The 54,408-nt window shown below is 70.7% G+C and carries 52 protein-coding genes and 7 pseudogenes; 33 read left to right on the top strand and 26 right to left on the bottom strand.

Annotation, left to right across the window (positions count from 1 at the left end; all coding sequences use genetic code 11):
• Nucleotides 1-359 precede the first annotated feature (359 nt).
• Complete coding sequence (locus tag ACZ5CZ_RS30015; protein WP_385847576.1) at nucleotides 360-713, bottom strand: hypothetical protein; 354 nt, start codon at nucleotides 711-713, stop codon at nucleotides 360-362.
• Between the two features lie 91 nt (nucleotides 714-804).
• On the opposite strand from ACZ5CZ_RS30015, the gene ACZ5CZ_RS30010 reads away from it, so the two are divergent.
• Nucleotides 805-978 carry a hypothetical protein gene (locus ACZ5CZ_RS30010; RefSeq protein ID WP_385847574.1) on the top strand — a complete coding sequence of 58 codons (174 nt, stop codon included), beginning with the start codon at nucleotides 805-807 and terminating at the stop codon, nucleotides 976-978.
• Nucleotides 979-1,091: 113 nt separating this feature from the next.
• Here the strand turns inward: ACZ5CZ_RS30010 and ACZ5CZ_RS30005 are convergent, their stop codons facing one another.
• From ACZ5CZ_RS30005 to ACZ5CZ_RS29970, 8 genes and pseudogenes are all read right to left on the bottom strand, one after another.
• Nucleotides 1,092-2,354, bottom strand: coding sequence for a serine hydrolase domain-containing protein (locus ACZ5CZ_RS30005; protein ID WP_468947419.1), 1,263 nt, complete (start codon nucleotides 2,352-2,354; stop codon nucleotides 1,092-1,094).
• Between the two features lie 107 nt (nucleotides 2,355-2,461).
• Nucleotides 2,462-2,874: pseudogene (locus tag ACZ5CZ_RS30000) on the bottom strand (transposase); the annotation flags it as partial.
• A gap of 73 nt (nucleotides 2,875-2,947) precedes the next feature.
• Nucleotides 2,948-3,049: pseudogene (locus ACZ5CZ_RS29995) on the bottom strand (NAD(P)H-dependent oxidoreductase); the annotation flags it as partial.
• A gap of 152 nt (nucleotides 3,050-3,201) precedes the next feature.
• Complete coding sequence (locus ACZ5CZ_RS29990; protein WP_385847571.1) at nucleotides 3,202-3,927, bottom strand: alpha/beta fold hydrolase; 726 nt, start codon at nucleotides 3,925-3,927, stop codon at nucleotides 3,202-3,204.
• Between the two features lie 61 nt (nucleotides 3,928-3,988).
• The gene (locus ACZ5CZ_RS29985; RefSeq protein ID WP_468947417.1) at nucleotides 3,989-5,131 is read right to left on the bottom strand and encodes an FAD-dependent oxidoreductase; all 1,143 of its coding nucleotides are present in this window, start codon (nucleotides 5,129-5,131) and stop codon (nucleotides 3,989-3,991) included.
• Between the two features lie 257 nt (nucleotides 5,132-5,388).
• On the bottom strand, nucleotides 5,389-6,084 hold the full coding sequence (locus tag ACZ5CZ_RS29980; RefSeq protein ID WP_468947415.1) for a TetR/AcrR family transcriptional regulator: 696 nt from the start codon (nucleotides 6,082-6,084) through the stop codon (nucleotides 5,389-5,391).
• A gap of 693 nt (nucleotides 6,085-6,777) precedes the next feature.
• The gene (locus ACZ5CZ_RS29975) at nucleotides 6,778-7,311 is read right to left on the bottom strand and encodes a hypothetical protein (RefSeq protein ID WP_468947413.1); all 534 of its coding nucleotides are present in this window, start codon (nucleotides 7,309-7,311) and stop codon (nucleotides 6,778-6,780) included.
• A 457-nt stretch (nucleotides 7,312-7,768) separates the two neighbouring features.
• Nucleotides 7,769-8,611: a class I SAM-dependent methyltransferase gene (locus ACZ5CZ_RS29970; protein WP_468947412.1), complete on the bottom strand. Its 843-nt coding sequence runs from the start codon at nucleotides 8,609-8,611 to the stop codon at nucleotides 7,769-7,771.
• Here ACZ5CZ_RS29970 and ACZ5CZ_RS29965 point away from each other — a divergent pair.
• The 4 genes and pseudogenes from ACZ5CZ_RS29965 to ACZ5CZ_RS29950 all read left to right on the top strand — a co-directional run.
• Complete coding sequence (locus ACZ5CZ_RS29965; RefSeq protein ID WP_468947411.1) at nucleotides 8,603-8,791, top strand: hypothetical protein; 189 nt, start codon at nucleotides 8,603-8,605, stop codon at nucleotides 8,789-8,791. The two genes, ACZ5CZ_RS29970 and ACZ5CZ_RS29965, sit on opposite strands and share 9 nt — an antisense overlap.
• Before the next feature lie 312 nt (nucleotides 8,792-9,103).
• Entirely contained in the window at nucleotides 9,104-9,745 is a 642-nt protein-coding gene (locus tag ACZ5CZ_RS29960; RefSeq protein WP_385847563.1) for a nucleotidyltransferase domain-containing protein, read from the top strand.
• Between the two features lie 68 nt (nucleotides 9,746-9,813).
• Nucleotides 9,814-9,993 carry a hypothetical protein gene (locus ACZ5CZ_RS29955; RefSeq protein ID WP_468947507.1) on the top strand — a complete coding sequence of 60 codons (180 nt, stop codon included), beginning with the start codon at nucleotides 9,814-9,816 and terminating at the stop codon, nucleotides 9,991-9,993.
• A 56-nt stretch (nucleotides 9,994-10,049) separates the two neighbouring features.
• A pseudogene (locus tag ACZ5CZ_RS29950) lies at nucleotides 10,050-10,268 on the top strand (2-phosphosulfolactate phosphatase); the annotation flags it as partial.
• 22 nt (nucleotides 10,269-10,290) lie between these two features.
• Here ACZ5CZ_RS29950 and istB read toward each other — a convergent pair.
• Together istB and ACZ5CZ_RS29940 are read right to left on the bottom strand one after the other, a co-directional pair.
• Entirely contained in the window at nucleotides 10,291-11,088 is a 798-nt protein-coding gene (gene istB, locus ACZ5CZ_RS29945; protein WP_468947410.1) for an IS21-like element helper ATPase IstB, read from the bottom strand.
• A 222-nt stretch (nucleotides 11,089-11,310) separates the two neighbouring features.
• Entirely contained in the window at nucleotides 11,311-11,559 is a 249-nt protein-coding gene (locus tag ACZ5CZ_RS29940; RefSeq protein ID WP_468947501.1) for an SLOG cluster 4 domain-containing protein, read from the bottom strand.
• A gap of 357 nt (nucleotides 11,560-11,916) precedes the next feature.
• Here ACZ5CZ_RS29940 and ACZ5CZ_RS29935 point away from each other — a divergent pair, with 357 nt between their 5' ends.
• Nucleotides 11,917-12,357: a winged helix-turn-helix domain-containing protein gene (locus ACZ5CZ_RS29935; RefSeq protein WP_468947408.1), complete on the top strand. Its 441-nt coding sequence runs from the start codon at nucleotides 11,917-11,919 to the stop codon at nucleotides 12,355-12,357.
• Here ACZ5CZ_RS29935 and ACZ5CZ_RS29930 read toward each other — a convergent pair.
• Nucleotides 12,335-13,084: a transposase family protein gene (locus ACZ5CZ_RS29930; RefSeq protein WP_385847403.1), complete on the bottom strand. Its 750-nt coding sequence runs from the start codon at nucleotides 13,082-13,084 to the stop codon at nucleotides 12,335-12,337. The genes ACZ5CZ_RS29935 and ACZ5CZ_RS29930 overlap by 23 nt on opposite strands.
• 155 nt (nucleotides 13,085-13,239) lie before the next feature.
• Between ACZ5CZ_RS29930 and ACZ5CZ_RS29925 the strand changes: the two genes are divergently transcribed.
• The gene (locus ACZ5CZ_RS29925) at nucleotides 13,240-13,413 is read left to right on the top strand and encodes a hypothetical protein (RefSeq protein WP_468947406.1); all 174 of its coding nucleotides are present in this window, start codon (nucleotides 13,240-13,242) and stop codon (nucleotides 13,411-13,413) included.
• Entirely contained in the window at nucleotides 13,410-15,038 is a 1,629-nt protein-coding gene (locus ACZ5CZ_RS29920) for an MFS transporter (RefSeq protein WP_468947404.1), read from the top strand. The genes ACZ5CZ_RS29925 and ACZ5CZ_RS29920 overlap by 4 nt, the downstream gene beginning before the upstream one ends.
• A gap of 225 nt (nucleotides 15,039-15,263) precedes the next feature.
• On the opposite strand, the gene ACZ5CZ_RS29915 is transcribed toward ACZ5CZ_RS29920, so the two are convergent.
• Complete coding sequence (locus ACZ5CZ_RS29915) at nucleotides 15,264-15,587, bottom strand: TMEM175 family protein (protein ID WP_468947402.1); 324 nt, start codon at nucleotides 15,585-15,587, stop codon at nucleotides 15,264-15,266.
• Between the two features lie 176 nt (nucleotides 15,588-15,763).
• On the opposite strand from ACZ5CZ_RS29915, the gene ACZ5CZ_RS29910 reads away from it, so the two are divergent.
• From ACZ5CZ_RS29910 to ACZ5CZ_RS29900, 3 genes and pseudogenes are all read left to right on the top strand, one after another.
• Complete coding sequence (locus ACZ5CZ_RS29910) at nucleotides 15,764-16,030, top strand: hypothetical protein (protein WP_385847553.1); 267 nt, start codon at nucleotides 15,764-15,766, stop codon at nucleotides 16,028-16,030.
• A gap of 16 nt (nucleotides 16,031-16,046) precedes the next feature.
• Nucleotides 16,047-16,364, top strand: coding sequence for a hypothetical protein (locus tag ACZ5CZ_RS29905; RefSeq protein ID WP_468947400.1), 318 nt, complete (start codon nucleotides 16,047-16,049; stop codon nucleotides 16,362-16,364).
• Nucleotides 16,365-16,929: 565 nt separating this feature from the next.
• Nucleotides 16,930-17,666: pseudogene (locus ACZ5CZ_RS29900) on the top strand (ATP-grasp domain-containing protein).
• A 12-nt stretch (nucleotides 17,667-17,678) separates the two neighbouring features.
• On the opposite strand, the gene ACZ5CZ_RS29895 reads toward ACZ5CZ_RS29900, so the two are convergent.
• The 4 genes from ACZ5CZ_RS29895 to ACZ5CZ_RS29880 are packed head-to-tail and all read right to left on the bottom strand — an operon-like array spanning nucleotide 17,679 to nucleotide 22,505.
• Nucleotides 17,679-18,665: a DUF5914 domain-containing protein gene (locus ACZ5CZ_RS29895; protein WP_385847550.1), complete on the bottom strand. Its 987-nt coding sequence runs from the start codon at nucleotides 18,663-18,665 to the stop codon at nucleotides 17,679-17,681.
• Nucleotides 18,662-19,684, bottom strand: coding sequence for a phytoene/squalene synthase family protein (locus tag ACZ5CZ_RS29890; RefSeq protein ID WP_385847549.1), 1,023 nt, complete (start codon nucleotides 19,682-19,684; stop codon nucleotides 18,662-18,664). Before ACZ5CZ_RS29890 ends, ACZ5CZ_RS29895 begins: the two co-directional genes overlap by 4 nt.
• A complete protein-coding gene (locus ACZ5CZ_RS29885; protein ID WP_468947398.1) occupies nucleotides 19,681-21,216 on the bottom strand; it encodes a phytoene desaturase in 1,536 nt (511 codons plus the stop codon). The genes ACZ5CZ_RS29890 and ACZ5CZ_RS29885 overlap by 4 nt, the downstream gene beginning before the upstream one ends.
• A complete protein-coding gene (locus ACZ5CZ_RS29880) occupies nucleotides 21,213-22,505 on the bottom strand; it encodes a polyprenyl synthetase family protein (protein ID WP_468947396.1) in 1,293 nt (430 codons plus the stop codon). The genes ACZ5CZ_RS29885 and ACZ5CZ_RS29880 overlap by 4 nt, the downstream gene beginning before the upstream one ends.
• Before the next feature lie 272 nt (nucleotides 22,506-22,777).
• Here ACZ5CZ_RS29880 and ACZ5CZ_RS29875 point away from each other — a divergent pair, with 272 nt between their 5' ends.
• Genes ACZ5CZ_RS29875 through ACZ5CZ_RS29865 form a run of 3 tightly spaced genes read left to right on the top strand, consistent with a single transcriptional unit; the run spans nucleotide 22,778 to nucleotide 26,366 of the window.
• Nucleotides 22,778-23,965 (top strand): lycopene cyclase family protein, encoded by a 1,188-nt coding sequence (locus ACZ5CZ_RS29875; RefSeq protein WP_468947500.1) that lies wholly within the window; start codon nucleotides 22,778-22,780, stop codon nucleotides 23,963-23,965.
• A gap of 41 nt (nucleotides 23,966-24,006) precedes the next feature.
• Nucleotides 24,007-24,726, top strand: coding sequence for a class I SAM-dependent methyltransferase (locus ACZ5CZ_RS29870; protein ID WP_385847545.1), 720 nt, complete (start codon nucleotides 24,007-24,009; stop codon nucleotides 24,724-24,726).
• A complete protein-coding gene (locus ACZ5CZ_RS29865) occupies nucleotides 24,723-26,366 on the top strand; it encodes an FAD-dependent oxidoreductase (RefSeq protein WP_468947394.1) in 1,644 nt (547 codons plus the stop codon). Before ACZ5CZ_RS29870 ends, ACZ5CZ_RS29865 begins: the two co-directional genes overlap by 4 nt.
• Before the next feature lie 363 nt (nucleotides 26,367-26,729).
• On the opposite strand, the gene ACZ5CZ_RS29860 is transcribed toward ACZ5CZ_RS29865, so the two are convergent.
• Together ACZ5CZ_RS29860 and ACZ5CZ_RS29855 are read right to left on the bottom strand one after the other, a co-directional pair.
• Nucleotides 26,730-26,942: a helix-turn-helix domain-containing protein gene (locus tag ACZ5CZ_RS29860; RefSeq protein WP_385848287.1), complete on the bottom strand. Its 213-nt coding sequence runs from the start codon at nucleotides 26,940-26,942 to the stop codon at nucleotides 26,730-26,732.
• 86 nt (nucleotides 26,943-27,028) lie between these two features.
• Nucleotides 27,029-28,216: a spore photoproduct lyase family protein gene (locus tag ACZ5CZ_RS29855; RefSeq protein WP_385848289.1), complete on the bottom strand. Its 1,188-nt coding sequence runs from the start codon at nucleotides 28,214-28,216 to the stop codon at nucleotides 27,029-27,031.
• A gap of 281 nt (nucleotides 28,217-28,497) precedes the next feature.
• Here ACZ5CZ_RS29855 and ACZ5CZ_RS29850 point away from each other — a divergent pair, with 281 nt between their 5' ends.
• From ACZ5CZ_RS29850 to ACZ5CZ_RS29825, 6 genes and pseudogenes are all read left to right on the top strand, one after another.
• Complete coding sequence (locus ACZ5CZ_RS29850) at nucleotides 28,498-28,644, top strand: hypothetical protein (RefSeq protein WP_385848290.1); 147 nt, start codon at nucleotides 28,498-28,500, stop codon at nucleotides 28,642-28,644.
• Between the two features lie 134 nt (nucleotides 28,645-28,778).
• On the top strand, nucleotides 28,779-29,012 hold the full coding sequence (locus tag ACZ5CZ_RS29845) for a hypothetical protein (protein ID WP_385848292.1): 234 nt from the start codon (nucleotides 28,779-28,781) through the stop codon (nucleotides 29,010-29,012).
• A gap of 197 nt (nucleotides 29,013-29,209) precedes the next feature.
• Nucleotides 29,210-29,653 carry a large conductance mechanosensitive channel protein MscL gene (mscL, locus tag ACZ5CZ_RS29840; RefSeq protein ID WP_385848293.1) on the top strand — a complete coding sequence of 148 codons (444 nt, stop codon included), beginning with the start codon at nucleotides 29,210-29,212 and terminating at the stop codon, nucleotides 29,651-29,653.
• A 493-nt stretch (nucleotides 29,654-30,146) separates the two neighbouring features.
• A complete protein-coding gene (locus ACZ5CZ_RS29835; protein WP_468947392.1) occupies nucleotides 30,147-30,551 on the top strand; it encodes a hypothetical protein in 405 nt (134 codons plus the stop codon).
• Between the two features lie 25 nt (nucleotides 30,552-30,576).
• Nucleotides 30,577-31,080 (top strand): signal peptidase II, encoded by a 504-nt coding sequence (gene lspA / locus ACZ5CZ_RS29830; protein WP_468947391.1) that lies wholly within the window; start codon nucleotides 30,577-30,579, stop codon nucleotides 31,078-31,080.
• Nucleotides 31,081-31,290: 210 nt separating this feature from the next.
• A pseudogene (locus ACZ5CZ_RS29825) lies at nucleotides 31,291-31,428 on the top strand (IS5/IS1182 family transposase); the annotation flags it as partial.
• Between the two features lie 29 nt (nucleotides 31,429-31,457).
• Here ACZ5CZ_RS29825 and ACZ5CZ_RS29820 read toward each other — a convergent pair.
• Complete coding sequence (locus ACZ5CZ_RS29820) at nucleotides 31,458-31,838, bottom strand: winged helix-turn-helix transcriptional regulator (RefSeq protein WP_385848296.1); 381 nt, start codon at nucleotides 31,836-31,838, stop codon at nucleotides 31,458-31,460.
• Nucleotides 31,839-31,912: 74 nt separating this feature from the next.
• Between ACZ5CZ_RS29820 and ACZ5CZ_RS29815 the strand changes: the two genes are divergently transcribed.
• The 4 genes and pseudogenes from ACZ5CZ_RS29815 to ACZ5CZ_RS29800 form a co-directional block, all read left to right on the top strand.
• Nucleotides 31,913-32,596 carry an NADPH-dependent F420 reductase gene (locus ACZ5CZ_RS29815; protein ID WP_468947389.1) on the top strand — a complete coding sequence of 228 codons (684 nt, stop codon included), beginning with the start codon at nucleotides 31,913-31,915 and terminating at the stop codon, nucleotides 32,594-32,596.
• Nucleotides 32,597-33,122: 526 nt separating this feature from the next.
• Complete coding sequence (locus ACZ5CZ_RS29810) at nucleotides 33,123-33,809, top strand: hypothetical protein (RefSeq protein WP_385848298.1); 687 nt, start codon at nucleotides 33,123-33,125, stop codon at nucleotides 33,807-33,809.
• A 396-nt stretch (nucleotides 33,810-34,205) separates the two neighbouring features.
• A complete protein-coding gene (locus ACZ5CZ_RS29805) occupies nucleotides 34,206-34,757 on the top strand; it encodes a carbohydrate-binding module family 20 domain-containing protein (RefSeq protein ID WP_387056537.1) in 552 nt (183 codons plus the stop codon).
• Nucleotides 34,642-35,191: pseudogene (locus ACZ5CZ_RS29800) on the top strand (L-threonylcarbamoyladenylate synthase); the annotation flags it as partial. The gene ACZ5CZ_RS29805 and the pseudogene ACZ5CZ_RS29800, both read left to right, overlap by 116 nt.
• A 157-nt stretch (nucleotides 35,192-35,348) precedes the next feature.
• Here ACZ5CZ_RS29800 and ACZ5CZ_RS29795 read toward each other — a convergent pair.
• Nucleotides 35,349-35,993: a carbonic anhydrase gene (locus ACZ5CZ_RS29795; protein ID WP_385848300.1), complete on the bottom strand. Its 645-nt coding sequence runs from the start codon at nucleotides 35,991-35,993 to the stop codon at nucleotides 35,349-35,351.
• 162 nt (nucleotides 35,994-36,155) lie between these two features.
• On the opposite strand from ACZ5CZ_RS29795, the gene ACZ5CZ_RS29790 reads away from it, so the two are divergent.
• A complete protein-coding gene (locus ACZ5CZ_RS29790) occupies nucleotides 36,156-38,276 on the top strand; it encodes a SpoIIE family protein phosphatase (protein ID WP_385848301.1) in 2,121 nt (706 codons plus the stop codon).
• A gap of 224 nt (nucleotides 38,277-38,500) precedes the next feature.
• Here the strand turns inward: ACZ5CZ_RS29790 and ACZ5CZ_RS29785 are convergent, their stop codons facing one another.
• Entirely contained in the window at nucleotides 38,501-38,944 is a 444-nt protein-coding gene (locus ACZ5CZ_RS29785; RefSeq protein ID WP_387056536.1) for a hypothetical protein, read from the bottom strand.
• Between the two features lie 936 nt (nucleotides 38,945-39,880).
• Here ACZ5CZ_RS29785 and ACZ5CZ_RS29780 point away from each other — a divergent pair.
• Both ACZ5CZ_RS29780 and ACZ5CZ_RS29775 read left to right on the top strand, forming a co-directional pair.
• On the top strand, nucleotides 39,881-42,265 hold the full coding sequence (locus ACZ5CZ_RS29780) for a phosphoketolase family protein (RefSeq protein WP_468947387.1): 2,385 nt from the start codon (nucleotides 39,881-39,883) through the stop codon (nucleotides 42,263-42,265).
• A gap of 146 nt (nucleotides 42,266-42,411) precedes the next feature.
• On the top strand, nucleotides 42,412-42,813 hold the full coding sequence (locus ACZ5CZ_RS29775) for a DUF1003 domain-containing protein (protein WP_385848304.1): 402 nt from the start codon (nucleotides 42,412-42,414) through the stop codon (nucleotides 42,811-42,813).
• An 85-nt stretch (nucleotides 42,814-42,898) separates the two neighbouring features.
• Here the strand turns inward: ACZ5CZ_RS29775 and ACZ5CZ_RS29770 are convergent, their stop codons facing one another.
• Entirely contained in the window at nucleotides 42,899-44,593 is a 1,695-nt protein-coding gene (locus ACZ5CZ_RS29770) for a sensor histidine kinase (protein ID WP_385848305.1), read from the bottom strand.
• Between the two features lie 317 nt (nucleotides 44,594-44,910).
• Here ACZ5CZ_RS29770 and ACZ5CZ_RS29765 point away from each other — a divergent pair, with 317 nt between their 5' ends.
• Nucleotides 44,911-45,312, top strand: a complete 402-nt coding sequence (locus tag ACZ5CZ_RS29765; RefSeq protein ID WP_468947384.1) for a hypothetical protein — start codon at nucleotides 44,911-44,913, stop codon at nucleotides 45,310-45,312.
• A 375-nt stretch (nucleotides 45,313-45,687) separates the two neighbouring features.
• Here the strand turns inward: ACZ5CZ_RS29765 and ACZ5CZ_RS29760 are convergent, their stop codons facing one another.
• Nucleotides 45,688-45,819 carry a hypothetical protein gene (locus ACZ5CZ_RS29760; RefSeq protein WP_385848307.1) on the bottom strand — a complete coding sequence of 44 codons (132 nt, stop codon included), beginning with the start codon at nucleotides 45,817-45,819 and terminating at the stop codon, nucleotides 45,688-45,690.
• 180 nt (nucleotides 45,820-45,999) lie between these two features.
• Here ACZ5CZ_RS29760 and ACZ5CZ_RS29755 point away from each other — a divergent pair, with 180 nt between their 5' ends.
• The 5 genes and pseudogenes from ACZ5CZ_RS29755 to ACZ5CZ_RS29735 all read left to right on the top strand — a co-directional run bounded on the left by ACZ5CZ_RS29755 (nucleotide 46,000) and on the right by ACZ5CZ_RS29735 (nucleotide 50,595).
• Nucleotides 46,000-46,440 carry a pyridoxamine 5'-phosphate oxidase family protein gene (locus tag ACZ5CZ_RS29755; protein ID WP_385848308.1) on the top strand — a complete coding sequence of 147 codons (441 nt, stop codon included), beginning with the start codon at nucleotides 46,000-46,002 and terminating at the stop codon, nucleotides 46,438-46,440.
• A gap of 177 nt (nucleotides 46,441-46,617) precedes the next feature.
• A complete protein-coding gene (pflB, locus tag ACZ5CZ_RS29750; protein ID WP_468947382.1) occupies nucleotides 46,618-48,879 on the top strand; it encodes a formate C-acetyltransferase in 2,262 nt (753 codons plus the stop codon).
• The gene (gene pflA, locus ACZ5CZ_RS29745; RefSeq protein ID WP_468947380.1) at nucleotides 48,876-49,655 is read left to right on the top strand and encodes a pyruvate formate-lyase-activating protein; all 780 of its coding nucleotides are present in this window, start codon (nucleotides 48,876-48,878) and stop codon (nucleotides 49,653-49,655) included. The genes pflB and pflA overlap by 4 nt, the downstream gene beginning before the upstream one ends.
• A 13-nt stretch (nucleotides 49,656-49,668) precedes the next feature.
• Nucleotides 49,669-50,046, top strand: a pseudogene (locus tag ACZ5CZ_RS29740) (universal stress protein); the annotation flags it as partial.
• Nucleotides 50,023-50,595, top strand: a complete 573-nt coding sequence (locus tag ACZ5CZ_RS29735; RefSeq protein WP_468947498.1) for a universal stress protein — start codon at nucleotides 50,023-50,025, stop codon at nucleotides 50,593-50,595. The pseudogene ACZ5CZ_RS29740 and the gene ACZ5CZ_RS29735, both read left to right, overlap by 24 nt.
• Before the next feature lie 48 nt (nucleotides 50,596-50,643).
• Here ACZ5CZ_RS29735 and ACZ5CZ_RS29730 read toward each other — a convergent pair whose 3' ends face one another.
• The gene (locus tag ACZ5CZ_RS29730) at nucleotides 50,644-51,108 is read right to left on the bottom strand and encodes a pyridoxamine 5'-phosphate oxidase family protein (RefSeq protein WP_468947378.1); all 465 of its coding nucleotides are present in this window, start codon (nucleotides 51,106-51,108) and stop codon (nucleotides 50,644-50,646) included.
• A gap of 215 nt (nucleotides 51,109-51,323) precedes the next feature.
• Nucleotides 51,324-54,011: a bifunctional acetaldehyde-CoA/alcohol dehydrogenase gene (adhE, locus tag ACZ5CZ_RS29725; protein ID WP_468947377.1), complete on the bottom strand. Its 2,688-nt coding sequence runs from the start codon at nucleotides 54,009-54,011 to the stop codon at nucleotides 51,324-51,326.
• Nucleotides 54,012-54,408: the final 397 nt, after the last annotated feature.

Here is a 54,408-nt window from a genome sequence, read left to right as displayed (position 1 = left end):
AGTCGTCTGTCGTCCTGTTCGGGTCGGTGGAGGGCGGCGAGAGTGGTCTTGGATCCGCATCATTAGTTGGAGCTGAGGCGCTTTCGCGGCGTGTACGAGCCCGGTGCGATGAGCCTGCGCGAGATCGCGAAGCCAGACTGGGCTGAATCGGCGCACGGTCGCCAAGTACCTGTCGGGCGATACTCCGGTCGTGCCGCGAAGGGCTCCCAACGGGCAGCCGTCTCGGCGGGCAGTGGATGAACTCGCGCCGTCACTGCGACGTCATCTCGATCAACGGCCCCAGCTACCGACGCAAGAATCGGCTCGCTGCCATCGAACATGAACGGGACGACGCGGCCTGAACAAGCCTCCCGGAGTTTTCACAGGTCAGTCCAGACATGTCCCTCGGAGTAGTTGTGCCAGCCCCGGAAGTACCAGTTGGCAAGATCCCCGATTCGCTGGATGCAGTCCTTGAAGTAGGCATCGGGCGCTGGCTTGGGGAAGTTCGGGTGTGACGTCCACGAGGGAACCCAGGTGGCGACCTCATAGAACCCTTCGGCGACCCATCGATCGAGCTTCTCGTCGGACTGGGACCGCTCGCATGCGGCTCGCATCGCCTGTTCCAGGCGAGTGAAGGCAGCCCGGTCCCACTCCAGATCCCCGCGCAGCCGCAGCAGGAAGCTCCCCTCCTCTGCGTCGAACTCCCGCTTCAAAACCTTGGTGAACTCGTCCATAGCCGAGATCATGACAGTCCCCAGACAGACCTCCACACCGCCCACGGCCAACCATCACGCCGACCACCGAGCGGTGCACGTTTGTCTGTACTTGGCGGAGCACTCAGCGGAGTACGCCGACAACTACTGCGTCGTCTTCGGCGCCGACCGCGAGAAGGTTCCCGTCTTCACCGCGCTCGGGCAGTGGGTCGGCGAGGCGGACCCCCCCGACGCCGGCGCCACCCTCATCGACATCCACGAGCGCGTGAACGGCGGTGACGCCTGATGGCCACGACCAGCACGCAGGCTCGCACGGTCCTGGAGCGATTCCCCGCCGGCGGGTTCCCGCGGGTCCTGGCCGGCCGAAGCAAGATGATCGTCGGCCCTGAGGTGTGACGCTCACGGGGCGAAGGTCGAGGACAGGATTCGGGTGACCAGGGCGAGGTCGTTGCCGCCGCCGGTGGTTGGGTTGAAGGAGTACTCCAGGCGGCGGCGCAGGTCGCGGGTGGTGAACATGCCGTTGGTGTAGCCGAAGGTGGTGCCGGTCTTCCCCCACACGGTCACACCGTTGGGCAGGGTCACGCGCATCAGGCTGACGGCGTAGTAGGCGCGGCCCCGTCCCGGATCGTGGGCGGTGCCGCCGAGGTAGGGGACGTCGGGGACGTCGAACAGTTCCGCCTGCTCGGTCGGGGGCAGCAGTTGTCCCCGCAAGAGTGCGGTCAGGAAGCGGTCGAGGTCGGCGGTGGTGGAGATCATGCCGCCGGCGCCGGGATTCTGTTCGGTGATGTCGGCCAGCTGCGATCCGCCGTCCGGCCGAGGTACGGCGATGTAGCCGTGGGAGTGGGGGCCGGGGATCGTGGTGTCGGTCTGCGGGGCGGTGGTGTCGCGCAGATGCAGAGGTTGCAGGATCCGGGTGGTGATCTCCTGCTGGTAGGTGTGTCCGGTGAGGCGCTCGACGAGCATGGCGGCGACGTAGTAGCCGGTGGCTCCGTAGACCTGCATGGAACCGGGCTCGGTGAAGGGGCGTTCGTGCCGGACGGCCTTGGCGACGAGTTCGGCGAGCGGGTGGTCGTCGAAGCGGTGCGCGACGATGCCGTCCGGACTGGTGGGCAGGTCGTCCTGGGTCAGTTCTGGCAGGCCGCTGGTGAAGTTGAGCAAGGTGCGGACGGGGATCGGCGGGTAACTGTCGGGCAGGACGTCCGGCAGGTAGTGCTGGACGGGCTGGTCGAGGTCCACGCGGTGCTCGGCGGCCAGTTGCAGCATGACGGTGGCGATGAAGGTCTTGGTGACGCTGCCGAGACGGAACCGGCCGTCGACCGGCACCGGCGCGCCGGTCGTGACGTCGGCGGCGCCGTAAGTCCCCCTCCAGTGGCCGTCCGGCCCGCTCACGCGTGCCAGCACGCCCGTGACGAGGTCGGGCGCGCTCGACAGGGCCTGCTGCAACGCCTGCGGATCCAGCTTTGGCAATCGGTCGCTGGTGGTGTTGCCCGTGCAGTCGACCGCGGCGGCAGGCCGCACAGCGGGCGCCGCGACCGCCGGGACGGCCGTGCCCAGCGCCACCGCGCCGACGACCGCGCAGGCGAGCGCCGCCATCGGCACCCGCCTGCGTCGGCCCGCTGTCGCCGTGGTCCCCGCGTTGGAGAAAGGGTGCTTGAAAGTCATGTCCACGACCGTTCCGCATAGCCGCGGTGCGACGAATCAGGGATCACCCCCGAGAGCACCCTGATCGATCCCTGATGCCGTCTCAGCTCCTGGAACCGGCTGGAGTACTAGGCAGCGTCTTGTCGATCACGTCTCGAGCCAGATGAGTGTGCTGGCCGGGTGATGGCTGCGAGGTAGCGGCCGGGCTGTTTCTCGTAGCGGGTGGCGATGCCGCGCCACTGCTTGAGGCGGTGGAAGCAGCGCTCGACGACGTTGCGGCGTCGGTCTACAGCCCTGTCGAAGCCACACGGCCGTTCGCGGCGCCGTGGTCGGCCCGCACGCTGGTCAACGCGTTCCGGGATGGTCGCCTTGATTCCGCGTCTGCGCAGGTAGGCGCGGAAGAGCGGGCCGAGTAGCCCTTGTCGGCCACCACCCGCTCGGGTCGGACACGGGGTCGTCCCGGGCCGGGCTGGATGACGTGGATGGCGTCGATGACCGTCTCGGCCTGGGTGCAGTCGTTGCGGGTGCCGGCCGTGACCGTGAGCGGCCCATGGCGGGCGGAACGGTTCGTCGATCTGCGGCAAGTCGACCTCGGCGAGGTCGACCAGGTCGTAGTCGGCGTCGCCGCGCTTCTGGGCCTGCTCCGGGACCCACTGTGCGACGCGTTCGCCGGCACGTCCGGTGCGGGTGCTTCCGAGAATGATCGCGATCTTCATCATGTCTCCGGGGGTGAAGGAAGCGGTCGGCTGTTCGTCCTGGGCGCGGATCGATGCCCCCGGCCCCGTGCATTACAAACCGCTTGCCGAGGACAACGCCGGCGTTGGCTCGCGGACGGGGAACCAGACGGCAGGGGGGCCGGTGGCCAGGGCTAGGGGGTGAGGAAGGAGTCGAGATGCGTGAAGACCGTCTCGGGCTTTTCCCGGATGGGCAGGTGTCCTGCGCCGGGGATGAGTTCGAATCGGACGTGGGGGAACGCCGCGGCGTAGGCGCGGCCGAAGTCGGGGGTGACGACTGCGTCGTCGGCGCCCCAGATCACCAGGACCGGGCAGGTGACGGTGGAAAGGCGGGGGAGCATGCCGGCGTCTGCCATGGTGGGCCCGGCGTAGGCGCGCATGGCGGACATCGCCTGGGCGGACGGTCCGCCCTGCGGCGCCGCGGTCGCAGGGGCCGGTGGGCCGGTGGGCATGGTGACCTGCTGGCCGGGTATGGCGGGGCCGATGGCGTCCATGAGGACGAGCTGGGAGATCCGGCCCTCGCGGTCGTCCAGGACGGTCTGGGTCGCGACCCAGCCGCCGAAGGACGTGCCGATCACCGTCATGTCGGTCAGGCCGAGATGGCTGACCAGGTCCAGGTAGACAGCGGCGAGTGCGGGCACCGAGTCCAGGTCGTCAGGCCGTACGGTGCCCTCCCAGCCCGGATGGGTGGGCGCGACCACCCTGTGCGCCGATGCGAGGTGATCGGTCAGGGGCGAGATGCTGGAGGGGCCGGGGCCGCCGTGCAGGACGAGGACCGGGCTGCCGCTGGTGCCGGCCTCGCGCACGTCGAGGTCCAGACCGGGCCGCACCGGAATGGTGCGCTGATGGACCGCGGTCATGAGGTGCTCCTGGATGCGGGGGGTTCGGTGGCTGAGGGCGCGGTGGCCGTCGGGGCTGGCCTCACTGGGCTGGCGGGTCGGAGGTGAAGAACGCGACCATCTGCTCCAGGCCCCGCTCCCCGAACATCGTGTCCAGGTTGGCGGCGGACTCGACGGCGGACTCCTCGCTGCGCGGGAAGAGGGCCTCCTCGTACGCCGCCAGGGCGGCCTCGGTGTCGCCGGGACGTGCGGCGATGGCCAGGGCGAGTTCGGCGCCGTCGAACATGGCCAGGTTGGCGCCCTCCCCGGCGAAGGGGGACATCACGTGGGCGGCGTCACCGAGCAGCGTTACGCCCGGGACGCGGTCCCAGCGGTGCCCGACCGGCAGGGCGTGGATACGGCGCGGGATGATCGTCTCCGCGTCGGCGACCAGGCCGCGCAGGCCGTCGTCCCAGCCCTCGAAATGGGCGAGGACCGCGGCCTTGGCGGCAGCCTGGTCGCTGAAGTCGACCGTGTCCAGCCAGCCCTCGTCGACCTTGAGCGCCGTGTAGACGTGGAGACTGCCGTCACTCTCCCGGTGCGCGAGGATACCGCGCTCGCCTCCCAGTGCGATGAAGAACCCGCCGCCGATGACGGCGGCGCTGCGCGGGTGGCGGGCATCGGCGTCGAACAGGTCGGTCTCGACGAAGGAGATGCCGGTGTAGGCGGGCCAGGCGCTGGAGACCAGCGGCCGGATCCGGGACCAGGCGCCGTCCGCGCCGATCAGGAGGTCGGTGGTGATGGCCGAGCCGTCGGCGAACGTCACCTCGTGGCGCCCGTCGCCCAGCCCCCGGGCACCGGTGACCTTGCGCCCCCAGTGGATCGTGCCGTCGGGCAGGGAGTTCAGCAGCAGGTCGCGCAGCTCGCCGCGGTCCACCTCCGGCCGGCCGCCGGTGCCGTCGTCCTCCTCGGACACGTGCACAGTGCCGTCGGGGCCGAGTAGGCGCATGGCCTGGCCACCCTCGTGGATGATCTTAAGGAAGTCGTCGTACAGGCCGGCGGCGTGCAGGGCCTTCTGCCCGTTGTTCTCGTGGATGTCGAGCATCCCGCCCTGCGTACGGACCGCCGCCGACGCCTCAAGTTCGAAGATCGCCGACTCGATGCCGTTGACATGCAGGACGCGGGCGGCGGTCAGGCCGCCAAGACCTGCGCCAATGATCGCGATCGGGAAATGGCTGCCGCTCATAGGGGACCTCCGAAAGCAGTAAGGGAAAACCTCTGTCCGCCGAGCCGGCCCCGCCGCTGCCAAGCTCCTGAGGAAGGCCGGCGCACACGTGATCGGCAGGCAATGGCTCGGCCACATAGACCGTACCGAACATGTTCGTTGCGAACAAGTTCGGTGCAAACAAGTTCGGTGCAGGGTGTGCGGCGGCAGGCGGCGAGAGAACTGCGTTCAACCCCAAGCCCGCAGCGGTCGAAAGGGCGGGCGAGCCCGCCCGGGACTCAGCTTCCTGTGCCCGGAACGGGCGTGTGCGTGATGCCGTTGACGAGGACGTCGAAGCTCCAGCGGATCCTGTCCGGCACCGAGCCGCCGATCAGGGCGGGCATGTGCGCGGTGATCGCCGGATGCGTGGCGGCGTCCACGGCGTGCAGTGCACGGACCGTGGCGTTCCAGTCGTCCTCGGAGGCGGGATCGAGCTCACGCGTCGAATGCTCGGCGGCGGTGGCTGTCGCGTCCTGGAGCAGTTTGTCCACCCCCCAGGCGACCTGCTCGCGGCCGGCCCCGCTCTGCGAGAGGAGATCGAGGATGCGCTCCACCAGGCGCAGATAGTTCTCCCCGCTCGGACGGGCAATCAGCGCCGCCCGAGCCAGTTGCGGGTGCTCGAACAGCACGTGGGTGTACGACGTCATGACGGCGCGCAGCTGCTCGCGCCAGTCCCCACCGCCGTTCCGTCCGGTCAGGTCGACCTCGCCGAGCAGGGAATCCAGGACGGCCGCGTGCAGCTCGGCAGTGTTGGCGACGTAGACGTACAGTGAGGCCGGGCCGGTGTCCAGCTCCTGCGCCAGGCGGCGCATCGTGACCTTCCCCAGCCCCTCCGCCCGCATGATCCGCACGGCGGTGTCCACGATCCAGCGCCGGGACAGGGCGGGCTTCGCCGGACGCTCACGGCGGCTGATCGGTTCTCTTCTCGCAGTCATAACCTGATCGTAACGAACGCGTTCGCAACAGGGGGCGCGAGTTAAGGCGCGGGAGGGACGGCGTCGATCCGCGACATGGGCGCAGTGGGTGGGATCCGCCGCTACGGCGACACGATGGGTTGGCCACGTGAGTGATCACCAGTTGTTCCGGCGAAGCCGGTGCTCGCAACGCTCCGATGATCGCGAGGCCGGAATCAGGCCGGAATGCACGTGCGGATGATGTGCCGCCCGCGATACATACGGCGTTGAGACAGCGAGTTCTGCCTAACAGCGGCGTCCAGTGCCTCCACAGCGGCCCGGGGCCACTGGAAGGACGACGTGTCCGGGGCGGGGATCAGGCCGGTGTGCCGGGCTCACCGGAAGGCCGCTGCGGGCACCTTCGGGCGCTTGGCGGCCTGGCTCGCGTCCTACTCGGTTCGTCGCATGAGATCACCTCTCGCTCGTTCGCCGGAAACGGCGGAACAGAACATGACGGAACACACGAAAAGCGTGCCAATATCTCCTGGGGCCGGGCAAGTTGGGCGCGAACCGCTAGGACTGCGCCCGCGTACGCGAAGGAAAACCATGGGTCAGCCAGGCCCCGAGAGGAAACCCGTCATGGTGTGTGCCTTTGGGGACGCAGAGGTTGGCGGTCTCATCGGCTCGGGCGCGGGCGTGGGTCAGTCCGGGCCTTGGCGGGTAGGAGCGGGTCGTTTAACGGTGCTGTGCGGTTGTCCGGTTTTCGGGGGTGAGGCCGATGCCGGTGAGGAGCGCGCGCTGTTGCGGGTGCAGCCGGTGCCAGGCGGCGCGTTGGGTGGATGCCCAGGAGCTCGTGGGCGCGGTGATGGGTGTGGTGCGGGCGTGGTGGTAGGCGCGCTGCCAGCGCATGGGCCAGTGCGGATTCCACCAGGGGTCGAGCGTGGTCAGGGCGCGGTGAACGGCGTAGGGGGTGTTCGTGCTCTGGGCCAGGAGGCGTTGTCGGGCCAGCCAGGGCCCCAGGGGGAAGCCGTCGTGGACGGCGCAGTACGGCGTTGCCAGACTGCCGTGTGCGGCTGTGTAGGCGTGGGCGTGGGCGTGGGCCAGTGCGGTCTCGGCGTACGGGGTGACGGGCCGGGTGTGGGTGCTCTCATCGGTGAGGCCGATGTCGGTCAGGAGGCGCGGCTGCCCGGAATGCAGGTCGTCGTAGCGCGTGACCTGTCGGCGTAGCCAGGCGCGCTCGGCGGGGGCGAAGCTGCGGAACTCGTGCATGGCGTCTAGCTGGTGGCCGGCCTGGACCTGCTGATGAATGTGCCGCCAGGAGCGCTGCCAGGCCAGGGACCAGGGCGGGCACCACCAGGGATCGATCCCGCCTAGTGCCTTCGCTGCGGCAGAGGGAGGTACTCCCCGGCGGGTGCCGGCACGGGCGTGCCGGCACCCGCCGGCGAAGCCAGCATCCCAGCTTGAAGCCGTCGTGGACGGTGCCGATTTCGGCGGCGAGGGTTCCGCGGGCGGCGTGGTAGGAGCGTGCGTAGCCAAGTCCGGTGGCGAAGTCGACGCCGCCGCCACGGTTATCGCGGCCCTACTCGCGGAGAACGCGGCCCTCCGTTGGCAGATCGCCCAACGCTCAGCCGTCGTCATCCCGCTCGACCGAGCACACGCCACACGCGAGTGAAGGTGGCTCGGAACCAGCCTGGGGCCGGCGGGCTGACATGGTGAGGTGCCGTGATCAATCCTCGTGGCGCCGACGCGCGAGATGGACGGTGATGTCGGCGGCCATCTCGACTCTGTCCGGCAGTACCTGCATGATCTGGCTGAATACCTGCTCTCGCTCCGCGGTCGGCAAGACGAGATAAGCCGAGATGGTGGAGAGATGACCAACGTAGTCGCGAGCGCTCATCGTCAAGCGCCGTTCGATCACGGACTGCTGAACGCCGGTGAACCACTCAGACTGTTGCAGCTCCGTACCTGGCCACTGCATCTCATGGCCTGGAGGCGTCCCGTCAGGTGACGGAATCTCGTCACTCTCCAAGAATGGTGCTCGCGCCGCGCGGACAGCCTCCTCCACAGCCGGGTCAGCCAGTTGAAATGGCCCGCCGCATGAGGCGAATACACCACCGGGTTCCAGCAGCGCGGCCACGCGCGACCACCGGCCCTCCGGGTTCGTCCAATGCAGCGCTGCTGCCGCATAGACCAGTCCATATTGTTCGCCTGGTCGCAAGTCCTCGAACGCGGCGTGCACCGTTCTGACGCTCGTCGGCACGTGCTTGCGGAGTTCGGCGAGCATGGCCCCGTCAGGATCGGTGGCGGTGACCATGACCCCTCGTTGAGCGAACAGGCGGGTTGCCTTGCCTGTCCCAGCGCCGATCTCAAGGGCAGTCCGAACCGGGCGGCCCGCATAGGCCATCACCATGTCGAACAGCTCCACGGGATACCCCGGCCGGAACCGTTCGTATGCTTCCGCCACCACTCCGAAACTCAGCGCGCGACTAGACATGCCCAGCATCCTGACACGAGCGGCCCCTGCGTGCTTGATCTCTTCCGGGGGCTCAGACGCGAGCTGATGTCTCATGAGACACATCGAAGTCTGGAGAAGGACGGCTACCGTGCGCGCGTCTTCACCTCGTGGCCGGCGCCTGGTCCGCTGCTGGTGCAGTCCCGCCGGGGCAGCCGCATGCAGAGCCGCTTCCCTGATCTGGTGGACGCGGCCGCGGACCTGCCCGATGGCCTGGTCCGCGACGGCGCTATGTGACCGGTACGGTGTCTCAGACCCAGGGTGTCTCAGGCGGAGCGCCTCCATAGACGAGACACGGTCGCCGCCGATGGCTCCGGGAGCCGAAGAAGGAAAAGGGCCCGCGCGGCCCTATTTCCTTCTTCGGCTCGCCGAACCAGATCCGGCCTCGGTACTGGTGGGCTCTCGTATTCAACTGTCGCGAGTTCGCCGAGGAGTCCATCCGGCTGGTGATTTTGCGTGATCGCCGGTGTCATACAGCTCGAGGACCCGTTGCTCGCCCTCATCGACTACAGCCAGGGGGACCTTCGAGTCCACTGATAGATTCCTGCGGTGAGCGAGCAACTACCCAGCGGCGGCATCGAGCTGTCCCCCGGTGAGATCGAAGCCCTCCCCGCCAGGTGGTCGTCCTGCTGGACCCCGAGGGAGGTCGCGCAGCAGCTAGCCGGGATCAGCACGCCCTGGTACGTGGCCGCGGGCTGGGCGCTGGACTTGTTCCGCGGCAGGCAGACGCGCGCTCATGGAGACATCGAGATCGCGATTCCAGCCGCGGGCTTCCCCGAGGTCCGTGACCGCTTCCCCGGCTACGTCTTCGACGCGGCAGGCAGCGGCCGGATCTGGGAAGACGCCACATCGGAGGTGCTGGCCGCGGTTCATCAGACATGGCTCCGCGACCCAGCCACCGGAGACTACCTGCTCGACGTGTTCCGCGAACCACACGACGGCGATACCTGGATCTGCCGACGCGATGAGAGGGTCCGGCTTCCCTACAGCGACATCGTCCACCACACCCAGGACGGCATCCCGTATCTGGCACCCGAACTGGTCCTCCTGTTCAAGGCCAAGCACGTCCGCCGAAAGGATCAAGCAGATTTCGATGCGACGGTCCCGCACATGACCTCGGCTCAGTGCGAGACCCTGGCCGAGCTGCTCGCCCGCGTACACCCGGGGCATCCCTGGATTGCGGACCTGTAGCTGGCCCTCTACTGGGGAGCTTGTGTGTTCAACTGTTGCTGATTCCACGAGCCCACTGGTGACCGGCTGTGATCGCCAGCGACGTATCGGCTCCAGGTCCCGCCGCCTTCTCTGAGGAGGCGGCTGGTGGCTTTGTCGTGGTAGCCGAGGGCGTCCGCGACGATGGGGGGCTGGCAGTCGAGGCGTTGTTGCCGGATGGCGGCTCCGTGGGCGGCTGCGACCGGGACGCCGATCTCGCGCAGTCGTGAGGACATGTGGTCGCGACGGGCCGGCCGTCCGGCCCGGCCATCTCGCCAGAGGCGATACTGAGGTGGCCCCGTATCTCCACCGTGCGAGAACCTCCCGGGCAGCCGCCGACCTTGCCGACGGGGTGCGACGCGGATACCAACATGTTCATCCCCACGATGTCGACCTGTGCCTGGAGGTGGACAGATTCCCTTTCGCGATGGTCGCTCGTCAGGAAGATTCTCTGACCGTGCTGCGTCCCGTCGCAGTGCCTGACGAGTCAGCCGAGACCCGCTGACCTGCTGCCGCCGTCGGTCGGGTCACCCCGCTTCGGCGGGTTCCTCGGCCCGGGCGCGTGGGGTGGCGAGGCGGTAGAAGTCGGTGCCGGTCTCGATGATGGTGCCGTTGAAGGTGAGGCGGTCGACGATGGCCGCGCAGAGGCGGGGGTCGGTGAAGGTCTTGGTCCAGCCGCCGAACGACTCGTTGGAGGCGATGGCGACGCTGTTCTTCTCCGCGCGTTCGGTCAGGACCTGGAAGAGGAGTTCGGCGCCGTGACGGTCGAGTTCCATGTAGCCGAGTTCGTCGATGCAGAGCAGGTCGACGCGGCCGTAGCGGGCGATGGTCTTGTTCAGCTGCTTCTCGTCGGCGGCCTCGACCAGCTCGTTCACGAGCTTCGTGGCGAGCGTGTAGCGGACGCGGTAGCCCTTCATCGCGGCCTCGGTGCCGAGGGCGATCAGCATGTGGGATTTGCCGGTGCCGGAGTCGCCGATCAGGCAGAGCTGCTGCCCCTTCTTGATCCACTCGCAGCTCGCGAGGGTGTGGATGGTCGCGGGGTCGATGTTCGGATTGGCGTCGAAGTCGAAGGCTCGCAGGGTCTTCTCACGGGGGAAGTTCGCCGCCTTGATCCGCCGCTCCGAGCGGCGGCGGGCCCGGTCGTCGCACTCAGCCATCAGAAGCTCAGCGAGGAAGCCGCGGTAGGTCATCTGGTCCTTCACCGCCCGGTCGGCGATGTCGGAGAACTCGTTGCGGATCGACGGAAGCCGCAGCAGACGGCAGGCGGAGTCGATGGCCGCGTCGGCGGCCTGCTCGGTCAAGCCTCGCTGGCGCGGCGGAGTCATCGTGCTTCTCCCTCTCGGTGGTCACCGCCGCTTGCCCGGCGGCGTCGGAGCCACTGGTCGTAGTGGGCCACCGAGGGCAGCGGCCTGGTGTCCGGCGGAAGGTGCGCGAGCCGCCATTCGTGCAGCGATGTCACCGTCGCCGACGGCTGTCCGGGGACCCATAGATCCGGTGCGGGCTCGGTTTCGGACTGAGCGGCTTTGCGAGCCTCCAGCGCGACCGCGTCAGCGGTCATGGCCCCGGCTCGCAAAGCGGCGGCCAGGCCGGCGACGACGTGTTCGTGCGGCATGTTGCGTCCGAGTAAGAGCACTTCGATCAGTGCGCGGGTGCCGCGCGTGCGGGATCACCCCGGTCACCCTGGCTCCGGACCGGTGTGCGGCCTGGGAAACGGCGCCCATGACGCCGGCGCCGCCCGCACCGTAGACCAGATCGGCACCACGGAGCCCGAGCCCCTCGCCGAGCGCGGTCGCCATCTCCACGTAGTGCGGCGTACGGCCGCCGCGCGAACCGCAGAGCACGCCGATGCGCCGCGAGCTCGATGTGGGAAAAGCCATGTTGAATTCCCTTCCTAAGACGGTGGTCGGGTTCTCTTCGGCAGGCTAGAGGAATTCCCCGGGAATCTCGCCGCGCACCGGCACATTTCCACCCGAGGGGGAGGACTCCACGTCGCCCGATCGTTTCCATGCAGTGAAATATATATTTCAAGTCGGGTGAAAGTCCTGGCTCTGGCGCGAGCGGACAGGCGTAAATCTCCTCAAAAGGGCGCCAACGTGGCTGTGTTCCGAGGGGCGACGCTTGCACCCGATGGCATCCCGGCGCAGTGTTGAAAGATGTCTTTCACGTCCCGAGCGAACTCCGTTGCCGGCCCCGGACGGGTCCCGATCACCGATGTGCGCGTCCTGGGAGCCTTCGCGCACCCCCTGCGCCTTCGCCTGCTGCACCACCTCATGCGCAAGGGACCGGACACCGCGAGCCGCTGCGCAGAGGCGGTCGACGACTCGGCCTCCAACTGCAGCTACCACCTCCGCCTGCTCCACCGGTACGGACTCGTGGAGCGCGTCGAGGCGGAGGACGGCTCCGACGCCCGCGACCGGCCGTGGCGCGCGGTCGCCACCGGTTTCGACTTCCTGCCGGACGGCCAGGGCCCCGAGTCGCTCGCCGCCCACTCGGCGGTCGTCGGGGCCGAGCTGGGCGAACTCACCCGTCTCGTGCGGCACTTCCTCGCCGACTTCGGCTCACTGAGCGTTTTCAGCGTTGTCTCTCCAGGGTGAGGACAGCTTTGGTGATGACGGTCATGCGGTTGGGGCTGATCCGGGACCTGCGGAAGATCTGCCAGGACTTCAGCCGTGCCATGCCGCGTTCGACTGGTGCTCTCGCCGCGGCCAGGGCCCGATTGACGGCGCGCTGGGTGAGGGTGAGTTCACCTCCCGGTGGCCGTTTGAGTCCGGTGGTGACCCAGGGGCCGGCGCCTTGGTAGGCGCGGTCGGCGAGGATGGGGACGCCCTGGCGTTCGCAGATCCGGATGATGCGGTGGGTGCGGGCTGCGGTCAGGTCGTGGGTGCGCCCCGGTAGCGCGGGCGAGATCCACAGGACCTCACCGGCGGGATCGGTGACGACCTGGACGTTCACGCCGTGGCGGCGGTGCTTGGCCGAGTAGTCGGCCCGGCTGTCGCCGACGCGGTCGCACTCGGCGAGGGTCCCGTCCAGCAGGACGAACTCCGGATCGTGCTCGCGGAGAGTCTTGAGCAGGCCCGGGGCCCGTTCGGCGAGCAGGGCGGTCACGGCGGTGACGTACGCGTGGGCGGTGCCGACGGAGATCCCGAAGCCGGAGGCGAGCCGGGTGAGGGTGTCGTGGCGGCGCAGGTACACCAGAGCGATGAGCGCCCGCTGGTACGGCGGGAGTTTGCACCGTCGGTCACCCTCACGGGTGACGATGAGCATCGTGACCCACTCGACGAGGGCATGCGGGAGGTCAAGTGCGGCAGGATAGGGAACCAACAGGGCTCCTGTGCCGATGGGTTGAGACTTCGAACACCTCCCCCAACGGCACGGGAGCTTTGTGCGTTGCGGCCCTCACCTCGACCTCACCGGCGTCACCCGATCGGTGGCCACTCTGAAAAGGCTCACTGGAGGAGCCGTGGCAGCGGGCGGCGGTGTTCGACTCCTACGCACTCGCCCTCACACCGGACGAACTCCTCCACCTGACCTCGGTGATCGATCTGCTGGTACGCCCGTACATCATCGCCAACCGCCGTGACGTGCCGCCCGACGCGGCCGAGATCAGCTTCAGCGTCCAGGCGTTCCGCCGGCCCAAGGAGCAGAGTTGACCCCCGAAGTGCGCCGAAGGAAGCGGACCGCGTCCGCCGGAACCGCCGAGTCCCTGCGGAACTCCGCGAACTCCCCGATACGCAACCCGCGCTTCCGCGCCTTATGGGCGGCCGGGCTGCTCGACGACACGATCGACTGGATGCTGGTCACCGCCATCCCGATCTTCGTCTACCGCATGACCGAGTCGGCGATGACGACGTCCCTCGCCTTCCTGATCGAACTCGCCCCGGGCGTCCTCGTCGGCTCCCTCGCCGGGATCGCCGCGGACCGGTACGACCGCAAGAAGCTGCTGCTCGTCTGCACGCTGCTGCACGCGGCCCTGGCGGCCCTGCTCCTTCCGGTCACCTCCGGCGACCAGCTGTGGCTCGTCTACGCGGTGATCGCGGGGCGCGCGGTGTGCGCGCAGTTCGTCCTGACGTCGAAGAACGCGCTGCTGCCCGACCTCGTGGAGCCCGGGCAGAGCGCGGCGGCCAGCAACCTGGTCGTCCTGAACTCCAACCTCGGCCGCCTGGGCGGCAGTCTGCTCGGCGGCATCGTGGTCGCCGGGGGACTGCGCCCGTTGGCGGCGGGCTCGGTCATCGGCCTGCTCCTGACGGCCGGGGTGGTCAGCCGGATCCGTCGGCCCGAACGCGCGCCGGTCAGGCCCGGGTCGGAGGCGACCGCGACTGGGAGCGCGCCGGCGGGACCGATGTCCACGTCGACGTCCGTGGGCTCGGCGGCCGACGAGAGGGCCCAGCGCGCCGAGGCGACCGACCCTGCGGCTGCCGCGGGCCCCGGCCGGATGTTCCGGCACTGGCGCGAAGGCGTCGCGGTGATCACCGACGACCGCCGCCTACGCGTGTCCTTCCTCGCGGCCATCCTCTGCGCCATAGGCCAGGGCCTGTTCGTCGTCCTGTTCGTCGTCTTCGTCGCCACCACCCTGCACGGAACTGACGCCGAGATCGGCCTGCTGCGCAGCATCCAGGGCATCGGCGGCATCGCGGGCGGCCTGGCGCTGGGCTTCCTGGGCACCCGCGTGCACCCGAGGCCGCTGATCACCTGGGGAGCGCTGTCCTTCTCCGGACTGGCGCTGCTGATCTGGAACGCGCCGATGGTCACCACCGCCTTCGGCGTGTACGTCGCCCTGTTCGCCGTGGTGGGCCTGCCCGGTGGCGTCTACTACGCCGGGGTGCTCGGGATGGTCCAGCAGCGGGTTCCCGCCGACCACGTGGGCCGGGCACTCGGCTCCTTCTACACCGTGTCCAACGGCGCGCAAGCCATCGGCATGGCCCTCGCGGGCCTGCTCGCCGACCGCCTGGGCCCGGTATCGCTGCTGAACGCGCAGGCCGTGCTCTACCTGGCCGCCGGCCTGATGGCCCTGCTCGTACTGGGCGCCCGCAACACCCCGGAGACCCGGGCGACCACCACGCCCCCGCCCCCGCGCAGGCACCGCTGCCCGACCCGCACGGATAGCACCGCAGCCCGTACCGGCACCTGCTGCCGTCCAGCGAGACGCGCACCCGCAGGGCGATCGACGACGGCCCCGGACGCCCCACCCTGGCACCAAAAAGCACGAGGCCCGAAGACCTCGCCCGCTCACCTCGGGAGGGTCATTCAGGAGGAATCGGAGTCAGCTCTGCTCTGATCAGGAGGCACGGGTTGTCGGCCGTGACGCTCGTTTGACGCTCTGGCCGCCCGTAAGCAGGACAGCGAGCCAGGAAAGCGGCTCTGACCTGGGATTTTACGCGAACGACTCAGGCCGGCATCTTTCCGATGACGACCATCGTCGAGGCGTAGACCGCGGCGGCGGTGTGCGCGTCGGTGTCCCGCCCGGTCAGATACGTGGCGAGCAGGCGGGTGGGGAACGGGATCACCGAGACGGCGAGCAGGCGAGGAGGTTCGCGAACAGCGTGCGGCGGCCCACCCGGCGCGCCAGGCCGCCCAGGGCGTGGTGGTGGATCCAGACGAGCCCGATGACGAGGAAGCTGACCAGGCACGCGAAATAGGCCGGCCACTGCCGGGCGAGGGCGTGGGCGAGCGACTCGCCGTGCAGGGCGTCGGGCTCCGGCACCCGCAGATCCAGCGCGAGCAGTGTGATGGCGATGGCGAACACGCCGTCACTGGACGCCTCCAGACGCGCGGTGCTGCAGTCGGCCGCGCTGCGGCGCCCGGAGACGCCCGGCCCGGTGGTCATCACGGCTCCGGTGAGGAAGGGGACGCGGTGGACCTCGGTCCGACCCTTCCCCACCGGGGCACGGCGCAACCACCGCGCCGACGGCCTGTATCGCGCTCCGCCCGACGCCGATGCGGTGAAGTCGCCCTGCGGGGGTACCGGCACAGGACGTGTACATGCCTGCCCGGGAGGGGCCGATGGAAGCGGTGAAGCAGTTGCGGCAGCTCAGGACCGTGTACGCCTGGGGCGCGGCCGCCTGGACCGGGTGTCTGCTGCTCACCTTCGTGGACGAGCGCGGGACGACCCGGCAGACGGTGCTGCTGCTGGTGCTCCTCGCCGCCTTCCTGACCCTGCTGCTGTGGTCGACCTGGTGCCTGTGGGAGTCCGGGGCGCTGCGCGCGGCGAAGCGGCGGCCCGAGACCGCGAGCGGTACGGCACCGCAAGGCGGGGCAGGCGAGAGGTGACCTAGGGAGGATCACCATGACGACGTACGTCATCTCCGTGCCGGGCACGTTCACCGGCGGGGCCGCGCACGACGTGCGGGACGAACTGGTGCGCGCGCTGCGCCCGGTCGACCCGCACCGCACGCACATGGGGGAGCGCGAGGACATCGACATCCTCACCGTTCATGACGACGACACCTTCACCGTCCGCCTCACCGTGGAGGCGGACAGCGGCCCCGAGGCGGAGGGCAAGGGCCGCCGGCTCACGGAGTCCGCGCTGAACGCCGTCGGCCTGGACGACGGCGCGGCACTCTTGGGCCCGGCCGTGGTCACGGGTATCGACACCGGGGCGTGAAGCGGCGAGCGCTCACGCGACCGGCCCGCGCAGGTCACACGTTCGGGTGAACCAGCGCTGCCTGCCGGAGCGGCGTCACCGCCGACCCCGCCGACTCCCGCACCGGCACGTTCCGGGCCACGCGCCGGTCCCACGGCCTGTGGGACAGGGACCGCTGACCACAAAGGACAGCGCCGAGGGCTTCATGGTGCGCACCGGCGACCGCCTGGAGACCCAGGTCCGGCTGCCCGTCGGACTCGGTGCCTGGCCGGCGATCTGGACGTGGCGCGACGGCGGCAACGAGGTGGACGTGTTCGAGTACCACCCGGACAACCCCGACCTGCTGGAGCTCACCCACCCTGTGCGCCCCGGCGGCCGTTACGTCCACGACGACGCCGTCCGCCCCGGCGGGACCGCCGACCTCGCCGTGACGTTCGGCAGACGTGACGTGCTCTGGTGGCTGAACTGCCGCGAGCTCTCCGCCGACGGCCGCGGGGCGGGCTCCCACTGGCACACCTACCTGATCGTCAATCTCTCGGTGTGCGCAGGCCGCTACCACCCCTCGCCCGGACCCACGGCGGACGAGCTGTCGTACGAGGCCCAGAGCCTGCGCGACATCGCCTTGTGCCACCCGCTGGACGCCGCTGCCCTCATGGACGCCTTCGACGCGGTCGTCGTCCGCAACAGCGGCCCCGTGCTGCACTATCAGTAGGAGTACGACGCCGTCCGCGAGCAGGCGCTCGCCCGCGGCACCCGGGTGTACAACCCGCTGACCGGCCGCGGGGACATGGCCGGCAAGCAGTACCTGCTCGAACTCACGGCGGCCGGATTCCCGGTCATCCCCGCCGTCGACCGGCCCGAGGACCTCGCGGAGCTGCCGGACACCGACGGTTACGTGGTCAAGCCGAAGGCGGGTGCGGACTCCATAGGCCTCAGGGCCTTGCCCCGCGCTGCGCTGGACGGCCTGCCCCACGGCGACGTGGTGGTCCAGCCCCGCGTCGACTTCCGCCACGAGGTGCCCTTCTACTATGTCGACCGCGCCTTCCAGTACGCCCTGTACACCCCCGACCCCGAGCGGCGCTGGGTCCTCGAGCCCTACGAGGCGACCGCTGCGGACCTGGACTTCGCCCGCCGCTTCATCGACTGGAACACCCTCGCCCACGGCATCCCGCGGGTGGACGCCTGCCGTACCCGGGAGGGCGACCTGCTGCTGAGGGAGCTGGAGGACCTCAACCCCTCCCTGTCCTGGACCGCGTGGACGAGCCCGTCCGTGACGCCTTCGTCGCCGGCATGCCGGCCTCCCTCCGAAGTTTCCTGGACTGAGGGCGCGCGGCGTCAGCCGGGGAAGCGGCCGGTGGACCGCAGTTCCCAGCGGCGCTCGGCGTACGCGAGGTCGTCGCGCCACAGGCGTCCCGACGCCGCGCGCATCAGCGGACGCAGCAGCGGGGCCGCCCGCCGGGCGACGACGAAGCCACGGCGGTCGGAGGCGGCCAGCACGGCCTCGACGACCGCGGTACGCGGCCGGCCGTGCTCGTCGGCGCCCAGGGGCGTGGCGTGCGTCTCCACGACGGACCCTTCCCCCTCGCCCCGCGTGATGCGCATGACGACGGTGCGCGGCCCGGGAGCGGTGAACACGGCCCGCACCGGCACGACCAGCCGCCCCGCCACCTTGAACGAGACGTCCACGGTGAGGGCGTCGTCACCGTCCTCGGGCGTGCCGACCACGGTGAGGTCGACGAACGAGTACGGGTGGAACCACGCCCCGTGCCACGGGTCCAGGCGGTTGGCCAGCACGTCCTCGGGTTCGCAGACACCGGTGCCGGTGTAGACGGCCGTCAGGGCACGCTCGCGCTCGGGGCGCGGGGGCACGACCGGCGAGTCCGTCGGCGTCTCCCCGCCGGCCGCGTCGAGGCGCACCCACACCAGGACGCCGTCGTCGTGCACCGGTAGCGGCGTCCACCCCGCGTAGGGCCGGCCGTCGAGAGCCAGTCCGTGCCATTGGCACACCAGCGCGCCGCAGCGCACCGGGCTGTCGCGCAGCGGCGCCCCCAGGTGCGGGCACATGCCGGGGCCGCCGACGAGCCGGCCGTCGGCGGTGGGCCAGACGACCACCTCTTCACCCGCGACCGTGCGGGCCAGCGGGCGGTCCCTGCGTACCGCGGCGGACGCGCCGACGACGTACCAGTTCCCCGAGGCACGTGCCTCGGCGCGTTTGAGGGCCTGGGCGATCAGCGCCGGTTTGGCCTCGCGCCAGGTGGGCCGCTGCCGGTCCCATGGCACGGGGCTGCGGCGCAGCGACAGGGGGATGCGGCGGGGGCTCACGCGACCTCCTCCGGGACTGGCCGGCCCGCCGGAACGGGCATGACGTCGGGCAGGGGCGCCGTCACCGGCGGCAGCGGGCGGCGGGCGCGGGCGTGCCACCGCGCGAGGGCCACCCGGGTCAGCCCGTCGGCGGCCACCACGGCACGGTGCCGGCGTGGGACCACCGCACGGCGGTGCAGCACGGCGTACCCGTCCCGGGCGACGGCGTCGAGGATGCCGCTGTACAGGACGAACGCGGTGCGGATGCAGGGGCGTGAGACTGGGTCGAGCATGGCGATCCCCGGCGCCGCCTGGCGGTACACGCCCCGCGTGAGCGCCGCGAACTCCTTCAGAGCGGCGGTGATCCTGCGGTCGCGGCGGCCCGAGTCATGGCTCCAGCGCAGCAGTTCGCGGTCGACGCCGTGGCCGGCGAGCAGGTCGGCCGGCAGGTAGACCCGGCCGCGGTCCAGGTCCTCGCCGACGTCCCGCAGGAAGTTGCTCAGCTGGAAGGCCACCCCGAGCGCTGCCGCGTGCGGTGCGGCCACCTCGCGCGGCACCACCGTGCCGAGGACGGGCAGCATCTGCAGGCCGATGACAGCGGCGGATCCGTGCACGTAGCGGCGCAGGTCGGCGTACGTGGGGTAGTCCGTGACCGTGAGGTCGCAGCGCATCGCGGTCATGAAGTCGCGGAAGTGCGCGGGGTCGATGCCGTAGCGGCGGGCGGTGTCGGCGAGGGCGAGGACCACCGGTTCGTCGCTGCGAGCGCCGCCCAGCCCCGCGGCCAGGGCCTGGTCGAGCCGTGTCAGCGCCTCGAGGCGGGCGGCGGTGTTCGCGGCGGGATCGAGCGAGTCGACGATGTCGTCGGCCCAGCGCGCGAACCCGTAGAGGGCGTGGACGGCGGGCCTGCGCTCGACGGGCAGCAGCCGGGTGGCGAGGAAGTACGTCTTGCCGTGCCGCGCGTTCAGGGTGCGGCAGCGCCGGTACGCGGCGCGCAGCACCGGGTCGCCGATGCCCGCCGCGTCCAGTTCCCTGTCGGTCATACGGTGGTCTCCTTCGGCGGGGCCGGGTGGGTGCCGGCGGGGATGCGGTCCGGTCGTCCGGTGACGCGGGCGGCGGCGAGCTTCCCCGACACGAGTACGGTCGGCACGCCGACGCCCGGGGTGGTGCCGCAGCCGGCGAGGACGGCGTTCTCGGTGCCGCGCACCAGGTTGCGGGGCCGGAACGGGCCGGTCTGGGCGAAGGTGTGGGCCGCGGAGAAGGGCGTACCGGCGGCGTGGCCCTGCGCCTGCCAGGCGGCCGGGGTGACCAGGCACTCCTCCTCGATCGCGTCCCCGATGCCGTGCAGGCCGCGCCGCTCCAGCTCCCGCAGCAGCGTCGCCCGGTAGCGGGGGGCGAGGTCGCCCCACGCGGCGGCGCCCGGGCCGATGTCGGTGTTGGGGCAGGGCGCGAGGATGTAGTGCAGGTGGCGGCCCGGCGGAGCCAGCCCGGGATCGGTCGCGGTGGGACGGGTGACCAGCAGGGACGGATCGCTCATCAGCCGCCCGGTGCGCGTCAGTTCGTCGAAGGTGCCGCTCCAGGCGGCCCCGAACGACAGCGTGTGGTGGGCGAGTTGCGGCCATGTACGGTCGGTGCCGGCGTGCAGGACGACGGCGGACGGGGAGTGCCGCAGCCGCACCGGGCGCCGGGGCCGGTGGCCGAGCAGGCGGTAGGCGACGGGCAGGTCCGGGGTGAGGACGACCGCGTCGCAGGGGATGCGGTCCTCGTCGGTGACGACCGCGGTGACCCGCGCGCCGGACCGCTCCAGCCGGGTCACCTGCCGGCCGAACCGCAGCTCGGCACCCGCGTCGGCGGCGGCGTCCGCCATCGCCTGCGGCAGCGCGTGCATCCCGCCGCGCGGGAAGTAGACCCCGGCGACGGTGTCCATGTAGGCGATCACGGCGTACGCGGCCAGCGCCCGCGCCGGCGGCACACCGGCGTACAGCGCCTGGAAGGAGAAGACCCGCCGCAGCCGCTCGTCGTCCAGGAAACGGCCGATCCGGGCGTCCAGGCGGCCGAAGCCGCCGAGCGCCGCCAGCCGGGCCAGGTCGGCGTTGACCAGCCCGAGGGGCGAGTCGAAGTTCGCGTCGATGAACCGGCCCATCTGCGCCCGGTACAGCCGCTCCAGCCAGGTCCGCAGCCGCCGGTACCCGGCCGCCTCATGGGCTCCGGCGAAGCGTTCCACCTCCGCCGACATGGCGTCCACGTCGGTGTGCACGTCCAGCGTGCTGCTGTCCGCGAAGCAGGCCCGGTACGCCGGATGCAGGGCGATCAGCTCCACCCGCCGGTACAGGCTGTCGCCGACGGCGGCGAACGCCTCGTCGGCCAGGTCCGGCATGGTCAGCACGGTGGGACCGGTGTCGATCCGGTAACCGCCGAGTTCGAGGCGTCCGGCCCGGCCGCCGGGCAGCGCATCCCGTTCCACGACCGTGACCCGGCGCCCGGCGCCCAGCAGATGGAGGGCGGCCGACAGCCCCGCGAGGCCGGCCCCCACGACCACGACGTGGTCCGTACGACCGGGCAGTCGGCGTGTCATCGTCCGCTCTCCCGCCCGCCGAGGCCCGGCGCCCGAGCCGGACCGGGTCCGCCCCCGGCGGCCCGGCACAGCAGGGCCCGCAACCGGCTTCCGGCCTCGGCGTCGAGCGACGCGCCGTCGAAGTGCCGCAGCCCCCGCTCCACCAGGCGGGCGACCTTCGCCCCGACCACGGTCCGGGCACCGGTCGCCTCCAGCACCGCCCGCACCTCCGCGAGGCCCGCGTCCGTCAGGCCGGTGTCCCCGAGCGACCTGTCCAGCACCTCCAGAGCGCGCTCGTCGCCGGCTGCCGCCGCCCGCGCCCGGGCCAGCGCCGTCAGATACGTCGGCTTGCCCTCACGGATGTCCGAGCCCCCGCTCTTCCCGGTCCGCCCGGGATCCCCGAAGACGTCGTCCAGGTCGTCGCGCAGCTGGAACGCCATGCCGACACAGCGCCCCGCGGCGTCCAGCGCGCCCACCGTCCTTTCGTCGGCGCCCGCGAGTGAGGCACCCAGCGCCAGGGGGCGGGCCACGGAGTACAGGGCGCTCTTGAGGCATGCGGTGTGCAGAGCGCGCGGCAGCGCCTGTGCGGAGGTCACCTGGTCGTGCACGTCCAGGTACTGGCCCGCGACCATCTCCGTGCGCATGTCGCTCCACAGTCGCCGCACCGGCCGTACCGCAGTCGCGGGGAGGACCGTCTCGGCGACCAGATCGTCCGCCCAGGCGAGGGCCAGATCGCCGGCCAGGATGCCGGCCGCTTCCCCGAAGCGTCCGGCGCGCCCGGCGGGGGCCGAACCGGCGTACCGGGCGCGCAGCTCCTGGTGCAGCGCGGGCCGGCCTCGCCGCAGCAGCGCACCGTCCATGACGTCGTCGTGCACCAGGGCGCAGGTCTGCAGCAGTTCCAGCGCTGCGCCGATGCGCAGGGCCGCCGCGATGCTCGCCCGGTCCTCGCCGCCGCACGCGCGCAGCGACCACCACAGCAGTTGCGACCTGGTGCGTTTGCCGCCGACCCGGGTGAAGTCCGCGACACCGGCCGCGAGGTCCGTGGCGAACTGCTCGTCGACGGCGTGCGCGCGGGCGACGCGCTCGGTGAGGACTCCGTCGAGGACACGTCCGACGGCGGCGGGCACGTCGGCGTCGACCTGGCGCGCGTCACTGGTCTCAGCCGGGCAGACGGCACCCGCCCGGCTCGTGTGCCCGTGGCCGTCCGACTCGTCCGCGCGCGTCCGTCCGGGCGATCCCGGCACCGGAAGCAGGCGCGGGACGGGCGGCGGCGCGGCGCCGTGGTGTTCCTTCGCCTGTGTGGGGCTCATCCCGCTTCCTCTCGTCGTGATCGCGATGCACTCGTCGGCACATGCTTCGGAGCGTCCGCCGGGTCCGGATGCGCAGGCGGCCGGCGAGGTGGGCGCCGGTGGCCGCGCGATGTCCTTTCCCCGTCCGTCACCGGGGGAACGGCGGAGCACCGCAGACGAGTGACCCGCATCCGTTCGGGCACACGGGCGGGAACACCGGAAGGCGAGGGGTCGGGCCCACGGCCCGGTCCACTGGCACGCGGGCGAGCGGGACATGGTCAGGAGGAGGCGTGGTGTTGGAGGCGGAGGTGGCGGTGGTCGGCGCCGGGGCCGCGGGCCTCTCCCTTGCCCACCGCCTGAGTGGGCACGTGCCGGGACTGCGGACGCCGTCCGTGATCCTGCTGGACGCCCCGCCCGGCCCGCTGCGCCCGACGAGCCGCACCTGGTGCTTCTGGGAGCGCGGCCGGGGGCGGTTCGACACCGCGGTCTCGGCGTGCTGGGAGCGGCTGCGGGTGCGTCCCCCCGCGGGCGACCCGATCGAGGACGGCATCGCCCCGCTGCGCTACAAGAGGATCCGCTCCGACGACTTCGAGGACCTGGTCGGCCGGGACCTCGCGCACAGCCCCAACGTGCGCCGGCTCCAGGCCACCGTGGAGACGGTGGAGGACGTCACCGGTGGCGCCCGCGTGTACCTGCGGGACACCGACGGCACCCGCCGCGTCCTGCACACCCGCTGGGTCCTCGACTCCCGCCCACTGGGCAGCCTGCCGGCCGCGCGCACCACCCTGCTCCAGCACTTCCACGGCTGGTTCGTCCGCACGGCCCGGCCGGTCTTCGACCCCGGCGTCGCCGACCTGATGGACTTCCGCACCCCCCAGCCCGCCGACGGCCTCTCCTTCGGCTACGTCCTGCCCACCGGACCGCACGAGGCGCTCGTCGAGTACACCGAGTTCTCACCGCGGACCCTGACCGCGAGCGGCTACGAGGCGGCGGTACGGCACTACGCCGACGACGTCCTGCGCCTCGGCGCGGGGGAGGTCCTCGCCACCGAGACCGGCGTCATCCCGATGACGGACGCCCCGATCGCCCGGCAGACCGGCGCGTCCGTCTTCCGTATCGGCGCCGCCGGGGGCGCCACCCGCCCCGCCACCGGATACACCTTCGCAGGTCTGCAACGCCAGACGCGGGCCGTCGCCGCCGCCTTGCGCGAAGGGCGCCGCCCCATGCCGCCGTCCGCCCACTCCGTGCGCTCCCGCGCCATGGACGCCGTACTGCTGCGCGCCCTGGCGAGCGGCCGGGTCGACGGTCCGGCGCTGTTCAGCGGGTTGTTCGCCCGGGTGCCCATGGCCCGGCTGCTGCGCTTCCTCGACGGGGACACCCGCCTGCACGAGGACCTCGCCATCGGCCTGCGCACCCCGATCCGCCCGATGCTCCACTCGGCCCTGGAACTGCCCTCCCTGCCCCGCCGCCCCTGCGACTGACGCCCCGACACCCGCCCCTCCCTTCCGCCTCTGGAGACCGCATGACCCTGCTGCGCGACGAGGACCTCGCCGCCGCCTTCGACCACGCCTCCCGCAGCTACGACACGCTGGTGGCCGCGAACCCCGGCTACCACGCCCATCTACGGCGCTCGGTACGCCGGCTCGGCCTGCCCGGGCACGGTGAGGGGCTGCGCCTGCTCGACCTCGGCTGCGGCACCGGCGCCTCGACCGCCGCGCTGCGCTCCGCCCTGCCGGCCGCGGACATCACGGCCGTGGACGCCTCCGCCGGCATGCTGGAGCGGGCCGCCGCCAAGCCCTGGGCGGACGGCGTGACATTCGTCCACGCGCCGGCGGAACGGCTGGCCGAAGCGGGCGTCAAGGGCCCGTTCGACGCGGTCTTCGCCGCCTACCTGCTGCGCAACGTCGACGACCCCGACGCAGTGCTGGCCGCCGTGCGCGAGCTGCTGGCGCCCGGCGGACGGCTCGGCGTGCACGAGTACACCCTCAGCGGAAGGGCCTTGGACCGCGCGGTGTGGACCCTGGTGTGCCGTGGTGTCGTCCAGCCCGCGGGGGCGGCCCTCGGCGACCGCGCCCTCTACCGTCATCTGTGGCGCAGCGTCGTCGATTTCGACACCGCCGGCCGTTTCGCGGACCGGCTGCGCACGGCCGGCTTCGACCACGTAAGGGCCCTGCCGCTGCCGGGCTGGCAGACCGGCATCACCCACACCTTCGTCGCACGTCGCCCGAAGGACACGCGATGATCGGCGACCACCGGCCGACCGGGGCCGCGGCGGTGGACGGCGACCGCAGGGCGACCGGGGGTCCGGCGGCGGCCGAGGGCCGCGCCGTGCCCGGCGACCGTCCGGCGGGCGCCCGGCGCGGGCGGGACCGGCGGGCCCGGGTCGTGCCCGGCCCCCAGGGCAGGCGGCGCGCCGACGGCGCCCGCCCCACCGCGGCGGTCGTCGGCGGCGGCATTGCCGGGCTGGCGGCGGCCACGGCACTGGCCGAGCGCGGCGTGGCCGTCACCCTCTACGAGCGGCAGCCCTACCTCGGCGGCCGCGTCGGCGGCTGGCCCACCCGTCTGCCGGACGGCACCCCGGTGACGATGAGCCGGGGCTTCCACGCCTTCTTCCGTCAGTACTACAACCTGCGCGGACTGCTGCGCCGTACCGACCCCGCGCTGGAGCGGCTCACGGGTCTGCCGGACTACCCGCTGCTGCACGCCGGCGGGGCCCGGGACGGCTTCCGGCGCATCCCGCGCACCCCGCCCTTCAGCGCCCTCGGCTTCGCCCTGCTCAGCCCGTCCTTCGGGCTGCGCGACCTGCGCGCCCTGGACCCGGTGGCGGCACTGCCCCTGTTCGACGTGCGCGTCCCCGACGTGTACACGCGTCTGGACGGCATCAGCGCCCATGACTTCCTCGACGCCGTCCGCTTCCCTGACCAGGCCCGTCATCTGGCCTTCGAGGTGTTCTCCCGCAGCTTCTTCGCCGATCCGCGCCGGCTGTCCGCGGCCGAGCTGGCGCTGATGTTCCACATCTACTTCCTCGGCTCCGCCGAGGGCCTGCTGTTCGACGTGCCCCGGGCACCCTTCCCGGCCGCCCTGTGGAACCCCCTCGCCGACTACCTCAGGGGGCACGGCACCGTGGTGCGCACGGGCACACCCGTCGACCACGTGGCACCCCACAGAAACGGCGGCTACAGGATCACCACCGACCAGGACGAGACCCACCACGACGGCGTCGTCCTCGCTCTGGACACCACCGGACTGCGCTCCCTCGTCGCCCGCTCGGACCGCCTGGGCGACGCCCCCTGGCGTGAGCGGATCGCACGGCTGCGCACCGCCCCGCCGTTCCTCGTCACCCGCCTGTGGCTGGACCGGCCCGTCGCCGCTGACCGGCCGGGCTTCCTGGGCACCAGCGGGTTCGGCACCCTGGACAACATCAGCGTCCTGGAACGCTGGGAGGACGAGGCCGCCCGCTGGGCCACGCGCACCGGAGGATCGGTCGTGGAACTCCACGCCTACGCGGTACCGTCCGACGCACCCCGCGACGTCGAGGAGAAGCGCCTCGTCGAGCAACTGCACCGGGTCTACCCGGAGACACGGGCGGCCACGGTCGTCGACAGCCGCCACGAATGGCGCGAGGACTGCCCGCTGTTCCCCGTGGGCGGCTACCTTGACCGCCCCACCGTGCGCACCCCCGACCCGCGCCTGACGGTAGCAGGCGACCTGGTGCGCACCGACCTCCCCGTGGCGCTGATGGAACGGGCGGCGACGACCGGCTTCCAGGCCGCCAACACTCTGCTGGAGCAATGGGGTCTGCGGGGCCAGACCCTGTGGACCGTCCCGGACCGCGGCCGCAACGCGGTCTTGCGGGGGCTGGCGCGGTGGGTGAGCGGATGAGGGAGGCCCGCAGAGGGGCAGGAAGAAGTCCGGTCGGGAAGAGGGTTGCAGGGTCCGCTCCCGTGGGAACGGAGGACTCGTCTTGCACGACGTCGTCCGGGCCACGCCCGGCCTGGGTGACGCGGCGGCCGACACCTTCGGCGGGCACACACTGCTCGCGCCGGCCGAGTGGCCGCCGGTCGGCGAAGTATGGCTGGGGGGCGGTCCACCGCTCCGTCGTCCTCGCGGCCCGGGTGCTCGCGCCGCCGGACGACGAGCCGTGGGACCGGCTCTGGGCGGCGATGCGCGACCTCGCCGGCGTCCAGGGGGGCGACCATGTGCGACGGGTCGTCTGGTCCGGATGACGGCCCGGCCCGGCCGCCCTCAGTCCGCCGACCGGGCAGCGTGGGCGCGTACATCGCCGCCCCGGCTCCTGAGCGGCACGCCCGCTTCACCGAGCACACGGTGCACGAAGCCGTACGAGCGGCCGTGAGCCTCCGCTATCACGCGGATCGAGCGCCCCTCCTCGTACTCCTTCTTCATCACTTCGGCCAGCTCCCTGCGCGCCGTACCCGTGATCCACTTCCGCTTGTCCACGACGATCTCCTCTCGCGACGTCGGATGTGATCACCGGCTGCCCGACTCGCCGCGATCCATGTCGCCGATCCGGCGTCCGCTCCCGGCTAGAACGCGTACCTGATCCGCAGCCAGGGCGCGTGCGTGGCAACGAGCCTGCGCAGGGCGTCCACCGCCTCCGCCTTGACACCGTTGCGGTAACGGACGTTCAGGGCCCCGTTCTGCGAGCGCTTGGCCTGCTGGAGGCCGGGCTGCCACAGCAGTTCCTCGCCGCGGGGGTGCCATCCGAGGTTGACCTCGTGCAGGTCCTCGTTGTGGGTCAGCATGATCACCTCGGCCGCCGCCTGCCGCTTGACCGGATCAGGCAGCACATCGTCGAGGTGTCTCAGCAGCTCGGCCCATGCCTCCTGCCAGCCGGGGCGCAACACGACGGGGGAGAGGTTGAAGTGCACCTCGTAGCCGGCCTCCAGGAAGTCCCCGGCGGCCGCGACGCGGTCGGCGACCGGCGAGGTGCGCAGGTCCAGGAGGCGGGAGTCCTCCGCCGGCATCAGGGAGAACCGGATCCGGGTACGGCCGCGCGGGTCGCAGTCGAGCAGATCGGGATTGACGAACTTGGTCGCGAAGGATGCCTTGGCCGTGGGCCAGTGCCGGAAGGCGTGCACCAGATCGGCGGTGTTGTCGCAGATCAGGGCGTCCACCGAGCAGTCGCCGTTCTCCCCGATGTCGTAGACCCAGGCCGTGTCGTCACACTGGTTCGGCTCGGGCTTCCTGCCCTGGCGTGCGATGTGCCGGCCGAGGTGCGCGATGATCCGGTCGATGTTGGTGAAGACGGTGATCGGATTGGCGTACCCCTTGCGGCGCGGCACATAGCAGTACGCGCACGCCATCGCGCAGCCGTTGGAGGGCCCCGGCGCGATCCAGTCGGCCGAGCGGCCGTTGGGACGGGTGGTCAGGGTCTTCTTCTCGCCGAGGACCAGGGTCTCGCCCTTGACGCGGATCCAGCGCTCGACGTTGCCCTCGTTGCCGTGCAGCCCGGGGATGCCCCAGTGGGACGCCACCTCGATCAGACGGGCCTGCGGGAACCGGTCCAGGATCTGCCGGCCACGGGGCGAGGCGGCGGCGGCCGGCTCGGCGTAGATCTCCCGCACGGGCAGCAGCCGACGGGCCTTGGCACTGGCACGGAACGCGGGGCCCCCCGAACCCCGGCCGCGGTCGGGCTGCGCGGCGCCGGGTGCGCCCAGGGCCTCCAGGCCGAACAGGGCGTCGGAGCCGTCGTCCGCTGCGGCGTGCGTCATCCAAGGGCTCCGGGAAGTGGCTCGGCCGTTGCGGTGCGTGTGTGTCGGTGCTGGTCGGGTCCACTGTAGGACGCTCACGCGCCTGGCGCGGCGGCACGCGGTCACGGGCGCGTGGTGGACTGCGCCACGCGATGACACGCGTGTGCGGCGGTGCCACGCCGTCACGCGCGCGCAGAGCGGTGTCCGGTGCCCGGCTGAACGCGCGACGGCCGGGTAGACGAGTGCTACGCGCCCCGGAACCGCCCTGCGGTCCCGCGACCCGACGGACGACAAGGAGCCTCATGGCCACCGTGATGGAACGGATCAAGCAGTTCGCGCGCAGCCCGCAGGGGCGCCGCACCATGGAGCAGATACGGCGCCAGGCCGCCGACCCGCGTCGGCGCGCCCAGGCCCAGCGCCTCTTCGAGCGGCTCCGTTCCCGCCGGTGACGCGGACGCGCCGGAAGTGACGGCTGACACGTTTGCCGTACGCCGGAGGCATGACTCGCGCAACGCGGGGTAACGGCCCGACCAGGACGGCCCAGGGGCACGGAGCGGGCCGGCACGATCAGGGAAGGTTCGCGATGGCGACGCGCGTGGGCGCGACGCCGGACACCGGTACGCCACTGCCGCAGATCACCGCCCCGCAGAAGATCGCCCCTGAGGCCACCCGTACCCTCACCCAGCTGTTCCTCCAGCGGCTCACGGGTTCCCTTCCTGGTCGGCATAAGCGCCAGCGTTACGGTCGGTTGCTTGCCGTGGGCCGGCCCGCCGCAGATGTCCCGAACGCAGCGACCTGCCACTGTCTGCCGACCTGATGGTCACAAGACCATCCACGGGTCGACTGCTGACCCCGCGTCTGGGAATCCGGCCAGGTTGCCTGAGGATGGCCTCGGCGAGTCGGCGGCCGCCGTGGTGCCGCCGCCAGCAGGCATGGGTGAGAGGTGGCAGGGCATCCGGGTGAGGAGCCGGGGTTGCCGCCCGTCGACATCATGGCCCTAGGAGGGGTGACAGGGTGAAGGGCTTCCGCAGCTTCATCCTGCGCGGCAATGTGGTCGACCTGGCGGTCGGCATCGTCATCGGAGCGGCGTTCACCGCAGTCGTCAACGGCTTCGTCAGCGCCTTTTTGACCCCGCTCGTGGGGCTGGCCACCGGTGTCACCGGCGACATGGCCCACAAGACCTTCACCGTAGGCGCCACCAAGTTCCCCTACGGAGCTTTCATCAACGCGGCGATCAGCTTCCTCCTCATCGCCAGCGCCCTGTACTTCCTCGTCGTACTCCCGATCAACAAACTGCACGAGCGCCTCGCTCCCCACCACGACGTCCAGGCCCCCAAGCGGGACTGCCCCGAGTGCCTCAGCCCCGTCCCGGCCCAGGCCCGACGCTGCGCCTCCTGCACCGTCCCCCTGCCCGCGGTGCCCGCCCAGGCCGGGGAGACAACTCAGCGGGCCGGGTGACCGGACCCCTGATCGATCGGTGACAGCCGGACCACCTCGGTTCTCAACGCTTGGCCGGGTTGCCCCTGCAGCCGCGGCGCCGGCGTTCGGCATTCCCGCCGTCTGGGCTGCGGGCCTGCCGGAGCCGGGCCGGGCGTCCAGGCACTTGTCGGAGCGGATCACCGCCACGACGGGGGAGGCGTTTCGTCTGCGGTTTCCCGCCTCGTGCGCGGTGCTCGACGCGCAGATGACGACCTTGGACGAGGTCGTGCACCTGGTCGGCGTCGTCACCGGCTCCGCCGCCACCTTCACCTCGCGCGAGGTGAAGTCGGCCCGGACGGCGGTGCGGGCCGGTCCGGCCCCTGTGCGCTGCCTGGCACGATGCTGTTCATGCAGCCGCTGCCCGTTCGGTGCCCTGCCGGCCTGGTCCCGGACGCTACAGGCGTCGATGCCTTCAACGCCGCATACATAGCCGCAGCGCGCGGTATGTGTCGGCCTGGAGCGCCAGTGGACGGTGAAGGCGGACACGCTCATCGCCCCGGGTTACAGGGTCGACGTCAGCGCGTACGACGCGGTGCGCAACGCGATGATCCGGCTGATCCGCCCCGACTCCTCTGCCGGTCCTGTCTACTTCGTGCTGCACGACGTCGACGGTGAGCGGCGAGCCAGCGGGCTGACGGCCGCGTTGCACGCCGCCCTGTACGCCGACCTCGTCCCACTGGCCCACTGGCCCGCGCTGTTCCCGAGACCTGTGCCTGATCTGCGGCTGTCGCGTGTCACCGCACTGCGAACTCGTCGGATCCCCCGACAAGCTCTTGTAATGTGGGTTTGTCCAGGGCGGCTCGGCATCCAGGGAGCAGATCATCTCTACCGACAATGCCTCGCAATCCCAGCCCGAGACAGCAACGCCTGGCGTTGAGAAGGGTGCACGGGCTCAGGGTTCTGTGACCGCTCTGCTGGTGGCGGCCGCTCTCACCTATGCCGTGGACCTCGGCAGCAAGGTTGTGGCTGTCTCGCGGTGGGAAGGTCGGGAGCCCGTTGCCATAGCAGGCCGCGTGGTGACGCTTCAGGTGTTCCGTAACGCGGGTGCGGCTTTCAGCTCGGGCCAGGCTTTCACTGCCGTGTTCACGGCGATCTCGGTCGCGGTTGTCCTGGTCATCGCGCGCGTCGCACGCAGGCTTCAGAGCTTTCCGTGGGCTGTCGCTCTGGGCCTGTTGCTCGGGGGTGCGCTCGGCAACCTGACCGACCGGATCTTCCGGGCGCCCGGCGTCTTCCGTGGCCACGTCGTCGACTTCATCTCCGTCGAACACTTCGCGGTGTTCAACCTCGCCGACTCGGCCATTGTCTGCGGCGGTGCCCTGGTGGTCCTCCTGTCGTTCCTGGGCACTTCCCTGGGCGGCTCGCCCCCGCACGACCGGCAGAGCCGGATCACTCTCGCTCCGCGATGAGATGCTCCAGACCTGAGAGCTCGACTGCCGTGCAGCGCGGGCCCGGTGTCCCCTTCGGTAAGGGCTCCGGCTGCATGCACGTCGAGCCCGAAAGCACATCCGCGCCGGTGGTGCGGTCACCGGTGCAGCGCCACCACGATGTCCACCACCGCCCGGGCCCGCTCCACCCGCTCATCGCGCAGGGCCTGTAGAGCCTGGATGACGTCCTTCGGTCTGGGCAGCCAGCGCCGGGTCGTGGAGCGCGCATTCGCCCGCCTGCGCTGGTTCCGCCGCCTGCGGAGCCGCTGGGAGATCCGCGACGACATCCACGAAGCCTTCCTCACCCTGGGATGTGCACTCATCTGCTGACGACGGCTGCGCTCATGCTGTTGATCTGTCTAGCACGTTGGACGAGGGGACTGAGGGTCGGGAGCGCATGCTGCTTCCTGGGCGGCCATCACCTCATCGCCGTGCTCGAAGGCCCATGCGCCGACGGCGTCGATGGGCGCCAGCAAGGTCCGGCCCAAAGCGGTGAGCTGGTACTCGACCCGCGATGGGTGGTCGTTGTCTGCCTGCCGGTCGACCAGTCCGTTGAACTGCAGCCGGCGCAGAGTCTCGGTGAGGACCTTGGAGCTGATGCCCCCGATCCGCTCTCGTAGTTCGACCGGGCGCCTGGGGCCATCGCGCAGTGCCCAGAGCACCACGGCGTTCCAGGTGTTGGAGAGCAGGTCGAAGGCGAGGCGGGCGCGGCAGTCGGCGAGGAAGGCGTCGGTTGTCACGTACCAAATGGTGCCCGAACGGCCATCTAACGTCGGCGAGAACGATCGAAGCAGGCACGGAGAGGGACCGCGCGATGAGAATCGGTGTACTGGGCACGGGCAACATGGCCGACGCGCTCGCCACCCACTGGGTGCGGGCCGGGCACGAGGTCACTATCGGGGGACGGGACCCACACAAGGCTGAGCGGCTCGCGACGCGCATCGGGGGCGGCGCGAAGCCTGCCAGTCTGCGCGCGGCGGCCGCCTCCGCGCAGGTCGTTTTGGCCGCGCTGCCCTTCGGGGCGGGCGTGGACGTGGCGCGGGACTTGCATGCGGCCCTGGAGGGCAAGGTGCTGCTCGACTGCTCCAACCCGGTCGGGCCGGGCTTTCGGCTGTTGACGGAAGGAGGCCCTTCAGCCGCGCAGCAACTTGCCGCGGCGGCACCGGGAGCCCATGTGGTCAAGGCTTTCAATCTCTGCCACGAGGATGTGTGGCGCATGCGGCCGCCCGTCTTCGATGGGCGACCACTGGCCGTGCCGGTCTGCGGAGACGACGAGACTGCCCTCGCGCGTGTAAGCGAGTTGGTGCAGGACGTGGGCTGCGAACCCGTGGCTGGAGGCGGTCTCGAACGTGCGGGACTCCTGGAAGCGACCGCCGCGCTATTCATCGCCCTGTGGGTCGGCGAGGGAGTGGATGCGCAAGCGATCGCACCACCGCTGGCATACGCGGCCGGGCCGAGCCACCAGGAAACGGAAGACGGCACGGCGGCTTTCCGTTAGGGGAAACACATCGCCTTTCTGGCACCGCTATATGAGCATGATCCCGTGGCGAACCGGTCGCCCGCCGCCACTTACCGATCTTGCTCACCAATCGCATCCCCCGCCTCCCCCCCCGCCAGGAGGCAAGGTTGTCCCGGGTGATGAGGGTGGAGGGGTGGTTCGAGCCCAGCACTCGCGTCTGGTCGGTGAGAAGTTCAGCGAACGCGGTGGCTGCGCCGGCCGCAACCCCCCGCCTCCCCTGACATCTGCCCCGGGGGGCACATTGGCGCTCGCGCCATCCGGTGACCGACGAGGCTGGTTCTGTCCCCGTAGCCACATCCGGAGCCGACCCAGTTGTAGGCAGTCACGTGATCGCCCGAACACGCCGTAGAAAGAGACCATGACTGCCACACCTGTCACTCCAGGTGGCACTTGCACACAGCGTTCGGCCCTGACCAAGCGTCACTCGACGGTCGGCGCGTGTGTGAAGTGCGCGGCGTGCACGCACACTTGGGGGGTATCGGTTTTTGGAAAGGACGCTGCATTCATGGGCCTGACCCGTCGGCTTCTCATACTGCTCTTCGCACCCCTGCTCGCCCTGATGGTGGCGCCCGTGCTGGGGACCGGTTCGGCAGTTGCCGCACCGCAGGCGAAGACGATCTCGATCGCCCAGGCCCGCGGCCTGCCGGTCGGGACAGTGGTCACCGTGGCGGGTTCGGTGACGACTCCCTCCGGTGCCTTCGAATCCAGCTTCGGCGACAAGGGATTCGGGCTTCAGGACAGGACCGCCGGTATCTACGTCAGGCTGCACAGCGAAGTGCATGCGTACCCGCGTCAGCGTGCACGCATCACCGGCACGCTGCGGGACAGCTCCGGACTGCTGACCCTGGTCCCGGCCGATCCTTCCGATGTCGAGCTCGGTCACAAGGGCCGGCCGGTGAAACCGGAATGGGTCGGCACCGCCGGGGTCGGAGAGGCCACCGAGGGGCGGCTCGTCAAGGTCGTCGGCAGGATCACTCAAGCACCCACGAGCGACCTCCCCTACGGGTACAAGCTGCCCGTCGACGACGGTTCGGGCCTCGTGCCGGTCTTCGTCAATGTGCAGACGGGCATCGACGTCTCCGGCCTGAAGCAGGGGCAGAGGGTGCGGGTGATCGGCTTCAGCAGCCAGTTCGGCACCCACTACGAAATCGATCCGCGGTCGCCGCACGACATCGCGGTGGTCGGGGCCTGATCGCCGGAGGGGCGGAGCGGGATGACGGGGGCGGGGTAGTCCTGGGTATTGGGTCGCCGGAGGATGAGGACGGCCGCCGCAAGGGTCATCTGCTCCGCGAGCACTGTCGGCGATGGATACCTCGGCAAGCACGGCCACGCCGACCATCTCGCGCTGTGCGTGCCGTCGTAGCGCGGTCGGGACCGGTGAGGCCCACCTTCGCGACAAGCATGGTGAAGGGCGTGGGAGCCCTTCGCCTTCCCTGCGCGGACGGTGATGCTCGGCAGTCCTGCGTCCAGGACTTCCGGGCTGGCGGCGGCATACGGCTGCCAGCCCGCTTGGGCGGGATCGAAGGTGGTGCCCCAGGTCTGAGCGGCGGAGGAAGGACTGCCCGCAGCAATCGAGACTTGTTTCGGGATGCGGGCCGACGGGGGAGACGGACGCCCCTCGGCGGGGCACCCGCCGACTCCTACACAGAAGGACATGCCATGCTCGCGGCACATAGCCGAGTATCGGCCGCTTGGCGGCCGATACTCATGCTCGCTGTGCTCCTCGCCTGACTGCTCGCCGGCACGGCGCCCCACACCCGTGCAGCAGCTGGGCTCCTGGGACCTGGCCAGAGCCATTCCCCTGGGCACGACTGCCAGCGCGTACCCGCACTGGGCGGCCAGCATCCGGCTTCGCGTCGGCACCACCGTGCAGTGCAACCAGGCCACCGCCACCACCAACTGGGGCCAGAACCTCTACGTCACCGGCAACCTGCCCGACCTCGGCAACTGGGACCCCGCCAAGGCCCTCCCCCCGGCCACCGGCCCCAGCACCTACCCCCTGTGGTCCGGCCCCCACCAACTGCAGCCCAACCACGGCGGACGACGTCCTTGCCGAGCTCGGCGACGCCGTCGACTTCGTGCTGGAGGGCGGCCGCTGCGAGGTCGGCGTCGAGTCCACCCTCGTCGACGTCACTGGTGAGACCCCGGCCATCCTGCGACCCGGCGGGGTGACGCGCGAGGACCTTGAAGCAGTGCTGGGGCACCCGCTCACTGCGCCTGCGACCAGTCGCGTCCGGGTGCCGGGCCGGCACCCGCCCCACTACGCACCGCGGGCGCGGGTCGTCCTGGTCGAGCCTGAGAAGGTCGTCGCCGAAGCGGAAGTCGCTTCCGGCCTGGGGCACCGGGTGGGCGTCTTCCTCCCCGGCGCATTCGCCGGGGCGCCGGTGAAGGCGCACGCCGCGGTGGAGGTGCCCGCCTCGGCGGCCGCCTACGCGCGGCCTGTACGGGTTCCTGCGCGAACTCGACCAGAAGGGATGCGACCGCATCGTCGCGTCCTTGCTGGCGGAGGAGGGGCTGGGCCTGGCGATCGCCAACCGGCTCCGCCGCGCCGCGGGGCCCCGTACAACCGTGTGACCACCCCCGAGCACCCACGCCTGATGGGCGGGCTGCCGGGCGCGTGCCGATCCTCGCCTGAGATTCTCCTCTTCTCCCGCAGTGGCAGCCCGCGGCCCTACCGGCTCGGGCGCGGCCGCGGGCTGGATCCGCGATCTTCTGGGTGAGCGGGGCCGAGTCAGGACGCGGTGGGACCCGCGACGTCGAGGCCGCGGGTGGCGACGAGCTGGGCGCTGCCCTCGGCCAGCCGGTAGGACAGGCCCACCACGCCGAGGCGGCCGTCAGCCACCCGCTCGGCCAGGACCCGGGAGCGTTCCAGCAGCAGGTCCACGGTGTGCTCGATGTGCTCGGCCAGGATCTCCTCGGCGCTCTCACGTCCGGCGGCGCGGGCTGCCAGCACGCTCGGGGTGACCCGTTCGACGACGTCGCGGACGAAGCCGCCCGGCGTCTGCCCGTTCTCCAGGGCGGAGCAGGCGGCGGCGACGGCGCCGCACGAGTCGTGGCCAAGGACGACGACGAGCGGCGCGTTCAGGACGCAAGCGCCGAACTCGATGGAGCCGAGCACCTCCGCCCCTATGACGTGACCGGCGGTGCGGACCACGAACAGGTCGCCCAGGCCGCGGTCGAAGATGATCTCAGCGGCCAGACGGGAATCGGAGCATCCGAACAGCACGGCGAACGGCTGCTGGGAAGGTGCGGTCTCGGTGCGACGGACGGCGTCCTGGTTCGGGTGCTCGGGCGTGCCGGAGACGAAGCGCTGGTTGCCGGCCATGAGCAGCTCGAAGGCCTCGCGGGGCGACGGCGTGTGGATCTTCTCGGTCATGGCGGCAGCTTACGAGGCAGCACCCGCCGCGGCTGCCCCAGGCCCACACCGTGGACGGCATCACGCACCGCCTCCACACGCAATATCGTCCCGTAAAGTGATTGTTTGTCCGGTCGTATGAGCCGCGCCGGATCACGTCGCACCGGCTGGAGGGAGGAGCGGTTGTCCGAGGGCACGGGGCTGGGGCGGCGTTTGCTGGACCACCTCTTGACCGAGGCGGTGCGGGACCTCGGCGCGCACGCCGCCGGGGTGTACGTGCTGGCTCCCGGGGAGGGGGTGCTCACGCTGGAGGTGATGACCGGGCTGCCGGTCGAGTTCGCTCAGCCGTGGCAGCGGATCTCCCTCGCCTACCCGGTGCCGGTGACCGACGCGGTGCACGTCCGGGACCTGGTGTGGGTGGACTCCCAGGAGGAGCTGGCGCGCCGCTACCCGCGCGCCGCGCTCGTCCTGCCCTACCACTTCGCACTCGCCGGTGCCCCGATCCTGCACGACGGGACGGTGGTGGGGGCACTGCTGCTGCTGTGGCCCGGGCCTCGGCACGACCTGGTGCCCGCGGTGAGGGCCGGCGTCGCGTCGGTGTGCGCGTTCCTCGGCCACGTGCTGGCCGCGGCCGAGCAGACGGGACAGCCGCTGGCCCCACTTCCGGCCGCACGCACCCTGGCACGCCCCATGACCAAAGACCCCGCACCCCCGGCGGCAGCAGATGTCGCGGCGGGCTACGCCGAGCGGCTGCCCGAGCCCGGCGTCGCGCTCGACCTGGACGGCCACATCACCTTCATCACCCGCGCCGCGGCCCGCCTGGTGGGCGCCGGGGAGCAGCGCCTGCTCGGCGCTCTGCCGTGGGAAGCGCTGGCGTGGCTGGACGACCCGGTATACGAAGACCGCTACCGCGCAGCCGTGATCAGCCGTCATCCCACCTCGTTCACCGCCCAGCGTCCCGACGGGGCGTGGCTGCGCTTCGAGCTGTTCCCCGACGACACCGGAATCAGCGTGCGCATCACCCCCACAGCCGGCCCGGCCGACGTAGTCGCCGCTGAGCCGTCCCAGGCCGGCACAGCCCTCGGCACGCCGCCGCGGGTGGGGGCGCTTTACCACCTGATGCATCTGGCCGGCGCGCTGACCGAGGCGGTGGGGGCCGAGGATGTGGTGCGGGTGGTGGCGGACACGGTGCTGCCCGCGTTCGGCGCACAGGGACTGACGGTGCTGGTCGCTGAGGGCGGGCGGCTGCGGATCGTGGGTTACAGCGGCTACCCGGCCGAGGTTATGGACCTCTTCGACGGCACTCCGCTCACCTCGCCCACCCCTGGGGTGCGGGCCCTGACAGAAGGGGTGGCGGGCTTCTTCTCCACCCGCAAGGACCTGGCGCGCGCGTTCCCGGCTCGCGCTCAGCGGGAGGACGGGATGGCGGCATGGGCGTTCCTGCCGCTCATCGCCTCCGGCAAACCGGTCGGCACCTGTGTCCTGGCCTTCGTCCAGCCTCACGTCTTCGCGCCGGAGGAGCGGGCGGCGCTGACCTCGCTGGCCGGCCTGATCGCCCAGGCGCTGGACCGCGCCCGCCTCTACGACACTGAGCACGCCCTCGCGCAGAGCCTGCAGACCGGTCTCCTGCCGCGCGCCCTCCCGGACGTCCCCGGTCTTGAGGTGGCGGCGCGCTACCTCCCTGCCACGCATGGCATGGAGATCGGCGGCGACTTCTACGACCTCATCCGCCTGGACGCCACCACCGTCGGGGCGGTCATCGGCGACGTTCAGGGCCACAACGTGGCTGCCGCCGCCCTGATGGGCCAGGTCCGCACCGCTATCCACGCCCACGCCACCGCCGGCGCCGCCCCCGACGAGGTCCTCACCCGCACCAACCAGCTCCTGTGCGACCTCGATCCTGGACTGTTCACCAGCTGCCTGTACGCCTGTATCGACCTCGCCGCCCACACCGTGTGCCTGGCCACCGCCGGCCACCCGCCACCGCTCCTGTGCCTCGACGCCATCACGAGCATCGTGCAGTTGGAGCCCGGTCTGCTGCTCGGCATCGACCCCGGTGCCATCTACCCCACCCACACCCTCGCCCTACCGCCTGGGGCGGTGCTGGCCCTGTTCACCGACGGCCTCGTCGAAACTCCCGACGAACCGCTGGATGCCCGCATCACCGCCCTCGCCAACGCTCTGGGAGGCGGACCGACCGACCTGTCCACCCTCGCCGACACCCTCACCACAGCGATGCGCGCCGGTGACGAACGCACCGACGACGTCGCCCTGCTCCTGCTCCGGCCAGCCCCATCCACCTGATCCGTCCTGCCGGCGTCAGGGTGTCCGCCGTACCGAATCCCGCGCTCGGCGTCCACCCCCTCCGGCAGCCGCCACACAGGGCCTCTTACCCACTCGGAGGAGCGCGGGCCCGAGGTGGACAGGAGCGTTGCCTGACCGCATGTCGTCTCGGTGCCGCAACCATGGAACCCGCACCGGAAGCTGTGACCACCGCCCTGCCGGACGCGTACTGGCTCGCACCCGGCTCACCCGCCCGTTGTCCGGTGCCCTGCCTGGCCGGTGCTCCGCGGACAGATCACGGGCTCGGGTCCGGGTGCGATGCGCAGGAAGACGCAGCGCTTGGACAGCGGAGTGAGGACCGCTACTTTCAGCGGGGTACGAGTGGTGGCCTGGATGCGGGCGAGCCAGGAGCGTCCGGGCACCAGGATCGTCGGCTCTGCCGGCCACTGGGCGAGTGCTTGAGGATCGGGGCACACCACACCGGCGAGCCGGAACTCGCGGCCCGGGTGGGGCCTGCTGTAGACGAGCAGCCCGTTGCCATGGCTCTGCCCGCCGTCCTCGACCGTCTTGCCGGAGACGGTACGGACCAGCTGCGTGAAGGCGGGCCACACCTGGGCGTCTATACCGGCGTGCCCGAGGAATGCGGCCTGACGTGCCTGGTCGGCCTGCCGTTCCTGTGCTTGCAGCAAAGCCCTGCAGCCGCTGTCCGGCGGCAGCAGCATGCGCGGCGGCACAACGGCGGGCCTGCTCGGCGCCCCCGGCACGCGCAGCTGCCTCGGTGTCCGCCTCCAGCCCTGAACCGGCGGCCGCCAGTTCCACGTACGCGGGGGCCGTCCACCACACCGTGCCGCCCGGCCGGTGTGGGGATGCACACGCCTCTGGAGATCCACCGGATCGCCTCGCCGAGCGGGCAGGTGATGTGGTTCCAGCCCGGCTTCGCCGCCAGCGTGCGCGGGGCCCATGTGTAGCGCGACAGGCCATGCCGCACCGTCCAGCCGGCCCCGCGCGGCTTTTCGGGCCTCTGGCTGAGCCGGAGCGCGGGCGGGCCGGGGCGTGCTGCACGTTCTTCGCGCCCTTGGGCGAGCTCGAGTGACAGCTCGGCTGTGGCACACACGAGGGCGCGGACCCGCTCTCGTTCCGCGGCGAGTTCGTCCTTGGTCTTCGCCAGGGCGTCCCGGGCGCTCAGTCGGAGGTACATGAGCTCAGCGCCGGTCAGGGACCGCGTTCCGCTCCAATAGGTCCCTCATCCGCTGGGGGCGGGCGAAATCACGTCCCAGCGGCGGAGCGTGGACGCGTTGCACGAGGATGGAGCAGATGCCCGCTCCCACCTCGGTGACGACCGGTAGCAACAGTCAGACCAGTGCTCCCATGGGCGCGCCTCCTTCGGGCCGTGTGTGCGGACGCCTTTCCGGTCTCCGTAAACGGGGTCAGTCCTGGCCTTCTGGCTTCGTGGCGTGTTGCTGACGTGGGCTTCCAGGCTTCTTTCGACGGATGCTCCGTCTGGCTGCGCGGCAGGGGTGGCCCGAACGGCCCTGTTGGGTACCCGGCGTGGCGGCAGAGGGTAGGGCTTACAAACCGGCACGCACGGCACCCGCACCCCCGCCCCGACGCGGAAAGGACCCCCGATGTCCGTCGACACGCAGCAGACGCCCGTCCAACTGGAGGAGGATGAGCTGAGGTCGCTGGACGCTCACTGGCGCGCCGCGAACTATCTGTCCGTAGGCCAGATCTACCTCATGGCCAACCCCCTGCTCACCGAACCCCTCCGTCCCGAGCACGTCAAACCGCGGCTGCTGGGCCACTGGGGCACCTCGCCCGGCCTCAACCTCGTGCACACCCACCTCAACCGCGTCATCAAGGCCCGCGGCCTGGACGCCCTGTGCATCTGGGGGCCCGGTCACGGCGGTCCGGCCGTGCTGGCCAACTCCTGGCTGGAGGGCTCCTACACCGAGACCTACCCGGACGTCACACGGGACGCGGCGGGCATGGGCCGACTGTTCAAGCAGTTCTCCTTCCCCGGCGGGGTGCCCAGCCACGTCGCCCCGGAGACCCCCGGTTCCATCCACGAGGGCGGCGAACTCGGCTATTCGCTCGCCCACGCCTACGGCGCCGCTCTCGACAACCCGAACCTGCTGGTCGCCTGCGTGATCGGTGACGGCGAGGCGGAGACCGGGCCGCTGGCCGCCTCCTGGCACTCCAACAAGTTCCTCGACCCCGTCCACGACGGCGCCGTTCTGCCGATCCTGCACCTCAACGGCTACAAGATCGCCAACCCGACCGTCCTGGCCCGGCTGCCCGAGCACGAACTCGACGAACTGCTGCGCGGCTACGGACACGCCCCCCTTCACGTCACCGGCGACGACCCGATGGCCGTCCACCGGGCGATGGCCGCCGCGATGGACGACGCACTGGAGCGCATCGCGGCCATCCAGAGCAGCACCCGCGAGGGCGGCGTGGCGGAGCGGCCGCACTGGCCGGTGATCGTGCTGCGCACCCCGAAGGGCTGGACCGGCCCGGCCGAGGTCGACGGACTGCCCGTGGAGGGCACCTGGCGTGCCCATCAGGTCCCGCTGGCCGCAGTCCGGGACAACCCCGAGCATCTGCGCCAGCTGGAGCAGTGGATGCGCTCCTACCGACCGGAGGAGCTGTTCGACGAGCACGGCGCACCGCGCCCCGAGGTACTCGCCTGCATCCCCGAGGACAGGCGCCGGCTGGGCGCCACCCCCCACGCCAACGGCGGCCTGCTGCTGCGCGAGCTGCCCCTGCCACCCCTGGAGAAGTACGCCGTCGAGGTCGACAAGCACGGCGCGACCCTCCACGAACCCACCCGCGTCCTCGGCGACCTGCTCCAGGACGTCATGCACGCCACGAGTGTGCGGCGCGACTTCCGCATCGTCGGCCCCGACGAGACCGCCTCCAACCGTCTCCAGGCGGTCTACGCGGCCAGCGGCAAGGCGTGGCAGGCCCAGGTGCTCCAAGTGGACGAGCACCTCGAGCGCCACGGCCGGGTGATGGAGATTCTCTCCGAACACACCTGCCAGGGCTGGCTGGAGGGCTACCTGCTGACCGGCCGGCACGGGCTGTTCTCCTGCTACGAGGCGTTCGTGCACATCGTCGACTCGATGGTCAACCAGCACATCAAGTGGCTGCGCACCACCCGTCGGCTGCCCTGGCGCGTTCCCATCGCTTCCCTCAACTACCTGCTGACCTCGCACGTGTGGCGCCAGGACCACAACGGCTTTTCCCACCAGGACCCCGGCTTCGTCGACCACATCCTCAACAAGAGCCCCGAGGCCGTGCGGGTCTACTTCCCGCCGGACGCCAACACCCTGCTGTCGGTCGCCGATCACGCGCTGCGCAGCAAGGACTACGTCAACGTGATCGTGGCCGGCAAGCAGCCCTGCTTCGACTGGCTCTCCATGGAGGAGGCGAAGGTCCACTGCGCGCGCGGCGCGGGTATCTGGGAGTGGGCGGGCACCGAGGACGGTACCCGTGAACCGGACGTGGTGCTGGCCTGTGCCGGCGACGTCCCGACCCAGGAGGTGCTGGCCGCCGCACAGCTGCTGCGCCGCCACCTGCCCGAGCTGGCCGTGCGGGTGGTCAACGTCGTCGACATCGCCCGGCTGCTGCCGAGCGAGGAACACCCGCACGGGATGAGCGACTTCGAGTTCGACGGCCTGTTCACCCCCGACAAGCCGGTCATCTTCGCCTACCACGGCTACCCGTGGCTGATCCACCGGCTGGCCTACCGCCGCACGGGTCACAGGAACCTGCATGTGCGCGGCTACAAGGAGATCGGCACCACGACCACGCCGTTCGACATGGTGGTCCGCAACGACCTCGACCGCTACCGCCTGGTCATGGACGTCATCGACCGTGTACCCGGGCTCGCAGTCCGAGCGGCGGCCGTACGGCAGAACATGGAGGACGCCCGGCAGCGCCACCACGCCTGGATCCGCGAGCACGGTATGGACCTGCCCGAGATCGCCGACTGGACCTGGGACGGCTGAGCGGCTACGTCCCACCCCGCGCCCCGGCGACGCCCGACACATCGCCGGGGCGCACGGCTCACAGAACCCAGCGATCGCCACCGGACAGCCCTTCGGATGCTGCCGGCCCGCTCGCTGGACGACCGCTTAGTGAGAGGTGCGCCCAGATGAGCCTGTTCGCGGCTGGAGTCCGGCACCACCCGGCGGTGGTCGCGCATCACAGCAGGCGCACTGGAGACGTCCAGCTCCGTGTCGCCGACGCCATCACCGAATTCGCCGGTTCGATGACCTTCGTCTACATCCACGCGGTCGTTTTCGCGGTCTGGATGCTGCTCCTCGAGTCCAGCCCCTGGCCTACGTTGACCCTGGTGGTGTCACTGGAAGCGATCTTCCTGTCGACGTTCGTCATGATCGGCCAGAACCGTCAGGCGGCGTTTCAGCAGATGAAGGCCGACCACGACTTCGTCGAGCAGGAGTTGGAACTCAAGACCAACACCGAACTCACCCGAGCCATCCACGCGATGACCATGGAACTCCACAGGCGTCTGGTCGACGACGGTGAGCAGTAGCCGCGTGACAGCCCCGAGGTGCGCACGTCAGTGGGCAGGCCGGCCGTGCGTCGAAGTTCACGACGTCGGTCCCGTACGGAAAGCGTCAGGCGCTCGAGGAGAGCGGTACAACCCACTCGACGACGGTGCCGCTCGGCCGATTCGCGGACAGGCGGAACGTACCGCCCATCTCCTCCGCGCGTTTGCGGAGGTTGGCCAGACCGCTGCGGCGGGTGACCTCGGGGTCGATTCCGCGGCCGTTGTCGGCCACATGCAGCCGCAGGGCGGAGTCGGTGACCTCGACGCCGACGTCGACGGCGGTGGCGTGCGAGTGACGGGCGGCGTTGGACAGGGCCTCGCCGAGCACGGCCAGTAGTTGCTCGGCCTGTTCGGCGGATACGGCTGTGTCCAGCAACCCGGTCATGCGCAGCGCGGGGGCGAAGCCGAGCGGCTCGGTGGCCCGTTCGGTGGCCGCCACCAGCTGCGCGCGCAGCCCGCTGCCGCGACGGGGCTGGTCGTGCTCGCGCAGTCCGTAGATGGTGGAACGGATGATCTTGATGGTGTCGTCCAGATCGTTCACGACGCGCTGGATCCGTTCGCTGACCTGCGGCCGGTCTGAGACTCGGCCCAGTGTGGACTGCAGCGACAGTGCCCCGGCGAACAGGCGCTGGATGACCAGGTCGTGCAGATCCCGGGCGATCCTGTCCCGGTCGTTGAGGACGACCATGCGTTCGGTGTCCCGGCGGTGCTCGGCGACGTCCAAGGCCAGCGCGGCCTGGTTGCCGAACCCGGTCACCATGTCGATCACGGCGTCGGTGAAGAGGGCGCCGCCGGGAACGTTCGCGACCTGCAGCACTCCGCGGACGTGTTCCCGGGTACCGAGCGGCACGAAGAACGCGGGACCCAGCTCCACCACCGAGGCGCTGCCGCCCTCGGCGCGGGGGTCGGCGCTCACGGCCTCGCTGGTGATCGTCTCGCCCGATGCGTAGACCTTCGCGGCCAGTGCCGTGGCGGGCAGCAGCAGCCCCCGGACCTCTTCGGTCGGCGATCCCGAGGCGGCCTCGATGACCAGCTCGCCGCGGTCGCCGACCGGTACCGCCAGCGTGACCAGGTCCGCGTCGGCCATCTCGCGCACGGTGGCGGTGAACGACTCCAGTACGGCAGCGGGCTCCGCGCCGGACAGCAGGCTGCGGGTCAGCTCGTTGCTGGCCGCCAGCCACCGCTGCCGACGGTGGGCGTCGTCGTACAGCCGGGCGTTGTCGATCGCCACACCGGCCGCCGCGGCCAGGGTGCGCAGCACCGCCTCGTCGTCGGTGTCGAATTCCGTATCGCTCTGCTTGTTGGTCAGGTACAGGTTGCCGAAGACCTGATCGCGCACCCGGACGGGGGCGCCGAGGAAGCTGGCCATCGGAGGGTGCCCGGCCGGGAAGCCGGCGGACGCCGGATGCTCGGCCAGGTTCGCCAGGCGCAGCGGTTCCGGGTGCCGGATGAGCAGGCCAAGGATGCCCTCGCCGCGCGGGTAGTGCCCGATGCGGGCGATCGCCTCGTCGCCCATGCCGACCGTGATGAACTGCCTGATCGTGCCTTCCTCGCCGAGGACGCCGAGCGCCCCGTACTGGGCGTCGACCAGGGCCACCGCGGATTCCACGATGCGGTGCAGCACCACCTCCAGGTCCAGGTCGGAGCCCACCGCGAGCACCGCATCCAGCAGCGTGTGGACCCGGTCCCGAGCCCCCCGCACCTGAGCCACCTGCTGTTGCAGGTCCTCCAGCAGTGCGTCCAGCCGCAGCTGTGGAGACATCCCCGACGTCTCCACCTCACGCGAACCCTGCGCGCGTTCGTCCACCACAGCTCCCCTCGCCGTCTCGCGGCATATTCCCCCTAGCATGCCCGACGAGCCAAGTCCGTTCGACGGCACCCGCCCGACAGCGAGGGCACAGCTCGCAAGCGGTCGGCTGGTGGGGGGCCGGACATGAGCCAGGGCTGGAGCGCGCGGAAGCGGAGGGCCCATCGGGCCAAGCCCATGCTGAGCATTCGCACCGAACTCGCCGAAGCCGCTCAACGGAAGGCGCCTCCCTGACCTTTCCCGGGGCCGACGAGACGGCTCGGCTCCTGCGCGTGGTCATGGCGGCTGAGCACCGCAACCGCACCGACCCCGACCGGGCGATGGAGAGCCGCCGATGGGTGCACCGGGACCGGGACGACTCTGCCGACGTCGGCATTCCCCAAGCGGCACTGGGGCCGCAGGACGCGCACGAACAGCTGCTCATACGTGACTTCACCGCTCAACGCCACCCTGAGCGGCTCCCCGCCCAGCCCTTCGAGCCCCTGCCTGTGGCCCTGCTGACCACCGGGCACGACCGTCGCAGTGACTGGCTGCGCGCCCGGCAGGCGCTGGAGCACGTCCTGCTGGTGGCCACGGCGCACGGTGTGCGTGCCTCCCTGCTGCACCAGCCGATGGAGTGGCCCGACCTGCGCCGCGACCTGAGCCCCGTACCGGAGCTCACCGGCCATGCGTAGATGCTGATCCGCCTCGGTTACCGCCCGGAGGGCCCGGCCACTCCGCGACGTGCATCAGATCAGGTGGGATGACGCTCAACTTCGTCTCCGTGTGGTGTGCGGCCTGCTCGCCTACGGTCTGGTCAGCCCGCGCCGGTGAGGGGCCGGCCGGGCGCAGCACTCAGCGCTTCGGGCAGGCGACCGAGGTTCTCGAACACGCCATCCAGTCCCGCACCGCGCAGTACGCGAAGGAACCGGCCGCTGTCCGTGATCAGACGTAGCCGGCCGTGCCGTTCCATGACCCTGGTCCGCGCCCGGCACAGCACCCCCAGTCCGGCGCACTCGATGAGGACACGGCGCGAAGGTCCACCACGAGGCCGGGGAGGACGACCGCCGTCAGATCGTCCAGGCGCGCCCAAGGGACGGTGCCGTAAGGATGTCGATCTCGCCGCGCAGCTCCACGACGGTCGTCCCGTTGGCGGCACGCTCGGTGTGGCGGGGTGCGGAGGTGACGAGGGTTTCGGCCATGGTCCGAGGACACCCGGGCCCATGGGCGCGCCGGAAGGGCCGTACGGCCCCCCCTTCGCCGCCGCGTTTCCTCGGGCCGCTCTCCGGCCAGTGCGGGACACGTGGCCCTCACCCGAGGCCGCTCGCGGGCTCAGCATGGACTGTGACCCCCCTGCACCGGGCGAAAAGACGGGCTGACTCATGTACCCGAACGATGGTTTCCGCGAACTCGGTCGTCACGAATGCCTGCGCCTGCTGGCCACGGCTCCCATCGGCCGCATCGTCTACACACGCCAGGCGCTGCCGGCGGTCGTGCCGGTCAACTTCGGCCTGGACACCGACGGAGCGGTACTGCTGCGCACCTCAGCCACCTCCGAGCTGGCCCGCGCGGTCGACAGCGCCATCGTCGCCTTCGAGGCGGATGCGGCCGACGTGGACACACACTCCGGCTGGAGCGTTGTCGTCACCGGCCGCGCCGAGATCGTGAGGGATCCGCCCGAGGCGGTCCGCCTGGAGCGGATCGGCCCGCGCTCCTGGGCTCCCTCACCCGAGGAGGTGTTCGTGCGCATCGAGCCTGAACTGGTCACCGGCCGTGAACTCGCCGCCGGCCGCACGATGTACGGCCTGCACCGCTCCGCCTGACCGCGGGGCACCACGTGCCCGCGACGTGGACCGAAGGGCCCAACGGTGCGGGGCCGGACGGCGCGGCGACGGGTTCCCGCAGGCCCTGCCCCGCCCCGGGGCGCGTGAGGAGCATCGTCAGTGGAGCCGCGCACGGAACGGTCCGTGTGCGGTGTCGCGAACGATGCGGAGGCAGTGATGACCGTGGCAACCCGTCCAGACGTGGACGCTCCCGCCGATGCCTGGCGTGGGTTCACAGGCCGGAGCTGGCGCGAGGGGATCGACGTACGCGACTTCATCCAGGTCACCTACACGCCATACGAAGGCGGCCCGGAGTTCCTGACCGGTCCGACCGAGCGCACGCTCGCCGTCTGGCGCAACGTGAGTGCTCTGTTCCCCGAGGAGCGCCGCAGGGGCATCCTCGACGTGGACACCGCCACCCCGTCGACGATCACCTCTCACGCCCCCGGCTACATCGACCGGGACCGTGAGCTGATCGTCGGCCTGCAGACCGACGCCCCGCTGAAGCGCGCGATCATGCCGAACGGCGGCCTCCGGATGGTCGAGAACGGCCTGAAGGCATACGGCTACGAGCCCGACCCGTTCGTGACCAAGGTCTTCGGCACTTACCGCAAGACCCACAACGACGGCGTCTTCGACGCCTACACACCGGAGATGCGCGCCGCCCGCAAGGCCGGTGTCATCACGGGACTGCCGGACGCCTACGGACGCGGCCGGATCGTCGGCGACTACCGGCGCGTCGCTCTGTACGGAACGGACCGTCTGATCGAGGCCAAGAAGGCCGAGCGTGCCCTGCTCGACGCCTGTGCGTCCTCCACCGAGGTCATCCGTGACCGGGAGGAACTCGCCGAGCAGATGAGGGCCTTGGACGAGCTGACGCGGATGGCGGCGTCCTACGGCTGTGATGTGTCCCGCCCCGCCGCCACTGCCCAGGAGGCTGTGCAGTGGCTCTACCTCGGCTATCTGGCTGCGGTGAAGGAGCAGAACGGTGCGGCCATGTCGCTCGGCCGCACCTCCACCTTCCTCGACGTCTACCTGCAGCGGGACCTGGCGGACGGAATCATCGACGAGAGGAGGGCCCAGGAGCTGATCGACGACTTTGTGATCAAGCTGCGGATCGTGCGGTTCCTGCGCACTCCCGAGTACGACGCCCTGTTCTCCGGTGACCCGACCTGGGTGACGGAGTCGATCGGCGGCATGGGCGCCGACGGCCGGACCCTGGTCACCCGCACCTCCTTCCGCTTCCTGCAGACCCTCTACAACCTCGGCCCCGCCCCCGAACCCAACCTGACCGTGCTCTGGTCGCCCCGGTTGCCCGACGGCTTCAAGGAGTTCTGCGCCCAGGTCTCCATCGACACCAGCGCCGTCCAGTACGAATCCGACGACCTGCTGCGCCCCCGGACCGGGGACGACACCGCGATCGCCTGCTGCGTCTCCGCCATGGCGGTCGGCAGGCAGATGCAGTTCTTCGGCGCACGTGTCAACCTCGCAAAGGCGCTGCTCTACGCGGTCAACGGGGGCCGCGACGAGATGACCGGCGAACAGGTCGCGCCCTCCGCGCCCCCGCTGACCGGTGAGTACCTCGACTACGAGGAACTGATCGAGGCCTACGACCACGTCCTGGACTGGCTGGCCCGGACCTACGTCAACGCGCTCAACGTCATCCACTACATGCACGACAAGTACGCCTACGAACGCCTGGAGATGGCGCTGCACGACTACCCGGTGCACCGGTTCATGGCCTGTGGGATCGCCGGTCTGTCGGTGGCCGCGGACAGCCTGTCCGCCGTGAAGTACGCACGGGTGAAGGTGTTCCGGGACGCCAGCGGACTCGCCGTCGACTTCGGCACCGAGGGCGACTTCCCGGCGTATGGCAACAACGACGACCGCGCCGACAGCATCGCCGTCGACCTGGTGGAGTCCTTCATGGCCAAGGTGCGCCAGTACCCCACCTACCGTGGCGCCGAGCACACCCAGTCAGTCCTCACCATCACCTCGAACGTCGTCTACGGCAAGCACACCGGCAACACCCCCGACGGCCGCCGTGCCGGACAGCCCTTCGCACCCGGCGCCAACCCCATGAACGGCCGGGACCGGCACGGTGTCGTCGCATCGGCCCTGTCGGTGGCGAAGCTGCCCTACGAGGAGGCCCGCGACGGAATCTCCTTGACCACGACCATCACTCCCGAGGGGCTCGGCCACAATCCCACGGAGCGTGCCGGAAACCTGGTCGGCATCCTCGACGGGTACATGACCTCCGGTGGTTTCCACATGAACGTCAACGTGCTGAACCGGGCAACGCTTGAGGACGCCATGGAACACCCCGAGAGGTACCCCGAGTTGACGATCCGGGTCTCCGGATACGCGGTCAACTTCGTCCGGCTCACGCGTGAGCAGCAGCTCGACGTGATCAGCCGCACCTTCCACGGGGCGCTGTGAACACCACGGCGACCTCCGCGTCACTGCAGGCGGCCCCGGCAACGGGACCGCTCACGGGCCGGGTGCACTCCTGGGACCTGTCCACCGGCGTGGACGGTCCCGGGACCCGGTTCGTCCTGTTCGTCAGCGGCTGCCCGTTGCGCTGCCTGTACTGCGCCAATCCGGACACCTGGCACATGCGTGAGGGGCGAGAGGCCTCGGTCGACGAGGTGATGGAGGAGATCGAGAAGTACCGGGGTTTCCTGACCACGGCCGGGGGAGGGGTGACCATCACCGGCGGAGAACCGCTGCTCCAGCCGGAATTCACCGGCTCCCTCCTGCACCGCTGCAAGGAGGCCGGACTTCACACGGCGCTGGACACCTCCGGATTCCTGGGTGCGCGTGCCTCCGACGAACTCCTCGCCGACACCGACCTGGTGCTGCTGGACATCAAGTCGTTCGACGCCACCACCTACCGCAGGCTCACCGGCGGCCGGCTGGCCCCCACGCTCAACTTCGCCACCTTGCTGGATCGGCTGGCCGTCCCCGTGCACATCCGTTACGTCCTCGTCCCCGGCTGGACCGACGACCCGTCCGCCGTGGACGCTCTCGGCGCCTTCCTGGCCGGGCTGAGCAACGTCGACCGGGTGGACGTCCTGCCCTTCCACAAACTCGGCGCCCACAAGTACGACGCTCTGGGTATCGACTTCCCGCTACGCGACACGCCCGTGCCCGATCCGGAGCTGACGGAACGCGTGCGCGAGCAGTTCCGGGAGCACGGACTGCGGGCGCTGTGAGGACGGATCCCCGGAGAGCCTGACCGCCGCCGACTGGGCAGCCAGGGAAGCCCTGCTCCGGGACCTCCCGCTGCACCTGGTCCACGCCCTTGGGCGGCAGCAACCCTCCTTCTCCCTGGGGTGGGGCATCCCAGCCCTCCCTGAGTCCGGACGAGCGGATTCGCTGGACGGACCATATGCCTCGCGATACCGAAGCGACGATCGCGCGGCCCCACCCGGGCCTGCGGACCACCACCGAGACCGTCGTACCGAAGAACCCGTCACCGCCTTGCTCGGCGTGGCTCGGAAAGCCGGCCTGTTGGTGCTGGGGTCTCAGGGCTTGGGCGGCGTGGCTGGCTTCTTGCCCGGGTCCGTCGCCCAGGCGGTCGTGGCGGGCAGCCGACGGCCTGTCGTCCTCGTGCGGGGCGGCCTGCGCCCCGAGGACGAACACCAGCCCGGCGCCTTCCGGTCCGGGCCGACGCCGTTCCGCGACGTCGTCCTCGGCCTCGACTCTGCGGCTCCGAACGCAACCGTGATCGAATTCGCCTTCGAAGCCGCCTCTCAGCGTGCCGCGAGGCTGCGCGTCGTCCATGGCCGGAACCCGGAACCGCCCTCCTACGACAACGGCGGCGACCTCAACGCCGAACTGCACGACGAACTCACCGGCGAGATGCACCGTGCCCTGTCCGAGGCGCTGGAGCCCTGGCGGGACACGTTCCCCGGCGTAGAGGTGACAGAGCAGGCCGTGATCGGCAAGGCCGGCTCGCACCTCGTGGAGGCCTCGCGCGACGCGTCCCTCGTCGTGATCGGCCGCCGCCTCCGCCGGACGCCGATCGGCGCGGTGATCGACCCGGTCGCCCACGCGGTGCTGCACCACGCCACCGCACCGGTCGCGGTGGTCCCCCAGGACCGACAGGTTGCCGGGCGAGCCAGAACCCGTATCCCACTGAAGGCGGCGTGAGAACCCTCCAGTTCTCACGCCGCCTTCAGTCGGAATCGAACATCGCGATCAGGCGGGATCGTGCTCCTCGTCCGCAGTGAGCCGGACCCCGGTGATCAGGTCGGGACGGATGCGTACCGCATAGTCCATGGTCTGGTTCACCCAGGGGGTGAGCAGTTCCTGGTAGCGGGCCAGCTCATGCGAGTCGGTCACGAGCCGGGCGAAGCCGGTGACCACGACGCTCCAGCCGAGGTGAGTGTCGGGGTCTATGGAGTCGGCCTCATATGCCACCACGACGCCTTGGCCGTCGGCCTGCCCGCCGCGTGCGGTCAGCGCCGCGCCCTCATGGATGCGGATGACGATGTCGCCATTGTCCAGGACGTGGTTGACCGGGCGGACGGTCGGCAGTGCCTGGCGGGTGAAGACGATCCTGCCGAAGGAGACGCTGCCCAGCAGCCGCAGGGCTTCGTCGCCGTCGAGCTCGATGCTCCGGCGCGGCCCGCTCGGGACAGTCTGCGTGGTGTCAGTGGTCACGGGGTGGCTTCCATGCGGTTTCGTTGCTCACTGCGGTGTGTCTTCGGCCGGCGCGGCCAGGCGGACGCATGGTCTGTCACCGTCGCGACGAGCGGTGCGCCGGTAAGGCATGTGCGACGTCCCTTCGAGGCCTGCGGGGCTGCCTGTCCGCGGCGTACCGGGTCGGGCGGCCGCGGACAGGCTCGATCAGGTCATTGGAACGGCCTCTGGGCTCTTCACACCAGGGCCGTTCGGCCCTTGTCCGTGTCCGGCCACCCCAGTTCGTCGCCGTAGTAGGCCACGCGCATGATCTCCTGCATGTCGTCGAGCATCGGCATGCGTGGGTTGGCGGGCGCGCACTGGTCTTCGTACGCGTTCAAGGCCTGTCGGGGCAGAGCGGCGAGGAAGGCGCGCTCGTCGACACCGAGTGCCTGGAACGACGGCTCGATGCCCACGACGTCGCGCAGCCGCTCCATCGCGCTGGCCAGCGACTCCACGCCCTCCTGCGCGGTGGAGGCGGGCAGGCCGAGGGTGCGGGCGATGTCCCGGAAGCGTTCGGGGGCGCGGTAGTGCTCGTACTTGGGCCAGCCCGTCAGCTTCGCGGGTACGGTGCCGTTGTAGCGGATGACGTGCGGCAGCAGGACCGCGTTGGTGCGGCCGTGTGCGATGTGGAAGGTGGCGCCGAGGGTGTGCGACATGGCGTGCACGATGCCGAGGAAGGCGTTGCCGAAGGCCATGCCCGCGATCGTGCCGGCGTTGTGCATCCTCTCCCGCGCGTCGGGTCGGCCCCTGCGGTCGTTCACCGCCGCTTCGATGTTGTCGAAGATCAGGCGGATCGCGTGCAGGGCCAGGCCGTCGGTGAAGTCGTTGGCGTAGACGGACACGTACGCCTCGATGGCGTGGGTGAGGGCGTCGAAGCCGCTGTCGGCCGCCAGCGCCGGGGGCAGGTCCGCGGTAAGCAGCGGGTCGACGATGGCCACGCTCGGAGTGAGTGCGTAGTCGGCGAGCGGGAACTTCTTGCCGCTTGCGGGGTCGGAGATGACCGCGAAGGGGGTGACTTCCGCGCCGGTGCCGGACGTGGTGGGCACGCACACCAGGCGCGCGCGGGTGCCCAGGACCGGGAAGCGGAAGGCCCGCTTGCGGATGTCGGAGAACTTCTGCCGCATGTCGGCGAAGTCGACGTCCGGGTGCTCGTACAGCAGCCACATCACCTTGGCGGCGTCCATGGGGGAGCCGCCGCCGAGTGCGATGATCGTGTCCGGGCGGAAGTCCCGCATGAGCTGGGCGCCGCGCTGCACGGAGTCGATGCTCGGCTCCGGCTCGACGTTGTCGATGATCTGGAGGGTGACCGGCTCGTGGCGCCGCTGCAGGACGCGGCTGACGCGGTCGACGAAGCCGAGGCGGGTCATGGTGGCGTCGGTGACGACCGTGACGCGGTGGACGTCCGGCATGGAGGACAGGTAGCGCAGGGACTGCGCCTCGAAGTAGATCTTCGGCGGCACCTTGAACCACTGCAGGTTGTTGCGGCGCGCGCTGACCCGCTTGATGTTCAGCAGCTGGACTGCGGAGACATTGTCGGACACCGAGGTGTGCCCCCACGAGCCGCAGCCCAGGGTGAGCGACGGCAGCAGACTGTTGTAGATGCCGCCGATGGCGCCTTGCGAGGACGGGGCATTGACGATGATCCGTACGGTCTTCATGCGCTGGCCGTACGCCTCCGCCAGCGCCTGGTCCTCGGTGTGGATGACCGCGGTGTGACCCTGGCCGTGGAAGGCGACCATGTCGGCGGCGAGGTCGAAGCCCTGCTGTGCGGAGTCGGCGCGCAGCACGGCGAGCACCTGGCAGAGCTTCTCCCGGGTCAGCGGCTCGTCCGGGCCCACCCGTTCGGCCTCGACCAGGATCAGCGAGGTGTCGCCCGGGACGGTGAAGCCTGCCTGCTCGGCGATCCATGCCGGACTCTGACCGACGGCTTCGGCGTTGACCTTGGGTTCACAGCCTGCCTTGGTGCGGCCGGCCGGGAACAGGAAGGCTTCCAGCTTCGACTTCTCCTCGGCGGTCGCCAGGTGAGCGTGCAGAGCGCGGAACTCGGCCAGTGTCGCGTCGTAGATCTCGTCGTCCAGGATGACGGCCTGCTCGGAGGCGCAGATCATGCCGTGGTCGAACGACTTGGAAAGCACCAGGTCGTTGACGGCCCGGCGCAGCTTCGCGCTCTTGTGCACATATGCGGGAACGTTGCCGGCACCGACTCCAAGGGCGGGCTTGCCCGCCGAGTAGGCGGCCCGGACCATGGCGTTGCCGCCGGTGGCGAGGATCAGCGAGACGCCGGGGTGGCGCATCAGTATGCCGGTCGCCTCGACCGACGGGGTCTCGATCCACTGCACGCAGTGCTCCGGCGCGCCTGCGGCGATGGCCGCGTCCCGTACGATCCGGGCCGCCGCCGCACTGCACCGCTGGGCCGAGGGGTGGAAGGCGAACACGATCGGGTTGCGCGTCTTCAGCGCCATCAGGGCCTTGAAGACGGTGGTGGAGGTCGGGTTGGTGACGGGAGTGATCGCGCAGACCACGCCGACCGGCTCGGCCACCTCGGTCATGTCCTCGATGTCGTCGCGGGCGATGACGCCGACGGTCTTCATCGGGCCCATGCTGTGCGTGACGTGCTCGCACGCGAACATGTTCTTCGCGGCCTTGTCCTCGAAGACCCCACGCCCTGTCTCCTCCACGGCGAGGCGAGCCAGCGCGGTGTGCTGGTCCAGGGCGGCGACCGAGGCCTTCTTGACGATGTGGTCGACCTGCTCCTGAGTGAGGGCGTCGTAGTCGGCGAGCGCCTTGAGTCCGTTCGTGACCAGCTGGTCCACGGCGATGGCGATGTCGGACGGCGCGTCGGCAACTGCTGCTGCCTGGATTCCGGCCTGATGACGGGTCATTGGGGAGCGCCTCCGTTGACGAGAGCCGCCGGCGTTGGCCGACGGTGTGCGGACCGGAGCGGCACCGCGGGGGATTCGGTGCCGCTCACGCCTCCACTCTCTTTCCGCCTGATCCCGACTCCCAGGTGCCGATGGTCCCTTCCGGGGGCTGACCGGCACTGGTCCGGCCAGACCGGTCGACTCAGGCGAGCAGTTCCCCGCTGCCGGCACGGCCGCCGCGCCACGGGGGCGGAGTGGCCGACCTGCGGGCCTCCTCCTTGCGGTGCAGAACCAGGTTCATCCGGCTGCGCAGCCGGTCCTTAAGACGTCATTTCAGTTGGCGTGATCTTGCGGCAGTCTGGGGTGATGACTGCTGCGCTTGTCGAGCGGATGGCGCCGGAAGAACTGTGGACGTTGT

It is taken from the genome of Streptomyces sp. NPDC031418 (genome assembly GCF_055581605.1).
The sequence above is the reverse complement of the archived record's forward strand: the minus strand, read 5'-3'. Positions and strand labels throughout refer to the sequence as shown.

What these genes read in the sequence shown, in the direction of transcription:
- ACZ5CZ_RS29990 (WP_385847571.1), bottom strand. Translation starts at nt 3,927, where the DNA reads ATGACCGCGGTCCATCAGCGCACCATTCCGGTGCGGCCCGGTCTGGAC.
- ACZ5CZ_RS29850 (WP_385848290.1), top strand. Translation starts at nt 28,498, where the DNA reads ATGGCCACCGTGATGGAACGGATCAAGCAGTTCGCGCGCAGCCCGCAG.
- adhE (WP_468947377.1), bottom strand. Translation starts at nt 54,011, where the DNA reads ATGACCCGTCATCAGGCCGGAATCCAGGCAGCAGCAGTTGCCGACGCG.
- ACZ5CZ_RS29865 (WP_468947394.1), top strand. Translation starts at nt 24,723, where the DNA reads ATGATCGGCGACCACCGGCCGACCGGGGCCGCGGCGGTGGACGGCGAC.
- ACZ5CZ_RS29845 (WP_385848292.1), top strand. Translation starts at nt 28,779, where the DNA reads ATGGCGACGCGCGTGGGCGCGACGCCGGACACCGGTACGCCACTGCCG.
- ACZ5CZ_RS29890 (WP_385847549.1), bottom strand. Translation starts at nt 19,684, where the DNA reads ATGACCGACAGGGAACTGGACGCGGCGGGCATCGGCGACCCGGTGCTG.
- ACZ5CZ_RS29780 (WP_468947387.1), top strand. Translation starts at nt 39,881, where the DNA reads ATGTCCGTCGACACGCAGCAGACGCCCGTCCAACTGGAGGAGGATGAG.
- ACZ5CZ_RS29855 (WP_385848289.1), bottom strand. Translation starts at nt 28,216, where the DNA reads ATGACGCACGCCGCAGCGGACGACGGCTCCGACGCCCTGTTCGGCCTG.
- ACZ5CZ_RS29810 (WP_385848298.1), top strand. Translation starts at nt 33,123, where the DNA reads ATGGGCCTGACCCGTCGGCTTCTCATACTGCTCTTCGCACCCCTGCTC.
- ACZ5CZ_RS29915 (WP_468947402.1), bottom strand. Translation starts at nt 15,587, where the DNA reads ATGACCACCGGGCCGGGCGTCTCCGGGCGCCGCAGCGCGGCCGACTGC.
- ACZ5CZ_RS29775 (WP_385848304.1), top strand. Translation starts at nt 42,412, where the DNA reads ATGAGCCTGTTCGCGGCTGGAGTCCGGCACCACCCGGCGGTGGTCGCG.
- ACZ5CZ_RS29935 (WP_468947408.1), top strand. Translation starts at nt 11,917, where the DNA reads ATGTCTTTCACGTCCCGAGCGAACTCCGTTGCCGGCCCCGGACGGGTC.
- ACZ5CZ_RS29970 (WP_468947412.1), bottom strand. Translation starts at nt 8,611, where the DNA reads ATGAGACATCAGCTCGCGTCTGAGCCCCCGGAAGAGATCAAGCACGCA.
- ACZ5CZ_RS29965 (WP_468947411.1), top strand. Translation starts at nt 8,603, where the DNA reads ATGTCTCATGAGACACATCGAAGTCTGGAGAAGGACGGCTACCGTGCG.
- ACZ5CZ_RS29755 (WP_385848308.1), top strand. Translation starts at nt 46,000, where the DNA reads ATGTACCCGAACGATGGTTTCCGCGAACTCGGTCGTCACGAATGCCTG.
- ACZ5CZ_RS29940 (WP_468947501.1), bottom strand. Translation starts at nt 11,559, where the DNA reads ATGGCGACCGCGCTCGGCGAGGGGCTCGGGCTCCGTGGTGCCGATCTG.
- istB (WP_468947410.1), bottom strand. Translation starts at nt 11,088, where the DNA reads ATGACTCCGCCGCGCCAGCGAGGCTTGACCGAGCAGGCCGCCGACGCG.
- ACZ5CZ_RS29760 (WP_385848307.1), bottom strand. Translation starts at nt 45,819, where the DNA reads ATGGCCGAAACCCTCGTCACCTCCGCACCCCGCCACACCGAGCGTGCC.
- ACZ5CZ_RS29795 (WP_385848300.1), bottom strand. Translation starts at nt 35,993, where the DNA reads ATGACCGAGAAGATCCACACGCCGTCGCCCCGCGAGGCCTTCGAGCTG.
- ACZ5CZ_RS30005 (WP_468947419.1), bottom strand. Translation starts at nt 2,354, where the DNA reads ATGACTTTCAAGCACCCTTTCTCCAACGCGGGGACCACGGCGACAGCG.
- ACZ5CZ_RS29885 (WP_468947398.1), bottom strand. Translation starts at nt 21,216, where the DNA reads ATGACACGCCGACTGCCCGGTCGTACGGACCACGTCGTGGTCGTGGGG.
- pflB (WP_468947382.1), top strand. Translation starts at nt 46,618, where the DNA reads ATGACCGTGGCAACCCGTCCAGACGTGGACGCTCCCGCCGATGCCTGG.
- ACZ5CZ_RS29910 (WP_385847553.1), top strand. Translation starts at nt 15,764, where the DNA reads ATGGAAGCGGTGAAGCAGTTGCGGCAGCTCAGGACCGTGTACGCCTGG.
- ACZ5CZ_RS29805 (WP_387056537.1), top strand. Translation starts at nt 34,206, where the DNA reads ATGCGGGCCGACGGGGGAGACGGACGCCCCTCGGCGGGGCACCCGCCG.
- ACZ5CZ_RS30015 (WP_385847576.1), bottom strand. Translation starts at nt 713, where the DNA reads ATGGACGAGTTCACCAAGGTTTTGAAGCGGGAGTTCGACGCAGAGGAG.
- ACZ5CZ_RS29880 (WP_468947396.1), bottom strand. Translation starts at nt 22,505, where the DNA reads ATGAGCCCCACACAGGCGAAGGAACACCACGGCGCCGCGCCGCCGCCC.
- ACZ5CZ_RS29870 (WP_385847545.1), top strand. Translation starts at nt 24,007, where the DNA reads ATGACCCTGCTGCGCGACGAGGACCTCGCCGCCGCCTTCGACCACGCC.
- ACZ5CZ_RS29815 (WP_468947389.1), top strand. Translation starts at nt 31,913, where the DNA reads ATGAGAATCGGTGTACTGGGCACGGGCAACATGGCCGACGCGCTCGCC.
- ACZ5CZ_RS29975 (WP_468947413.1), bottom strand. Translation starts at nt 7,311, where the DNA reads ATGCACGAGTTCCGCAGCTTCGCCCCCGCCGAGCGCGCCTGGCTACGC.
- ACZ5CZ_RS29985 (WP_468947417.1), bottom strand. Translation starts at nt 5,131, where the DNA reads ATGAGCGGCAGCCATTTCCCGATCGCGATCATTGGCGCAGGTCTTGGC.
- ACZ5CZ_RS29980 (WP_468947415.1), bottom strand. Translation starts at nt 6,084, where the DNA reads ATGACTGCGAGAAGAGAACCGATCAGCCGCCGTGAGCGTCCGGCGAAG.
- ACZ5CZ_RS29770 (WP_385848305.1), bottom strand. Translation starts at nt 44,593, where the DNA reads ATGTCTCCACAGCTGCGGCTGGACGCACTGCTGGAGGACCTGCAACAG.
- ACZ5CZ_RS29905 (WP_468947400.1), top strand. Translation starts at nt 16,047, where the DNA reads ATGACGACGTACGTCATCTCCGTGCCGGGCACGTTCACCGGCGGGGCC.